The 57671-nt window shown below is 44.7% G+C and carries 62 protein-coding genes and 5 pseudogenes (1 of these 67 running past the window's edge); 45 read left to right on the top strand and 22 right to left on the bottom strand.

Annotated features, from left to right (window positions below; all coding sequences use genetic code 11):
* Nucleotides 1-208: 208 nt before the first annotated feature.
* Nucleotides 209-643: a hypothetical protein gene (locus tag JCM19039_RS17240; RefSeq protein WP_042429517.1), complete on the top strand. Its 435-nt coding sequence runs from the start codon at nucleotides 209-211 to the stop codon at nucleotides 641-643.
* Nucleotides 644-1643: 1000 nt separating this feature from the next.
* Here JCM19039_RS17240 and JCM19039_RS17245 read toward each other — a convergent pair.
* The 4 genes and pseudogenes from JCM19039_RS17245 to JCM19039_RS17260 form a co-directional block, all read right to left on the bottom strand.
* A complete protein-coding gene (locus tag JCM19039_RS17245; protein ID WP_042429520.1) occupies nucleotides 1644-3383 on the bottom strand; it encodes a DUF6020 family protein in 1740 nt (579 codons plus the stop codon).
* A pseudogene (locus JCM19039_RS17250) lies at nucleotides 3380-4316 on the bottom strand (glycosyltransferase family 2 protein). Before JCM19039_RS17250 ends, JCM19039_RS17245 begins: the two are co-directional and overlap by 4 nt.
* 84 nt (nucleotides 4317-4400) lie before the next feature.
* On the bottom strand, nucleotides 4401-4736 hold the full coding sequence (locus tag JCM19039_RS17255; RefSeq protein WP_042429522.1) for an EamA family transporter: 336 nt from the start codon (nucleotides 4734-4736) through the stop codon (nucleotides 4401-4403).
* Entirely contained in the window at nucleotides 4723-5082 is a 360-nt protein-coding gene (locus JCM19039_RS17260; protein ID WP_042398748.1) for a membrane protein, read from the bottom strand. The genes JCM19039_RS17255 and JCM19039_RS17260 overlap by 14 nt, the downstream gene beginning before the upstream one ends.
* A gap of 169 nt (nucleotides 5083-5251) precedes the next feature.
* Between JCM19039_RS17260 and JCM19039_RS17265 the strand changes: the two genes are divergently transcribed.
* Nucleotides 5252-7024, top strand: coding sequence for a CotH kinase family protein (locus tag JCM19039_RS17265; protein WP_042429525.1), 1773 nt, complete (start codon nucleotides 5252-5254; stop codon nucleotides 7022-7024).
* 114 nt (nucleotides 7025-7138) lie between these two features.
* On the opposite strand, the gene JCM19039_RS28160 is transcribed toward JCM19039_RS17265, so the two are convergent.
* The 4 genes from JCM19039_RS28160 to JCM19039_RS27505 form a co-directional block, all read right to left on the bottom strand.
* Nucleotides 7139-7243 carry an AroM family protein gene (locus JCM19039_RS28160; RefSeq protein ID WP_081834586.1) on the bottom strand — a complete coding sequence of 35 codons (105 nt, stop codon included), beginning with the start codon at nucleotides 7241-7243 and terminating at the stop codon, nucleotides 7139-7141.
* Nucleotides 7222-7818: an AroM family protein gene (locus JCM19039_RS17270; RefSeq protein WP_052398898.1), complete on the bottom strand. Its 597-nt coding sequence runs from the start codon at nucleotides 7816-7818 to the stop codon at nucleotides 7222-7224. Before JCM19039_RS17270 ends, JCM19039_RS28160 begins: the two co-directional genes overlap by 22 nt.
* Before the next feature lie 66 nt (nucleotides 7819-7884).
* The gene (locus JCM19039_RS27500; RefSeq protein WP_307190289.1) at nucleotides 7885-8643 is read right to left on the bottom strand and encodes an ABC transporter substrate-binding protein; all 759 of its coding nucleotides are present in this window, start codon (nucleotides 8641-8643) and stop codon (nucleotides 7885-7887) included.
* Nucleotides 8616-9461 (bottom strand): ABC transporter substrate-binding protein, encoded by an 846-nt coding sequence (locus tag JCM19039_RS27505; protein ID WP_307190290.1) that lies wholly within the window; start codon nucleotides 9459-9461, stop codon nucleotides 8616-8618. The genes JCM19039_RS27500 and JCM19039_RS27505 overlap by 28 nt, the downstream gene beginning before the upstream one ends.
* 330 nt (nucleotides 9462-9791) lie before the next feature.
* On the opposite strand from JCM19039_RS27505, the gene JCM19039_RS17280 reads away from it, so the two are divergent.
* The 8 genes and pseudogenes from JCM19039_RS17280 to JCM19039_RS23950 all read left to right on the top strand — a co-directional run bounded on the left by JCM19039_RS17280 (nucleotide 9792) and on the right by JCM19039_RS23950 (nucleotide 18111).
* On the top strand, nucleotides 9792-10751 hold the full coding sequence (locus tag JCM19039_RS17280; protein ID WP_042429526.1) for an ABC transporter permease: 960 nt from the start codon (nucleotides 9792-9794) through the stop codon (nucleotides 10749-10751).
* Between the two features lie 77 nt (nucleotides 10752-10828).
* Nucleotides 10829-11650, top strand: coding sequence for an ABC transporter permease (locus JCM19039_RS17285; protein WP_081834590.1), 822 nt, complete (start codon nucleotides 10829-10831; stop codon nucleotides 11648-11650).
* Between the two features lie 15 nt (nucleotides 11651-11665).
* On the top strand, nucleotides 11666-12697 hold the full coding sequence (locus JCM19039_RS17290; RefSeq protein WP_042429530.1) for an ABC transporter ATP-binding protein: 1032 nt from the start codon (nucleotides 11666-11668) through the stop codon (nucleotides 12695-12697).
* Nucleotides 12672-13655: an ABC transporter ATP-binding protein gene (locus JCM19039_RS17295; RefSeq protein WP_042429532.1), complete on the top strand. Its 984-nt coding sequence runs from the start codon at nucleotides 12672-12674 to the stop codon at nucleotides 13653-13655. Before JCM19039_RS17290 ends, JCM19039_RS17295 begins: the two co-directional genes overlap by 26 nt.
* Nucleotides 13656-13658: 3 nt before the next feature.
* Nucleotides 13659-14606, top strand: a pseudogene (locus tag JCM19039_RS17300) (DUF1177 domain-containing protein).
* Nucleotides 14606-15875, top strand: a pseudogene (locus tag JCM19039_RS17305) (M20 family metallopeptidase). Before JCM19039_RS17300 ends, JCM19039_RS17305 begins: the two co-directional pseudogenes overlap by 1 nt.
* Nucleotides 15876-16003: 128 nt before the next feature.
* A complete protein-coding gene (locus JCM19039_RS17310) occupies nucleotides 16004-16690 on the top strand; it encodes an IclR family transcriptional regulator (protein ID WP_238545115.1) in 687 nt (228 codons plus the stop codon).
* A gap of 1241 nt (nucleotides 16691-17931) precedes the next feature.
* Nucleotides 17932-18111, top strand: coding sequence for a hypothetical protein (locus JCM19039_RS23950; RefSeq protein ID WP_152550251.1), 180 nt, complete (start codon nucleotides 17932-17934; stop codon nucleotides 18109-18111).
* 37 nt (nucleotides 18112-18148) lie between these two features.
* Here JCM19039_RS23950 and JCM19039_RS17315 read toward each other — a convergent pair whose 3' ends face one another.
* The 4 genes from JCM19039_RS17315 to JCM19039_RS17325 form a co-directional block, all read right to left on the bottom strand.
* Nucleotides 18149-18655: a sigma-70 family RNA polymerase sigma factor gene (locus JCM19039_RS17315; protein WP_042429534.1), complete on the bottom strand. Its 507-nt coding sequence runs from the start codon at nucleotides 18653-18655 to the stop codon at nucleotides 18149-18151.
* Between the two features lie 184 nt (nucleotides 18656-18839).
* Nucleotides 18840-19586, bottom strand: coding sequence for an SDR family NAD(P)-dependent oxidoreductase (locus tag JCM19039_RS17320; RefSeq protein ID WP_042429537.1), 747 nt, complete (start codon nucleotides 19584-19586; stop codon nucleotides 18840-18842).
* Nucleotides 19587-19871: 285 nt separating this feature from the next.
* Complete coding sequence (locus JCM19039_RS24555) at nucleotides 19872-20030, bottom strand: hypothetical protein (protein WP_193744276.1); 159 nt, start codon at nucleotides 20028-20030, stop codon at nucleotides 19872-19874.
* 2 nt (nucleotides 20031-20032) lie between these two features.
* Nucleotides 20033-21124 (bottom strand): hypothetical protein, encoded by a 1092-nt coding sequence (locus JCM19039_RS17325; RefSeq protein ID WP_042429539.1) that lies wholly within the window; start codon nucleotides 21122-21124, stop codon nucleotides 20033-20035.
* A 319-nt stretch (nucleotides 21125-21443) separates the two neighbouring features.
* Here JCM19039_RS17325 and JCM19039_RS17330 point away from each other — a divergent pair, with 319 nt between their 5' ends.
* A complete protein-coding gene (locus tag JCM19039_RS17330; RefSeq protein WP_042429540.1) occupies nucleotides 21444-21893 on the top strand; it encodes a hypothetical protein in 450 nt (149 codons plus the stop codon).
* A 911-nt stretch (nucleotides 21894-22804) separates the two neighbouring features.
* Here the strand turns inward: JCM19039_RS17330 and JCM19039_RS17340 are convergent.
* From JCM19039_RS17340 to JCM19039_RS17345, 3 genes are all read right to left on the bottom strand, one after another.
* Entirely contained in the window at nucleotides 22805-23809 is a 1005-nt protein-coding gene (locus tag JCM19039_RS17340) for a hypothetical protein (protein ID WP_042429545.1), read from the bottom strand.
* A 551-nt stretch (nucleotides 23810-24360) separates the two neighbouring features.
* Nucleotides 24361-24489: a hypothetical protein gene (locus JCM19039_RS26715; protein WP_255343694.1), complete on the bottom strand. Its 129-nt coding sequence runs from the start codon at nucleotides 24487-24489 to the stop codon at nucleotides 24361-24363.
* Nucleotides 24490-24491: 2 nt separating this feature from the next.
* Complete coding sequence (locus JCM19039_RS17345) at nucleotides 24492-25568, bottom strand: hypothetical protein (RefSeq protein WP_042429548.1); 1077 nt, start codon at nucleotides 25566-25568, stop codon at nucleotides 24492-24494.
* Between the two features lie 189 nt (nucleotides 25569-25757).
* Between JCM19039_RS17345 and JCM19039_RS28165 the strand changes: the two genes are divergently transcribed.
* From JCM19039_RS28165 to JCM19039_RS17385, 9 genes are all read left to right on the top strand, one after another.
* Nucleotides 25758-25928 (top strand): zinc-ribbon domain-containing protein, encoded by a 171-nt coding sequence (locus tag JCM19039_RS28165; RefSeq protein ID WP_081834588.1) that lies wholly within the window; start codon nucleotides 25758-25760, stop codon nucleotides 25926-25928.
* Nucleotides 25925-26443 carry a hypothetical protein gene (locus JCM19039_RS17355; protein WP_081834589.1) on the top strand — a complete coding sequence of 173 codons (519 nt, stop codon included), beginning with the start codon at nucleotides 25925-25927 and terminating at the stop codon, nucleotides 26441-26443. Before JCM19039_RS28165 ends, JCM19039_RS17355 begins: the two co-directional genes overlap by 4 nt.
* A complete protein-coding gene (locus JCM19039_RS17360; protein ID WP_152550252.1) occupies nucleotides 26443-27114 on the top strand; it encodes a hypothetical protein in 672 nt (223 codons plus the stop codon). The genes JCM19039_RS17355 and JCM19039_RS17360 overlap by 1 nt, the downstream gene beginning before the upstream one ends.
* 12 nt (nucleotides 27115-27126) lie before the next feature.
* Nucleotides 27127-27390, top strand: coding sequence for a zinc ribbon domain-containing protein (locus JCM19039_RS28170; protein ID WP_373975971.1), 264 nt, complete (start codon nucleotides 27127-27129; stop codon nucleotides 27388-27390).
* Nucleotides 27381-27803 (top strand): inclusion membrane protein IncE, encoded by a 423-nt coding sequence (gene incE / locus JCM19039_RS17365; RefSeq protein ID WP_152550253.1) that lies wholly within the window; start codon nucleotides 27381-27383, stop codon nucleotides 27801-27803. Before JCM19039_RS28170 ends, incE begins: the two co-directional genes overlap by 10 nt.
* 31 nt (nucleotides 27804-27834) lie before the next feature.
* Nucleotides 27835-28140, top strand: a complete 306-nt coding sequence (locus tag JCM19039_RS17370; protein ID WP_152550254.1) for a hypothetical protein — start codon at nucleotides 27835-27837, stop codon at nucleotides 28138-28140.
* 38 nt (nucleotides 28141-28178) lie between these two features.
* On the top strand, nucleotides 28179-28826 hold the full coding sequence (locus JCM19039_RS17375; protein WP_042429563.1) for a hypothetical protein: 648 nt from the start codon (nucleotides 28179-28181) through the stop codon (nucleotides 28824-28826).
* Between the two features lie 344 nt (nucleotides 28827-29170).
* Nucleotides 29171-30004: a flagellin gene (locus tag JCM19039_RS17380; protein WP_042429567.1), complete on the top strand. Its 834-nt coding sequence runs from the start codon at nucleotides 29171-29173 to the stop codon at nucleotides 30002-30004.
* 122 nt (nucleotides 30005-30126) lie between these two features.
* Nucleotides 30127-31503 carry a YheC/YheD family protein gene (locus JCM19039_RS17385; RefSeq protein WP_042429570.1) on the top strand — a complete coding sequence of 459 codons (1377 nt, stop codon included), beginning with the start codon at nucleotides 30127-30129 and terminating at the stop codon, nucleotides 31501-31503.
* Nucleotides 31504-32385: 882 nt separating this feature from the next.
* Here the strand turns inward: JCM19039_RS17385 and JCM19039_RS17390 are convergent.
* The 3 genes from JCM19039_RS17390 to JCM19039_RS25910 are packed head-to-tail and all read right to left on the bottom strand — an operon-like array spanning nucleotide 32386 to nucleotide 34462.
* Entirely contained in the window at nucleotides 32386-33357 is a 972-nt protein-coding gene (locus JCM19039_RS17390) for a sugar phosphate isomerase/epimerase (RefSeq protein ID WP_042429573.1), read from the bottom strand.
* On the bottom strand, nucleotides 33354-34064 hold the full coding sequence (locus JCM19039_RS25905; protein ID WP_052398899.1) for a Gfo/Idh/MocA family protein: 711 nt from the start codon (nucleotides 34062-34064) through the stop codon (nucleotides 33354-33356). Before JCM19039_RS25905 ends, JCM19039_RS17390 begins: the two co-directional genes overlap by 4 nt.
* A gap of 17 nt (nucleotides 34065-34081) precedes the next feature.
* On the bottom strand, nucleotides 34082-34462 hold the full coding sequence (locus JCM19039_RS25910; RefSeq protein ID WP_052398900.1) for a Gfo/Idh/MocA family protein: 381 nt from the start codon (nucleotides 34460-34462) through the stop codon (nucleotides 34082-34084).
* Nucleotides 34463-34640: 178 nt separating this feature from the next.
* Between JCM19039_RS25910 and JCM19039_RS17400 the strand changes: the two genes are divergently transcribed.
* The 16 genes and pseudogenes from JCM19039_RS17400 (at nucleotide 34641) to JCM19039_RS26730 (ending at nucleotide 48953) form a co-directional block, all read left to right on the top strand.
* Entirely contained in the window at nucleotides 34641-35639 is a 999-nt protein-coding gene (locus tag JCM19039_RS17400) for a LacI family DNA-binding transcriptional regulator (protein ID WP_042429577.1), read from the top strand.
* 71 nt (nucleotides 35640-35710) lie between these two features.
* A complete protein-coding gene (locus JCM19039_RS17405; protein WP_042429580.1) occupies nucleotides 35711-36469 on the top strand; it encodes a sugar phosphate isomerase/epimerase in 759 nt (252 codons plus the stop codon).
* Nucleotides 36466-36813, top strand: coding sequence for an extracellular solute-binding protein (locus JCM19039_RS26720; RefSeq protein WP_052398901.1), 348 nt, complete (start codon nucleotides 36466-36468; stop codon nucleotides 36811-36813). Before JCM19039_RS17405 ends, JCM19039_RS26720 begins: the two co-directional genes overlap by 4 nt.
* Before the next feature lie 20 nt (nucleotides 36814-36833).
* Nucleotides 36834-37784 (top strand): annotated as a pseudogene (locus JCM19039_RS17410) (extracellular solute-binding protein); the annotation flags it as partial.
* A 69-nt stretch (nucleotides 37785-37853) separates the two neighbouring features.
* Nucleotides 37854-38750, top strand: coding sequence for a carbohydrate ABC transporter permease (locus JCM19039_RS17415; RefSeq protein ID WP_238545116.1), 897 nt, complete (start codon nucleotides 37854-37856; stop codon nucleotides 38748-38750).
* Nucleotides 38747-39574, top strand: coding sequence for a carbohydrate ABC transporter permease (locus tag JCM19039_RS17420; RefSeq protein WP_042398810.1), 828 nt, complete (start codon nucleotides 38747-38749; stop codon nucleotides 39572-39574). The genes JCM19039_RS17415 and JCM19039_RS17420 overlap by 4 nt, the downstream gene beginning before the upstream one ends.
* A gap of 23 nt (nucleotides 39575-39597) precedes the next feature.
* Entirely contained in the window at nucleotides 39598-40656 is a 1059-nt protein-coding gene (locus JCM19039_RS17425; RefSeq protein ID WP_042429586.1) for a Gfo/Idh/MocA family protein, read from the top strand.
* 124 nt (nucleotides 40657-40780) lie between these two features.
* On the top strand, nucleotides 40781-41476 hold the full coding sequence (locus JCM19039_RS17430) for a GntR family transcriptional regulator (RefSeq protein WP_042398813.1): 696 nt from the start codon (nucleotides 40781-40783) through the stop codon (nucleotides 41474-41476).
* Nucleotides 41477-41482: 6 nt separating this feature from the next.
* Nucleotides 41483-42400, top strand: coding sequence for a hydroxyacid dehydrogenase (locus tag JCM19039_RS17435; protein ID WP_052398903.1), 918 nt, complete (start codon nucleotides 41483-41485; stop codon nucleotides 42398-42400).
* Nucleotides 42397-43308: a dihydrodipicolinate synthase family protein gene (locus JCM19039_RS17440; protein WP_042429587.1), complete on the top strand. Its 912-nt coding sequence runs from the start codon at nucleotides 42397-42399 to the stop codon at nucleotides 43306-43308. The genes JCM19039_RS17435 and JCM19039_RS17440 overlap by 4 nt, the downstream gene beginning before the upstream one ends.
* Complete coding sequence (gucD, locus tag JCM19039_RS17445) at nucleotides 43305-44777, top strand: alpha-ketoglutaric semialdehyde dehydrogenase GucD (protein ID WP_042429636.1); 1473 nt, start codon at nucleotides 43305-43307, stop codon at nucleotides 44775-44777. Before JCM19039_RS17440 ends, gucD begins: the two co-directional genes overlap by 4 nt.
* A 2-nt stretch (nucleotides 44778-44779) precedes the next feature.
* Nucleotides 44780-45949: a mandelate racemase/muconate lactonizing enzyme family protein gene (locus tag JCM19039_RS17450; RefSeq protein ID WP_042429590.1), complete on the top strand. Its 1170-nt coding sequence runs from the start codon at nucleotides 44780-44782 to the stop codon at nucleotides 45947-45949.
* Nucleotides 45950-45969: 20 nt separating this feature from the next.
* Nucleotides 45970-46962, top strand: coding sequence for a tripartite tricarboxylate transporter substrate binding protein (locus tag JCM19039_RS17455; RefSeq protein WP_042429594.1), 993 nt, complete (start codon nucleotides 45970-45972; stop codon nucleotides 46960-46962).
* Between the two features lie 17 nt (nucleotides 46963-46979).
* On the top strand, nucleotides 46980-47444 hold the full coding sequence (locus tag JCM19039_RS17460) for a tripartite tricarboxylate transporter TctB family protein (protein WP_042429596.1): 465 nt from the start codon (nucleotides 46980-46982) through the stop codon (nucleotides 47442-47444).
* Between the two features lie 12 nt (nucleotides 47445-47456).
* Nucleotides 47457-48272, top strand: a complete 816-nt coding sequence (locus JCM19039_RS26725) for a tripartite tricarboxylate transporter permease (protein ID WP_052398904.1) — start codon at nucleotides 47457-47459, stop codon at nucleotides 48270-48272.
* Nucleotides 48220-48953 (top strand): annotated as a pseudogene (locus JCM19039_RS26730) (tripartite tricarboxylate transporter permease). Before JCM19039_RS26725 ends, JCM19039_RS26730 begins: the two are co-directional and overlap by 53 nt.
* A 166-nt stretch (nucleotides 48954-49119) precedes the next feature.
* Here JCM19039_RS26730 and JCM19039_RS17470 read toward each other — a convergent pair.
* From JCM19039_RS17470 to JCM19039_RS17485, 4 genes are all read right to left on the bottom strand, one after another.
* Nucleotides 49120-49365 (bottom strand): hypothetical protein, encoded by a 246-nt coding sequence (locus JCM19039_RS17470; protein WP_042429598.1) that lies wholly within the window; start codon nucleotides 49363-49365, stop codon nucleotides 49120-49122.
* Complete coding sequence (locus tag JCM19039_RS17475; RefSeq protein WP_152550256.1) at nucleotides 49337-49732, bottom strand: hypothetical protein; 396 nt, start codon at nucleotides 49730-49732, stop codon at nucleotides 49337-49339. The genes JCM19039_RS17470 and JCM19039_RS17475 overlap by 29 nt, the downstream gene beginning before the upstream one ends.
* Nucleotides 49733-49752: 20 nt before the next feature.
* Nucleotides 49753-49944 carry a hypothetical protein gene (locus JCM19039_RS17480; RefSeq protein WP_042429606.1) on the bottom strand — a complete coding sequence of 64 codons (192 nt, stop codon included), beginning with the start codon at nucleotides 49942-49944 and terminating at the stop codon, nucleotides 49753-49755.
* Nucleotides 49945-50086: 142 nt separating this feature from the next.
* Nucleotides 50087-50278 (bottom strand): superinfection immunity protein, encoded by a 192-nt coding sequence (locus JCM19039_RS17485; protein WP_042429609.1) that lies wholly within the window; start codon nucleotides 50276-50278, stop codon nucleotides 50087-50089.
* Nucleotides 50279-50553: 275 nt separating this feature from the next.
* Between JCM19039_RS17485 and JCM19039_RS17490 the strand changes: the two genes are divergently transcribed.
* The 9 genes from JCM19039_RS17490 to JCM19039_RS26915 form a co-directional block, all read left to right on the top strand.
* Nucleotides 50554-51708, top strand: a complete 1155-nt coding sequence (locus JCM19039_RS17490) for a ParM/StbA family protein (RefSeq protein ID WP_238545117.1) — start codon at nucleotides 50554-50556, stop codon at nucleotides 51706-51708.
* A gap of 13 nt (nucleotides 51709-51721) precedes the next feature.
* On the top strand, nucleotides 51722-52063 hold the full coding sequence (locus JCM19039_RS17495) for a hypothetical protein (protein WP_042398841.1): 342 nt from the start codon (nucleotides 51722-51724) through the stop codon (nucleotides 52061-52063).
* A 175-nt stretch (nucleotides 52064-52238) separates the two neighbouring features.
* Complete coding sequence (locus JCM19039_RS24560; RefSeq protein WP_193744278.1) at nucleotides 52239-52415, top strand: hypothetical protein; 177 nt, start codon at nucleotides 52239-52241, stop codon at nucleotides 52413-52415.
* A gap of 488 nt (nucleotides 52416-52903) precedes the next feature.
* A complete protein-coding gene (locus JCM19039_RS23970; RefSeq protein WP_152550257.1) occupies nucleotides 52904-53185 on the top strand; it encodes a hypothetical protein in 282 nt (93 codons plus the stop codon).
* A 515-nt stretch (nucleotides 53186-53700) separates the two neighbouring features.
* Nucleotides 53701-54636, top strand: a complete 936-nt coding sequence (locus JCM19039_RS17510) for an ABC transporter substrate-binding protein (protein WP_042429620.1) — start codon at nucleotides 53701-53703, stop codon at nucleotides 54634-54636.
* Nucleotides 54633-55640 (top strand): iron ABC transporter permease, encoded by a 1008-nt coding sequence (locus tag JCM19039_RS17515; protein WP_042429624.1) that lies wholly within the window; start codon nucleotides 54633-54635, stop codon nucleotides 55638-55640. Before JCM19039_RS17510 ends, JCM19039_RS17515 begins: the two co-directional genes overlap by 4 nt.
* 25 nt (nucleotides 55641-55665) lie before the next feature.
* Entirely contained in the window at nucleotides 55666-55989 is a 324-nt protein-coding gene (gene isdG / locus JCM19039_RS17520; RefSeq protein WP_042429626.1) for a heme oxygenase, read from the top strand.
* A gap of 65 nt (nucleotides 55990-56054) precedes the next feature.
* Nucleotides 56055-56738 (top strand): heme uptake protein IsdC, encoded by a 684-nt coding sequence (gene isdC, locus JCM19039_RS17525; protein WP_042429629.1) that lies wholly within the window; start codon nucleotides 56055-56057, stop codon nucleotides 56736-56738.
* Nucleotides 56739-56815: 77 nt separating this feature from the next.
* The coding region annotated (locus tag JCM19039_RS26915) for an NEAT domain-containing protein (RefSeq protein ID WP_042429631.1) crosses the window boundary (this coding region is incomplete at its 3' end): on the top strand, nucleotides 56816-57671 show 856 of its 1572 nt. 716 nt of the annotated region lie beyond the right edge of the window.

Genomic DNA, 57671 nt, shown 5'->3' on the forward strand with positions numbered 1-57671 from the left:
CAATCGGGTAACAATTGATGGCAGAATGGTGAAACCTATAATACCCTGATGATTACTGGTTGTTAAGGGTTTACACCGAGGGGAGCAACGTTATGCAAAGAGGTTTTTTCCTTTGCGTAACAATTTTTTGATTAAAATTCGTTAACGAATAAGAGGTGAGAACATTATTAGAAAAACTATTTTAGGAGCAATAGTCATCATTAGTTTCATGATATTTTTCATTATTTATAATACCGATGAAAGTAACAAAGTAATATTTGAAGAGGTCGATATCTCTGTTTTGCAGATTCAGGAGACAACTAATGAGTTAATAGCGATTGTAAGAATTGAAAACGATTCAAAATTTACCCTTGCAGATAATCATTTTTATTTAAGTAAGAGTGAAAATGATGATATCTATTATGAAGTTTCCGATAGTGGTCACTTCTATGAAAGTACCATTACAAGTGATGTACAAGAAGAGAATTTAGAAATAGTAGAGTTAGATGAAATAAAAAAAGGAACTAGCATTGTCCACCTACACTTCACCGAAGCAGAAAGAATACATAACAAAACGATGTTATATTTACAAAGCAACAAACAAATAGAAGACGGTTTGAGCAGACTATTTCCTTTTAGAGTTTATGCTAAACTAACACCTTAAATAGATACATTTACGAATTGTTAAAACTAAATTGAGTAATTAAGATAGGGGTATACTAGGTATGATTACCTGAATCACTGCAGCTTCTTTTCTTTCCGGAGGCATCTGTAAAGCGCAAAGCGAAGCTTTGACATCAACAAACAACATTTTAAGGCATTGTTAAAAACCCACAAATAGGGTCAGTTAACAATGCCATTTTTGTCGTTCTATAAGAAGTAGGATCAAATCAGGTGAAGATGGCTAATAAAATGGGAAGAGAAAGTGTAAAGAAACAGGGTAATACGTTTATTCTTTAGGCGGATGATGGAAAGGGTGTCTACGAACAAGAGGATGAGCATGGTGATGATGGAACTTTTCAACCAGTTTCGTGTCAATAGGTTCAAAGTGCGCGAAAGTTTAGCAGAAGTGTGTACTAAAGGGGTTGAAATGATTAAACTAGCGCGCAGATTGACGGAGTGTAAGGTCTTGCACCATCTCTCTAGCAGAAACCCCAAATTCCTGTTGGCGTGAGCAGCGCCGAACCCGGACCGGTTTCGTTCGGCCCCGCAGGGCTGACAGGTTGCCAGTCGTTTGGCATCAATCTGCGCGCAAGTTGGAAGGAACTGCGCGCAAGTTTTGCGAAATGCGCACTAGAATCGTCGATAACAGCAAACTAGCGCGCAGAAAGACTAAACTAGCGCGCAGATTGAGGTGCTAGGCTGTGCACGATCCGCGCCGCTGTGGTCGACAGGTCATAGCACGTTAGCATGGTATTGCCTTGAAACTGTTACCTAGTTAATACCATCTATGCTCTAGTTCGTTTCATTTTTCCGTTCAACGTAAACTCATGCCCAACATGAGAACAGACTCCCCAAACTCGGTAACAAATTGAGCCTTATTCCTCGCTCCAAGTCTCAACATGCAGCCGCACCGAATCTTGAGGTGCTAGGCTGTGCACGTGACGCCCCGCCACCCCGCTCCCATCACACAAAAACCCCCGCACGTTGCGTGCGGGGTTCGATCATTCGCGACGGTAGTTTCCGAGCGAGAACAGAGCAACCACGAATAGAATAAAGTAGTTTCCGAGTAGATAGCGGAAGTCTTGGGCCGGTATGGCTGCAAGCATCGTCGCCCAATTGAGCAGCACCGGGGCGCTGACAACGAGTGCAGTCATGCCGTTCTTGATTACACCTGCTGCGGTAATAAGTATGAGCAGCAAGGCGAAGAGGGCAGGGCGCCAAAGGAGCTCAAGGGTGTACTCTTCGGTATATTCGAGATAGCTCATCAGCTCGGTGTGTAGACGTTCGCTGACGGGGTTCATTTCTAAGCCGTGCGGGTTGTCTAACACGTCGGATGCATAAGCGGCGGTGTACGCCCGTTCGGGCTCGTGAATTTGCCAGACGACGGATGTTTGCAACAAGTAGCCATCGACGGCGAGGCCGAAGTTCCGCGCAACGACGCCGGCCCAATTCTGAATATAGAGCGGGATTTCATCAGCGAGTTGTTCCCGATCGAGCTGCGGATTGAACTTGATATGATCCGATAAAAATGGATGATAAGCTTCTTGCCATTCTTCAATTGGCATTAGGCTGTCAAGGTACTCCAGCTGCTCATCGGTGAGATCGCCGTCGTTCGTCAGAATGTAGCCGATCTGTTGGTGCGGAATGCTCAATGACTCGATCGTTTGTGCAGCGTTCACGTCCATTGCATCAAATACCGGCCCGGTGATAATCATATACGTGGCAACCGTGATGACGATTGGTGTGACGATGCGGCGCCAGTACTGGAAGTAGAACACGCCGAGCACGATGAGCGAGACGACGGCAATCGGCAGTCCGTTATTGCGGAAAAAGGCAAGCAACAACATGGTGAGCGTCAGGATGGCGACACTTCGCCAAGACCCGAGCCACGCACCTCTGGACATGACGATGTTCATAAAGAACACGGTGAATAGCATGAGGAACACGCTATAGAGCACGTCTTTCCAAAATGTGACCACGTAGATGCCAGCGGCGGGCAACAAAATGAAGCCGAGTGTGGCAATAATGAGTGGTACGTAAGGCAAGCCGATGCGGCGTAATGAATACATCGCATAGCCGTACACGGCGGCGAGAACGAACACTTGGAACAAGGTGACGACCGCAGGGTTGTCCCAAAACGATGTCAGAATGATCGTGAGTGTCGTATAAATCATCGGGTGCCAGTTGCTAAAGTCATAGTCGAGCGATTGGCGCCAATGGTGGAATGAGTCTGGCGTCATTGGACCTGGGAAGAATCCAAGCCAATAGACGAGGCCCATTACGACAACGGGAATCGCGAACCAAAGGATCACGAGGCGAGACGGCTGTTCTCGTTGCCAACCGACCCGCCAATCGGTATTTATGATCGTAAACAAAATCGTCCAGACGAGCACGATATATGTAGCGATGGCTATGAGTGCGACTGGCCACACGCCGACGCTTCCTTCCACGTCCAAGTGCGCCATTTCTCCGGCGGTGCTGAAATAGAAAAGAAACGTCATGACCGCGATGACAATGACACGTAACGGTCGGAGCGCATCGGTCAAAAACCGTCGGCCCTCATGATACAAATGATGGAAGAATAATAAGTAGAGCACAACAAAGACGAACGAAAAGATGACGACCCGTGAAGGTTGACTTTCCCACGTAGCGTACACCGGCTCAAACAACGTGAGCACAGCACGTCCGCTCACGAGGCCAAGGACGACAGCGAGCGCAACATAAATCAATAAACGCTTCATCGGCGCTCACGCCTCAAATCACTTGCAATCCGGTTCAACTCAACCTCATACTGCTTCTTCTGACTCGACGCAACCGTGTCCAGAATGAGCCGCATATGAGCGACAGCACACTAAGCACAATCAGACCGACCGCAAGAATCGCCGATGGCACCTTCTCCACAAATTGCGTCTGCACAAACTCAACAATGACAGGAATTCCAGCAGCTAAACCGAGCACAAGAAAAAGAACACTCCAAATCGTGAAAAAAGAAAGCGGTTTGTATTCTTTGAACAATGTGAAGATCTTACGCAACACTTTGAACCCGTCCGAATACGTGTTCAGTTTCGATTCACTGCCTTCTGGCCGGTCTTGGTAGTCAATGGGTACTTCTTTCACATTCAGACGCTTGTCCAACGCATGAATCGTCATTTCCGTTTCGATCTCAAAGCCTGGACTCATGACCGGCATCGTTTTTACGAATAACGGATCAAACGCCCGATAACCTGTCATAATGTCTTTCACGTCGCTCTTGTATAGGAAGTTAATCGTATTCTTTACGAGATTGTTTCCTAAGTCATGGAAGGCGCGTTTGTTCTCGTCGGTGTATGTACCGTTTGATAACCGGTCACCGATGACCATGTTTGCGTTACCTTGTATAACGGGTTCGATGAGCTCGTGAACGAAAGTTGCTGGGTAGGTAAGGTCGCCATCAACGACGACGTAGCAATCGGCGTCGATGTCGCGAAACATGGAGCGGAGCACAAACCTTTGCCTTGGCGGGTTTCGGTTCTTACGATTGCTCCATGGGCGAGGGCAACTTCTGATGTCTTGTCTTTTGAGTTGTTGTCGTATACGTAAATGGCTGCGTCAGGCAGTTCGCTTTGGAACTCGTCAATGACGGCACCGATGGTCTGTTCTTCGTTATAGCAGGGAATTAATATGGCTATGTGCATGGTGGTACACCCCGTTCTTCTGTGACTAAATGCCTTTATTAGTATAACAAAACCCGTTGACAAGCACACACAATTGTTTACAAATTATAGGACTAATAGCCAGGCTCCGACAAGGATGAAGATGGCACCAACAAGTTTCCTGCCGGTAATGGCTTCTTTAAGGAACAAGTAGGAGATGATGAATGTCCATAAGTACGTGATGGATGTGAGCGGGAACACGACGGTGAGGGGGAGAAACTGCAGCACGTAAATGTTGAGCAGTGCCCCGAACCCGTAAAACCCAGCGCCTATACTTAAGTTCATGATAAATGTTCGGTGCAATCCGATGCCCTGGCTCGTTGCCCGTTTAAAGAAGTAAGCCCCGATGGAGCCAAGCAGTGTGAATACGAGGATAAGGCCAATCCAACTAATGATCGCCACCTCCAATGAACACCGCGCCACACACGATTAGAATTGTGCCGGCTACATTTGCGATGGACAACGTTTCTTGCAAGAAGAATACGCCAAGAAATACAGCGACGACATAGCCGATGCTAAGCAGCGGATGCAATACGGACAATGCGCCAAATCGAAAGGCAATGATCATAAGAACGGCGCCAGCGCCGTACAACATAAACCCAGCGATGAGCTCCACGTTGATTTCTGCACCGGAAAGCTTCCATAGAAATTGTCCGATCGCTGTTGAGAATGAAGCAGCGATCATGAGAACGATGCCGAGCCAATTGTTTTGTAGGGAGCGCACGATGCGCTGGGGTATTTGATTCATCTACGTTCATCTCCTCATCTACACGATATTTTACGTGATCTAGCGGGAGAAGGGAAGATGGGAATTCGACAGTTTTTTTCCATTATTTATACATTTTTATATGTAAAGGGTTGCATGATTCGTGTATAATGCGAAGAGGATAATTTGTACGAAGGATGGTGAAATCACCATGAAGAAAAGAGCCATGTGGCTAACGGCTTCTTCTGTCGTTTTACTTGCGGCTTGTACCTCAGGCGGTGTGAGTGAAAGTGAGGAGTTGCCGGAGGAAGAGGAAACTATAGAAGAGGTGCCAGAAGAGACATTTACTGGGCGCACTGAGGTTGAGGAGCACATTCTTGCCCAAGATATTCAACCGCTTTATATTCATATGGGTAATGAGGACGTCGAAGAGTTGTACGAGCGTGACCCTGACGATGATGATCGCTTGCCTGCATATGTGAAGCTACACCCCGAAAGCAATGACTTGCTCCAGTTGGACGGAGGTCTTCGCTTTCGAGGAAATTCCACAAGATATGTGGATAAGAAATCATTTAACGTTCGTTTCGAAGACGATCAACCATTCTTATTTGGGAGCAATCGCCTCAATTTGAATGCAAACTACAGCGATTCGTCGATGATGCGCGATCAGTTGTCATTTGAGCTTTTCCGTGATCTTGGCCTTCCAGCGCCGCGCACGGAATATTTAAACCTGTTCATTAATGATCATTATGAAGGATTGTATACACACGTCGAGCGGATTGATAGTGATTTGCTGGAAGCGAATGGCTTAAATGGCGACGGCACGCTCATTCGTGACCGCATTCGCGAACATGAAGATCATGAGTTAAACTCGACGTTTGCGTACAATCTGCACAACGTTGAAGACAATGCGACTTTTTTGGAGGACGTGTTTGATTACCGTGGCGATCCGAATTGGGATGCGGTTGCGGAATTGATTACGTGGGTTCATGACACCCCGGCTGGTGCCGAGTTTGCGGCGAAGTTCTACGAAGAGATGAACGCCGATCAAGTGATTGATTGGTTAGCGCTTCACTTTATCGTCGGTGATATGGATGCCTTCGGAGATGACTATTGGTGGTATTTGGATGATGAAGACCCGAACGCCACATGGACGTTCATCCCTTGGGACAAAGACTTGACGTTCGGTTCACATTCCCGTACAGAAGTCGGTACGCTGAACAACTATTATCGCTACGATTACGGGCTGACGTCTGGTTGGGACAACGTTCTCATTGAGAAGATGCTTGAGACGCCAGAGATTGTTGAACACTTTGAACAACGGCTGCTCGAGCTAATGGACCATTTCGACGAAGCAGACATGAATGAGCGAATTGATCGTTATGAAGCGCGCTCGTCAGCGAGTGTGCAAACGAACCCTGCAGAGCCAGGCGGCTTTGTGCTCCACCCTCAGAATCACTTTACAGATATCAGTGATTATGAAGCACAAATCGAGGCTGTACGTGAGTTCATTCCGTTGCGATACGAAAACATTCAGTATCAGCTAGGGTTACTCGATGATACGAGTACGAGAGACGTCGTTCGTGCTGTGGAAGCCGATGAAAATGGGGATATTTACTTTACGAATGCAAACGGCTTCGTCATCGGAAAGATTGATGTTGAACAGGTGCACAACCCTGGAGAGATCCGTATCTCTATTAGTGACGATAACCAAGAAATTAATGGAGTCCAGCGAGCGTACACAATTGATTTAGGTGAAACAGACCTAGACGGCGAGCTATCTCTTTACTACCAGAACACAAACAACGACCTCAACTGGTACAAAAATGAAGATGACATTGGTGACCAGTGGGACCTACAAATCAAACAGCTCGACGGTTCAGACTGGACAGCAATTGAGACGGAAAACAACCCGTACACCAACCGCGTCACTACTCCACTAAACGTCGACCAACAGGCCACATTCATCATTGAACAGCCATAACACCGCCCCATCCAGGGTGGTTTGTTATGGTTCGAGAGTGGTGAGCTACAAATCAGAATAAGGTTTAAAGATTGTTTACCATTCATAATTGCAAGGTGTGGCATAAATGCTTAATTATAACAACTCGGCTGCATAACGGAATACGAGATTACGTGATACAAGGATGTTCTTATTTGTATGATGGCGAATGTCATTCTTCATTGCTGTAGAGTAACCCATGCAATCAAGGACAATGAGCTTTGACGGGGTTCTGGCGTTATCTTTAACAGCATAAGCATATTCGATGTTGTGTATTCATATGGAGAACAGATCATAGGGTGCACGTTTAGACCTAGACGATTCCATTTCTTCGCGCTTGCAGCAGCTTGTTCTTCTTTTGGCATGACGACATCTACATCACGAGCCTCGTGCAGCAACCCTTTAACAGTATGGGTAAGGATTAAATCGGGGTAAAGAACAGGTACACGAGATGGAAAAGCTGGAAACTCCCCAGTGCAAGCAAGAATAATCATTTTTATAGGCGTTTCGTTCATTTGATGAATGATAAGCTCAATGCGCGGCAAGATTTTTTGTTTTGATAACATCACTTGCTCACCATTGTAAAGACGGGAAACAAGCAATGTTTCCCCATTACCTGGTGAGGGTGAAAGTGCATGGATCTCGTCCATGCTTAATCCATCCAATACACCCTGTTCAATTACGTCGGCTTGATCAGATAGTATCGTTCGTAGGTCAGCGGTGAAATCTAGCCGCGGTGCTTGACCAATCGTGATGACGCCAATGGTTTCTTTCATAGAAAATCTCCTTTGATTATATAAAAGCAGGAAGGAAGCTACGGATGAGCCCCTTCCGTATGTCAGTTATTCGGAAATAGATAGATTAATGCCGTTAGGACTTGTCACGTAGATAGACCCGTCCGGTGAAAGGTGGAATCCTTCAACTTTTGGGTGAATAGCTGTTGCGATATCAATATTGTCGAGTTCAATGCTCGCGAACTCACTCATAATAATATCCATAGCTTCTTGGTAAAGCGCGGTTCTCTCTTCTTGATCGCCGGTATCAGTAAGTGCTTCGTCAAGAAGGGCATCAACATCAGGATTCGAATAGGCTTTGCCGTTGCCATTAGAACCAACTTGGTCAGAGTGAAAACGTTGGTTTAAGAAGAAATACGGATCTGGGTACCAAGACCACCCGCCAATATTGAGCGGTGCTTGTCCACTTGCAACAGTATCCGTTAATGTCCCCCACTCGGATACATTCACATTCACGTCGATGTTTAAGTTTTCTTTCATTTGGTTCTGAAAGATGGTTGCGTAGTTAGAGCGTGTTTCCAATACATACAAATCAATTGAAAATCCGCCTGCGTAGTCGGTGTCATCCAGAATGTTGCGTGCTTCTTCTGGATCATATTCGGGCTTTAAGGATTCAAGCGAATCATCATATCCCCATGATTCTTGAGGAAGTGGTGCATAGGACATCGTTGCTCCACCATACTGATGGACTCCTTGAACGATCTCCTCCACATTGGTTGCTTTATACATTGCTTCACGAACCTTTGGATCCGCAGTGGGTCCGGTTTCATAGTTCATATCTAGATACGTGATCGATAGCCCCGGCACAGAAAGGAGTTCCAGCTCACTGTCTTGCTCAATGACTTCCCGGCTTTGCCTTGGACATTCGTCGCGATGTCGATATCACCAGAACGGAGTGCGTTCGTCATCATTGATTGGTCAGAAATAAACGTAAAGCTAACCCCATCTAAATTTGGGGTTTCGCCCCAGTAATTGTCATGTCTGGTCAGATCGACTTGCTGATCGGTTTGCCAATTGTCGAGCACAAATGGTCCGGTGCCGATAAGGTTTGCGCCGAACTGGTCACCCCATCCCTCAACTTCTTCTTCAGGAATGATGATGTTTCCTTGATCTGTAAGCATGGCAAGTAGGGCAGAATTGGGTTCAGCCAAATGAACAACCACTTCGTGATCTCCGGTAATTTCAACAGATTCTACGCCATTCAAACGATTTTGGGTTGACTCATTAGCAGAACGCTCCAGGCTATACTGCACATCTTCCGCCATCATAAGACGACCATCCTGGTACTCTCCTTCCTGAAAATGAACATCATCTCGTAAGGTGAAGGTATAGCTCATCATATCATCAGCCACTTCCCACTCAGTAGCAAGTGATGGACTGAAATCTTGCATATCCTTGTCATATACGATTAGCGTATCCGCTACGGAGCGCATAATTTGTGATTCATACACTCCGGTGTAAAGAATTGGGTCGAGCGTACTTGCATTTGAAGCGAGTCCGATGTTTAGTTGTCCCCCGCCTGCCTCCTCTGATCCACTGGCTTCTTCTGATGATGAGTCTGAACAGGCACTCATCACGAGCAGTAATGATCCTGCAGTTAATGAGAAAAGCGCTTTCTTGTTCATTCTTCTCAACTTCCTTCCCGTTTTATTCTAATAGTGAAATGATAATTCTTATAATGAACTATAGTGAAGTACACTTAAACTATCAAAAAAATCATTATTGTCTATAAGAATTTATAATTTTTTGTCAACGAGAAAAAATAATGAATCAACCAATAATATAGAAGATTATCGGTTGATGTTGAGTAAGAATAAAAGATAATCTAACAAGAAATGTAGTTTCTCTTAATAATTTTATGAATCTTCTATTTACAACCGTTTAATCGAGTGATAAGATTTGTTCAATTCACTATGTAAAATGTATATTCATATAAAGAATAAAAGGGGGATATTATGAAAGGTTTTCTGTTGCGCAGGGTATTGCAAATCGTTCCTACGTTGCTCGTTGTCGCTATCATTGTTTTCTTAATTACTCGAATTATGCCAGGGAATCCAGCGGCGGTTCTGCTCGGTCCACAAGCGAGTGTTGAGGATATTGAAGCATACGCTCAACAGTTAGGATTGAACGACCCAATAATCTCTCAATTTTTCCAATACATAATCAACCTCATTACATTTGATTTTGGAAACTCACTCACGTACAACCAGCCGGTCATTACATTGTTGATAGAGCGGTTTCCAAATACGATTTTGTTGGCACTCAGTGCATTAGTCATTGCCATGGTGATTGGTGTCCCTGCTGGAATTATCGCTGCAAAAAGACAAAACTCGTTTATTGATTATTTAGTAACAACGTTCTCACTTGTGGGAGTGAGTATGCCAATTTTCTGGCTTGGTCTCATGCTTGTGCTCTTTTTCAGTGTCAACCTAGGTTGGCTGCCAGCGACAGGGATGGGATCATTTGACGATGGTTTGTGGGCAGGTTTAAGACATCTCATATTGCCGAGTATTGCGCTCGCTACAATTCCTGCGGCAGAGTTTGCTAGAATCATTCGCTCCAGCATGTTGGAAGTAGTTTCTCAAGATTACATTAAAGCTGCACGTTCAAAAGGTGTGCATGAATTCTTTGTCATTTGCAAACATGGGCTAAAAAATGCACTTACCCCGCTACTGACGGTCATCGGCCTACAATTTTCAAACTTGCTTGGAGGTGCAGTTCTAACAGAGACAATTTTTAGCTGGCCTGGGATGGGGCTGCTGATCGTAGATGCAATTGAACGACGTGATTACATGGTTGTACAAAGTACGGTCTTGTTTATTGCCATCATCTATGTGGTTATCAATCTCATAGTCGACATTCTCTATAAAGTTGTGAACCCGAAAGTAAACTTGGATACAGGAGGTGGGAAATAGTGCACAACGAGACAGCTTCAGATCGTGAATTGCTCTATGAAGAACAATACAAGCGGGCACAGAAAGAACAATCGTTCATGAGAAAGCTGCTCCGCAACAAGTTGGCTGCTTTTGGTTTTTTCGTCATGATTGTTCTCGTTTTTACTGCTATTTTTGCCCCGTGGATCGCTACTCACCCACCTCATCAAATGGATGTAACGAGAACATTGCTTGGACCAGGAGAGATGGGACATTTGCTCGGGACGGACAGCTACGGGCGCGATACATTCAGCCGTATCATATACGGTGCTCGCATTTCATTAATTGTTGGTGTAGCTGCTGTCGTATTCGGGGCAGTTTTCGGCTCATTGCTCGGAGTTATCTCTGGCTATTTCGGCGGGAAGATTGATGCCATCATTATGCGAATTATGGATGGAATGATGGCATTTCCCTTCATCTTGCTCGCGATCGTGCTCATGACCGTTTTTGGACAAGGCTTGATGAACGTTATTTTTGCAATTGGTATTGCTAACATTCCAGGTTTTGCTCGCGTAGTGCGCGGACAAGTACTTTCTGTGAAAGAAGCCGATTACATTGATGTGACACGCTCACTTGGTGCTAAAAATACCCGTATTATTTTTCATCATGTACTTCCAAACAGCATTGCACCATTAATTGTTTATGCAACGATGGCAGTGGCAGGAGCCATTATTTCTGAAGCCTCGCTTAGCTTTCTTGGCTTAGGTGTTCAACCTCCGACAGCATCTTGGGGCAGTATGCTGCAGGAAGGCAAAGACTATCTTGTTTTGAACCCTGAGCTCGCAACAATCTCAGGACTTGCTATTTTAATTACGGTGCTTTCTATTAATTTATTCGGTGATGGTTTGCGGGATGCACTCGACCCGAAAATGAAGATCTAAGTGAGGTGAGAATATATGGGTGAGGAACTATTACGGGTAGAGGATTTGTTTGTCGAATTTAAAACCGGTTCGATTGTGACAAAAGCAATAAACGGTGTGTCTTTTTCGCTTCATCAAAACGAAACTTTAGGCATCGTAGGAGAGTCAGGGTCAGGAAAAAGCGTGACGGCATCTGCTGCTATGCGCCTTATTCCAAATCCTCCAGGTCGAATTACAAGTGGAAGTATTGTTTATAAGGGTCAAGACATTAGTCAATTAAATGAATCGAAGATGCGAAAGCTTCGTGGCAATGAAATGTCAATGATTTTTCAAGATCCAACCACAAGTTTGAATCCTGTTTTTACGGTGGGGCATCAACTAATGGAGTCCATTCGAATTCACAAAAACTTGTCCAAACGAGAAGCTAAACAAGAGTCGTTGCGAATGTTGGAGCTCGTTGGCATTCCTGCAGCTAAGCAGCGTCTAAAAATGTATCCTCATGAATTCTCTGGTGGGATGCGACAACGAGTGATGATTGCGATTGCGCTATCTTGTCAACCTCAATTGCTCATCGCAGACGAACCGACGACTGCCTTGGATGTGACTGTGCAAGCTCAAATACTTGCGCTCATGAAAGATTTACAGCGTGAGTTTGGGATGGCCATTATGATGATCACACATGATCTGGGAGTGGTTTGGGAAACGTGCGATTCCATTATCGTGATGTATGCCGGGCAAGTAATGGAGCGTGGGTCTGTACGCCAAGTGTATGATAAACCGTTGCACCCGTACACGTGGGGGCTGTTAGATTCACAAATTGCGAGTGACCAGAATAGCCAAGAGGTATTGCCTGCTATACCTGGTAGCCCGCCAGATTTAAGCTTTGACGTGCAGGGCTGCCCTTTTGCTGATCGTTGTCCATATGTTGAGGAGATTTGCAGGGAATCAAAACCTGCTAGGGTTGCGATTGAAGATGGTCATGAAGTGGCATGTCATTTCCAAACCGATACGTCAGAACTAACAAGAAAGGAGGAGGCAAATATTGGGGCATCCGCTACTGGAAGTTAAGCAGGTTAAGAAACACTTCCCTGTCAAAGGGACGATCCCATTTGTGCCTAGCCGCCAAAGCGTAAAGGCTGTTGATAATGTTAATTTTCATGTGATGCCCGGAGAGACGCTAGGCATCGTAGGTGAATCAGGATGTGGAAAGTCGACGTTAGCCAGATTAATCAACCGCCTAATCTCACCAACGGAAGGCGAGATGAATTTTAAGAATAAAGATCTCGTTTCCTTATCAAAAAGAGATTTGCGAACGGTTCGCAAGAACATCCAAATGGTGTTTCAAGATCCTTATGCCTCCCTTGATCCAAGAAAGAGAGTGGGTCAATTGATTGAAGAACCACTCGTCATTCACGGTGTAGGGGATTCGGTTTCTAGAAAAAGACGTGTTGCTGAACTATTAGAGATTGTCGGATTAAACCCTCGCTATCAAAATCGCTATGCGCATGAATTTTCAGGTGGCCAGCGACAGCGCATTAACATCGCTCGGGCGCTAACCTTAAATCCGGAACTCATTATTTGTGACGAACCGGTCTCGGCACTTGATGTTTCCGTACAAGCGCAAGTGATAAATTTGCTAAAAGATTTGCAAAAGCAATTCCAACTAACGTACATCTTCATCTCACACGACCTAAACGTCGTGCGATACATGTGTGATCGAATTGCCGTTATGTATCTCGGGAAAATTGTGGAAATTGGAAGTTATGAAGAGATTTATCATTCGCCAAAACATCCGTACACACAAGCGCTGCTCTCTGCGATTCCCGTTGAAAGCCCTTATGAAAACAAAGAGCGCATTATCTTGACTGGAAATGTGCCAAGTCCGATTGCTCCACCACCAGGGTGTGCATTCCATGAGCGTTGTCCATTTGTAATGGACAAGTGCAAAACAGAAACTCCGCCCTTAATTGAAACAACTGAAGCTCATCGCGCATCATGCCACTTAATTAAAAAAGAGGAGGAATAACACATGTCTTTAAAACACGTGCTTGAAATGTATGAACTATTAGACGATATTGAGGTGAACGGAGGAAAAGTTGAAGAGTATATACGTAAGATTCATCCGACAGCTGCCGAAATTACAGTGAAAACAATTACAGGTGAAAAGGGTGCCACGGATTTGTGCGCATTGTGGTACCGGGCACAAATGGGAAAGAGAATGGTGGTGCCGCCCGACGCTTGGAAGTCATCGGTAGGTTGGTGGGATTGGGGCGCGTCCGGAGATGAAAGGATTTGTCTCAGACGGTGACGGGGCACTTGCTGCACTCGCTGCTGCTGCTAAGCTAACTAGCATGACTCAAAAAGGCGATGAACTAGACGGAGATGTTATTTTTACTACACACATTTGTCCGACAGCTCCAACACAACCTCACGACCCAGTTCCGTTTATGGGTTCTCCAGTGGGCATTCATACGATGAATGCATTTGAAGTAGATAAAGAAATGGACGCCATTCTTTCTATAGATACGACAAAAGGAAACCGCATCATAAATCATCGCGGTTTTGCTATTACACCTACCATTAAAGAAGGGTACATTTTGCGAGTTAGTGAAGCTCTCCTTGATGTATACACACAGTCCGCAGGGAAACTTCCAGTGACTCTACCGGTGACCATACAAGATATCACCCCTTATGGTAATGGCGTGTACCACATTAATAGCTTCTTCAGCCAGCGGTTGCAACGGATAAACCGGTTGTTGGTGTAGCGATTACAACGGAAACGGCAGTAGCGGGTTGCGGAACAGGGGCAACGCATGTCACGGATATTGATGACGTAGTCCGTTTTAGTTTAGAAGTGGCAAAGCGCTATGGGAATGGGCAATGTGAATTGTATAATGCTGATGAGTTTCAGCGGCTCACGTCGATGTATGGTTCGCTTTCTCACTTGCAAAACGTAAAAAGTGAGGCGAATGTGTAATGAATCGTGAAGCGCTGAAAGATTTAGTTGTACAAGAGATTGAAGATCATAAAGAAGATCTCATTCGCCTTGTTAGTGACCTTATTCAGATCCCGAGTGAAAATCCACCTGGAGATTCAACGAGGATAACAGAGTATATTGAAAGCTATCTTGCCGAACACGACCTTTCATCTACTCGTTGGAATCTGCAGATAAAATGTTCAACATTATCTCTACACTCAGTGGTGAACAGGAAGGAAAAGAACTGATCTTCTGCGGTCATACCGATGTAGTGCCAGCTGGCGATTTGAGCAAATGGGATTGGAATCCAAATTCAGGAGAAGTAAAAGACGGCTGGATGCTTGGTCGTGGCGCAAGTGATATGAAGGCTGGGCTTGGTGGTCTCCTTTTTGCTTATACAGCGCTCAAGCGACTCGGCATCAGCTCCCTGGTAAGCTCACATTGGCCATTGTTCCCGATGAAGAAACAGGGGGTGAATACGGTGTTCCATGGCTTCTTAAAAATGGGCACATACAAGGAGATGGTTGTTTAATTGCTGAGCCATCATCGAGATACAACCCGACAATCGGTCAAAAAGGCGCTTACTGGTTCAGACTTGACGTTTTCGGGGAACCCGGTCACGGAAGCTTATCCCCGCTTGCTGGAGGGAATGCCATTCGAGACATGATAAGAGCCTTAGAAGAAATCCAAGGCTTGTGGGACGTGGAAGTGCAAGTTCCCGAAGAAGTTAGAGATTTAATTGAGCGTTCGCAACGCTACATGAGAGAAGTAGAAACCGATCGTGAAGGTTTTCAACCGATACTTGAGCATATCTCGGTAAATATTGGTACGATAAAAGGTGGGACGAAATCGAACATGATTCCTGAGAGTTGCACAGTGGAAGTTGACTGTCGCCTGCCGTTTGGCATTTCTCAAGAACAAGTCACCGAACGAATTACTGAAAAGCTAGACGCACTCGACATTCGCTATGAAATGAACCGATTCGGCTTTAAGAGTGTGGCCAACCACACGCCTGCAGAAGATCCGGTATGTCGGGCAATTATTGACAACATTACGTATGTGACTAACGAGGAAGCGTACGGTGTCATGCAATGGGCAAGCAGTGATGCCCGCCATTTTAGAGATCACTACATTCCAGTGTTGCAATATGGTCCTGCCTATCTGCCAAGTATTCATGGATACAACGAGAAAGTGAAAGTCGAAGATATAGTCCGGTGCTGTAAAGTATATGTTGCAGCGGTCATTGATTATCTTTATTCTGAAGAGTAAGGTTCAACTCAAGTCCTCTAATGTTGAATAAGCTTTAAAGGAGAGTTTTCATTGTTAAAAACACTAAGTATGGCGCTAAAAGTACTCAGGATGTTCACAAAAGAGAAGCCGGTATGGGAGGTAAGGAGTTGGCGACAGCTCTTGATGAAAACCATACGAAAATCTACCGGATGCTTGAAACATTAGAGGCCGAGAATTTCTTGAAGAAAAATGAAGCTACGAAAAAGTACTCACTCGGATTTGCTGTGTGGGAGTTAGGCATTACATTGTATGACAGCTTTCATGTAAGCGACATCATTCATCCTTCGCTCAAGAAATTGTGCGATCGTACAGGAGAATCTACATTTTTGACCGTTCTCGATCAGCAAGAGGCGGTCACATTTGATGCTGTAGAAGCCGATAATACTGTGAAGTTTTCCGTAGCTATCGGGGATCGAGCGCCGCTGTACGCGGGTGCCTCCTACCGTTCAATTCTGGCCTACATGCCAGATGCATTTATACAATCTATTCTTGGACAAGAGCTCGTTCAGTATACGGAAAGTACGATGACAAGCCGAGATGAAATTGAAAGAGATTTATACCGCATTCGTGAAAAAGGCTACGCATTAAGCTATGGAGAATACACACGGGATGTGGTCGCTGTCGCCGTGCCCATTTTTAACAAAGGTCGTATTGCTGGTTCCGTTACCGTCTCAGGGCCGCAATACCGAATTGATGAAAAGAAAGAGAAGCATTTTATTGATGAATTAAAACAGACAAAAGAAGAGATAGAGCTATCGTTTCAACGGTACAACGTTTCATTGTCTCTTCAATAACACGCATATAATATAGCCATCGTAATAAGGATGGCATCGTAAGTGTTTTTGCTATTGTTTAAAGTAGAAAAAGCTTGAATGAACTGCACGTACTTCGCATTATTGCTCACACGTAGTCATAATCACATATGGAATGCGCAAACGATAGTCACCTTTGAATTTGTTCCGCTGGAAACCGCCGTTGATATGGGCGGTTTTTTGTTTACAATTTTTGTGGATTAGGGGAAAGCAGCGTGTGTCATTTCTAAGTGAGAGGGTAGAGTGTCAAGCCTACGTCCATTTCTTCAGGCAGTTACTATGTGGTTTCTCCCCATACTAAACGCAAAATGCCGATATAAGCTGTAGTAGAGAGGAGTGACATTACGAACAAGCTTATTAATGGGCCGGGTAACGTCCCCCGCCAACGCCGCCGGCTCTGACAGTTTGTGGAAGGGTGTTCGCCGGTGCGGGGTCAACGTTAGTAGTGATTGATATGATTGGGTTGGAAGGTACGTCTATAATGTTGAAGTTAATATTTCCAAGTAATAAATGAAAAGAAAATTCGAAGACGTATACCAGTACTTTTGCTTGTTGAAGATCATAGATTAGCGATCAACGGTTCTATGATTGGATTTTGCACATTGGTAACGCCCCAAGTTGCCCAAATCCCCGCATTGAACGGACTTATTCGTTTCGGTTATCAAGAACCTTAAAAAGTGATGGAGTTTTTTCTGAGTTGCGGGTCTTTGAACTTGGAATGTAAAAATGTTTCCGAAAGATCACCGATTGGCATCAGATTCACTCATATGTGGCCGTTTTGCCTCTTTCTGATTCCAATCGATCGACATCTCGTTCCAAACATCCATTTATGGCATCAGATTCAGCACTTTGAAGAAATTGATCGGCAATCTCGTTCCAAAGCGATGTTCATTGAGCCGCACTCCGTACCCGACCCCCGAGTTGAAAACCCAAACCATCTGTCGGTACCGCTGAGACCGACAGGTCGTAAGATGTTAGGATTAGTCCAATCTGCGCGCAAGTATTTCGAAATGAGCGGTAAAATCGCTAAACAGAGCAAACATGATCGCAGAAAGTGTAAACTAGCGCGCACAATGCGAACCACGCTCCTTAGTAGCTTTTGAGACAAAAAAGGATCGTAGAATTTCTTAAGCAGAGCGGATGGAACGGAAGTTTGATGCAGTGACACCATCAAGAACTAGTGAACTCGCTTACAAATCGATTTTACGTCGTTCAAGGAAACAGTGTCGACAGGTGCGTTTACTTGGGCAATTGCTCTAACGCCAACTTTAAACCGGGGGTTTGTCACCAATCGTACGAGCCAAACCGTGTCAATGATTGATCTGACAACGGATGAAGTGCTCGCTGACATCTCGGTAGACGGAACGCCGATAAACATCACCGCACTAGAATTTATATGTTAAATAAGAGGATGCCCTTTTCCGGGCATCCTCTTTTACTTTAAAGCTCGAAAGTCAGCGCTCTCAACTTCTTTAATGCACGTTTACGCCAATCTTTTACTGCATCTACCGTAACTTTGTGTTTTTCCGCAATCATCCTTGGCGGCAAGTCGTTCACGCTGTGCTCTACGACCCAAATGCTTTCTTTTTCACTTAAGTGAGGAAGAATCTGTTGTAACCATTCATCATCATTCTTTTCGTCGACGTGGCCAAAATCATCGTCATGCTCCCCAAACTCAGTCGGTTGATGTCGGTTCGTGTAGGTTGATTCTTTTGTTAGATGCGTCAACATTTCATGTTTTACGCAAAGTTTGGCATACGCCGGAAAAGGTCCCCGTGCTGCGTCGTGTGTTTCGTATGCTTTCCATAAACCGATATACCCGATTTGCATAAACTCCTCGTGGTTTTGGTAGATCTGAAGTCGGTGCAACGTAGCTTTAATCAGTCTGGTGTAGTGCTCATAAACAACCTCGAAAGTGAACTGTTGACGGATCGATTCGTTTGACACTGAAAAACAACCTTTCAGTGACGGATCCGCCCCGATAGATTTCTCGAGATAAGACCATTATACCTTCGTATATGAAAAAAGTCTCTTTATTTATATAAAAATAAGAATAATTAGTTAGTTTTTGTAGTACTTAGCTCTGTCATAAAAAAACTGACCTGTTTTCAGGTCAGCCAATTGGGATTTGTTACGCTGAAATTCCACCATCAACGGGGATCGTGACCCCTGTAATGTAATCTGCACCGTCGCAAAATAAAAACAGCACGCTATTTGCGATGTCTTCCATTTTTCCGAGTCTGCCCATCGGGATGGATGCGGCAATTTCGTCTTGTGTTTCAGGGTCAATATTACGAATCATCGGTGTGTCCACACTGCCGGGTGCTACGGCATTAATGTTGATGTTGTCTGCGGCATACTCAAGCGCGGCTGATTTTGTAAAACCGATGACTCCGTGTTTTGATGCGGAGTATGAACTCATGCCCTTTGTGCCATCTAAACCAGCACCTGAAGCTGTGCTCACAATCTTACCACCGCCGGCTTTGACCATTTCAGCAAGAACATATTTCATGCCGTACATCGCGCCGAGCAGATTGATTTCAATCGTTTTCTGGATCTGTTCAATTGGCTGTTCGGCAAGATTGGCAGTGTCTCCTACAATGCCAGCATTGTTGAAAAATAAATCGATTTTTCCGTACATCTCTATTGTTTTATCCACATAATTCTTCACATCATCAGCGGACGTAACATCTGCTCGTATGAAGGTGGCGGTCCCGTTGTTGTTAATAATTTCTTCAACCGTTTCTTTGCCACCGTCTTCAACAATATCAACCGCTACGATGGATGCACCTTGCGCTGCGAGCTTCGCGGCCACCGTTCGCCCCATACCGCTTGATGCACCTGTAACGACCGCTACTTTATCCTTAAAATCACTCATCCAATCACTCTTTCCATATAGTAGTTAGTGACTATATAACCTTATTTTCAGAAAATGAAACAATCGATTTTCAAAAGAGGGTTAAAGTTTTGGAAATATAGTGGAATGGTGGGGTGACGACATGTGGATAAACTTATCCACATAAAAATCAAAGGCTAACACCCGCTCCCTCGGAGGTGGCGGGGCAAGTGTCCCTTCAATCGCTACAATGGAAGTATTACGCCGGACTCGCTAAAAATATAAAACCCCCTGATGATTATCATCAGGGGGTGGGGGGAGTGTGGATCATGTTTTACCGTCAGCTTTAGACATGACGCCAATTTCAATTTCAGGGCCGTACGTTTTACCGTCGGCTTTAGAGTTTGTACCGAAGTCGCCGCCGGATGCACCGACGCCAATCGTTAATACTGCCGCGAGTGAAACCGTCAAAAATAGTTTCTTCATATTTATTCAACTCCAATTGAATTTTGTTTTATGCGGAGCTCATTCGCAATTTTTAAATAGTGTAAAGCATACTGAAAATTTCCATTATCTTCTAGGATTTCGGCAATTTGTTCAGCTGCTTCTGTGGCCTCGAAATATAGCTCATATTCAATCAACTGGTTGATACCTTGCTCTACCTTTGATAGTTGCATTTCTTTGTCGTAGAGTCCACGCGTAATCAGATTCAAAGAAGAGAATTCAACCATCTCGTATTTGTTTGTTTCTTGTTCTGCTTCTTCTAATAGCTCAAAGCCCTTTGAATCACCGGTTCTCAGCAAAAGGTTTGCTAGGTTTGTCTTCGTCTTCGTGCCGATGAGGGTTTCGTATTGATTTCCGGTATACAGCGATTCAAACAGCAGTTCTTTTGCTGCAACAAGTTCGCCATGCCGTTCTTTGTGCAACCCGTACGCCCGTAATACGAGCGATAGTGTATACTCGTCTAGCTCACGATTATTCAAGCAAAAGTTGAAAAGCTCTTCAGCCTTCTCATAATGCTTAAGTTCCGAATATATGGCTGCTTGCAAATAGTTGCATGTATGCACACGATCTTGATGCTGACTACTGACAGAAAAAAGTTCCTTCGCTTGCTCGAAGTAGGCGTTTGCATGCATATATTGGTTCACACGATAGAAACCTTCACCTAACAAATAGTAGAATTCTGCTCGCTCTAGGTCACTGACGTGATCTAGATGACGTTCAGCCTGCTGGTAGTTTCGTAGTGCCAACAAATAGTGTTCCTGATAGAACTGCAGTCTACCTTCCATATGATGATACAAATATTTAAGCACGTTATCGGTATCAGCAATGGATTCGTCAACGATTGCTTTGTCTTGGCCTAACGGTCGATGGAGAATCTCTTCTGTTAGAATCTTGTGACGAAAATCGACGAGTTGATAGTACGTTTGCACCTTCTTGTCGGGAATTACATGTCTGCGCAATTCCTCCGTGTACGTTTTCTTCTGTTTTGCCTCGGCAATGTCGTGCCGAACGATCGCGTTGTACCACTCGCCAATCGCCCCGACGAGCATGTCCGTGGATGCAGCTGTTTCGGTCATCAATAACCTCCCATCTAGCAATCCTCGATCTTGCTGTGTGTCGAGTATACAAAATTGTGTCGAAGAATGCTATATTATCTGATTAATAAAAATATTATTTCCGAAAAACTGACAAGAGTCGCCGGCATTCGTCAAATTCTTACAGGGATCTTGTAAATATGTGAAAATTTAACATATGTCGTAAAAGTTATCAACTATAGAAAACAATAGAGTCTAGGTTATCATAGCAAAAAATTCACCGCTCGTCACTTAACGTGACTCGGTCTTCTAACAAGCCGTGCGTGCATACGATTATGAGGGATAGGAAAGGAGATGACGCATGAGGAAATGGATCGCTTTCTTACTCTTATTATTAATTGCCGGGTGCTCCGGTGGCGATGATGAAGTGAAAGGTGTGGCAGAGACGTATTACGAGCGAATGCTCGCGGAAGATTACGCAGGCGTGCACGATATGATCCACGACGATTTCCTCGAATTCATCGGCTTGGAAGACAAACAAGAATTCCAGGAATATTTCTCCGGTGGGGACATGTTCGCCTCACAATTCGATGTAGTCGATGTGATCTCAATGGAAGAAACCATTTTGTCGTCCGCGTACGAAACGTCGAACTTCTCAGCAGGCGTTGCCGAGCATGACGACATTTATTTGGCACGAGTTGAATTGTTGTACGAAGAAGACGGCGCACTCTACCCAGGTGTCGACGATGTGCTGCTCGTAAATGGAGACGGGGAGTGGCAAGTGTTGGTTGTGTTTAGTATGTTTCATTAAGGTGTTTGGCGAGGGTGGGTGCGTTTAAACGCAGAGAAAACGATCATTAGAAGGTGAAATAAAGATATTCATTTATAACTGCATCAAAACGCCATTCGCTAGGTTTAAGAAATTCTACAATCCCTTTTCGTCACAAAGTACAATGAAGCATCGTCATGAGTCATGGCGAAGACCGATCGGTTTATCTTCGGCACCGGGGGTGCGGATGGTTGCTAGCATTTAAGGTTGGAATTTGGTATAGGATGAACGCTCATAGGTTAGCTAGTGTCGGGTGAACTGCGGTGTTCTAAAGCGATCTAGATCGTTTCGGGGGTGGTCTATATAGAATGAATTTAAGATTTTCCTGATTTGCGCTGTTGGTTGTTGGGCTGGAGGAGTAGCGCAGTGCTGGGTGCCATTTTGCGCGCTAGTTTACACGTTCTGCGCGCAAGTTTGACTAGATAAACGATTTCAGCGCTCATTCCGCTCTACTTGCGCGCAGTTTGTTCCAACTGGAGCGCAGATTCACTGTCCATAAGCGAGCAATCTGTGGGCCCCAGAGGGGCCGAAGCCAAATCGAACTCGGTTCGGCGCGGCTCGCGCCGACAACATGTTGGTACCCCGGGGCGGGGATGTCCACGTGACCTTGTAAACTGTTACCGAGTTTATGAGAATTTTCCGCATTTCCTGCGATTTTTCCCAACTCGAGCACAGTTTCCACTTTGCCAAACCTACCATTGGTTCTTGAAGAAATTATTTAGTTGAACTTATATAGATCAACAATCTCCTAATCATTCCCAAAAACAAGCAACCGTCAGCACTTCAGGTGCTGAAAACAATGAAAAACGATCTAGATCGTTTCTGGGGTGATCTAGATCGCGATATCCCAGTATATTCCATGTGTTCGCGAGCGCGTAATCCGAAAATCACCCTTATTTCTGCGACCGCCCGCGCTGCTTAAGCGTAAGTGTCTCCGCAATGGTCCACACCCGTGCGTCCTGGCCTTTTCCGATGCGCTCGTCCAACTCTTTGAGGCGGGCGATGCGGCTGTGCGCGAGCATGAGTAACAGAACAGCGACATAAGCGAAGGTCATGTGATAGATGCTAAAGGCCATCGCTTCGCTAAAGCCAAGCAGTTGCAACGTGTCTGTCGCCAAGCGATCGGTCCGGTAACTGCCGCCTAAAACGAGCACGACACCGGGCGAGAAAGCGGCGAGGTAAACGAGCCAGAATTTACTTCGGACACGCAAATAAAAGTGTTCAAACAACGAGCGTCGTCCCCAATGAATGAGCACTAAGCTGATCATATATATAGCGATGATGCCGGTGATCACCCCTGGTTGCTCGCTGAAATTTGCGATTGCCATTAAAAGAAGTAGGGCACATACGAAGTGCATGTTGGCGACGATAAATGTTGTTCGCCAGCGAACGAGCATGACTTTGTCTGTTACCGCCCCGTAAATCCCCCAAACGGCCAAAACGCTCAATAGGCCTAACCATACGTACGTGACTGCCTCGCCTGCGAATTCAGGCACGACAACGACACCAACGATAAAAGGCAAAACCGGGGCGAGGGCGCCAATAGCTTTTGTGGCTGCCTGCTGTTTTTCCGATTGGGTACGCCACCGCTTCGGATTCACGACGAGAAAAGCGACGCCTGTAACGATCATCGCGCCGGCAACGAGCATGAAGACGAGTCGATCTTCAGGATCGCTTGTACCGATGATAAGTGCAAATCCACCAACGAGAAAGGGGAGCGATCCCCAGCGGAGCGGTGTAAAAAACGTTTTTCGGACGAACCCCGTCACGACCCCGATTCCGATGATCAAAAGAACGAAGCCGATTTCCGCAAACGTCACATCGCCGGCGGCGATGATGCCTAGCCCCCCGACAACTCCGAGCAAGATGATCAAACTGCCTATGACTTTTCGGATCATCCGGCAAGCCCTCCGATCATCATGAACAGGATGTACAAGGGGGCGGCGAACAGGATAAATGAAAAGATCAGTTTTCGGCCGCGCGCGCGGGTGACGTGGAAATCATACGTGTTTGTATACGCGTCTTCAGGCAGACGGTGGGTTTCGTCGCAATACGGGCACGCCCACTCCGCGGTGTCTCGGTCTTCGAACCTGTCGATCAAGTTGCCGTGTGCGTGACAGTTTCCGCACATGGCGTGATGAAAAGTATTACTGCACGTTGAGCAGCGAAGCCGATGGACGTGGCGCTCGTTCACATTGTAGGGCGTGTCGAACGTTCCGCGAGCGTTGCATGTCGGGCAAAAACTAGGAACCGAGTATGTAGGTGGCATGGAAACACTCCAATAGTTTTAATTCTAGTAAACCATGATAGCGGAGGGATTCCAAGGGGGTAAGGGCAGGAAGTATTGGGGTGCTGGATCCAGGGTTAAGGATAACAAAGCGAGAGGCGTCCTGCGCCAAAAGAGGCACAAAGTCCTCCAAGCTATGTTCTTAGCTCGGAGGACTACTGCTTACCTCGAACCATCTGCTTTATCAAGTGGCTGAATCATATCTGCAGCAAGAATGCTTGATTGAATGTCATTTGCTACAAAAAGGGCAACTGCGACCGCTGCTGTAATTACGAATGATAAACGTTTCATGATTAATCGACCCCTACTGTTTGATGGTTAATACGAAATGTATTCGCTTGTTTCATATACTCATACGCTAGCTCAAATCGATTTTTTTGCTCATAAAAATCAGCGTTTTCTTCGCACACTTCAGTGGCTTCAAAGAACAGTTCATTGACCTTTAACATTTCTATCGCATCATTGACTTTTTCTTTATTTCTCTCAACATATAAGCCTCTCGTTGACATGCAACGTGCGATATACTCTGTTAGACCGTAATCATTCGCTAATTTTTCACTTTCCTCTAACCAATCTGTCCCTATATCACCCCTTCCAATTCGGAAATATAGGTTGGCAAGGTTGCATTTGGTTTTAATGCTAATGATTTTTAGGTCGTGTTTTGGTAAAGCTTTCTCTAGTAAAGCAATGGCTTCTTCAAATCTTTTTTCTCTTATTCTGTGCAAGGCGATGGCTCGGAACACAAGAGACTGAATGCCTTCAGGTTTATGCTGACTAACCTCTAGGCAACGATCATAATAACGTTCTGCGTCTTTAAAAAGGTATAATTCCGAATGAATAGCACCTGTAAATATTAAGCTTGAAACAATCCGGTAATTCATGCGGAACTTTTCATATAAACAGATGGACTTCTCAAGGTAGGCAAGGGCTATCGTGTATTGATTGATTCGATAATAGGCCTCGCCAACACGTTGAAAAAACTCGCCTTTTTCTTCATCTTTTACACAATCAAGATGCTTTTCAGCAATTAAAAAGAAATGAATGGCTCGCTTGTATCGGCCACTATAATATTCATACTGCCCTTCCATATATGCATACAAATACCGGAGTATTTGATCCGTTTCGTCGATAGAATCCTGAAATACCCCTGTTTGCTGGGAAGGGGCTTGCAGTGACGCTTCGGTCATGACCCGATACCGGAAGTCGATCAACCGGTAGTAGGTTTTCGTCTTTTCATCGGTGCTCATATGCTGCATGAGAAAGTCGGCTTCTTCTTTTTGCTTGTGTGCCAGCGGCATATCCAATTCAACCATCGCCATATACCAATTACTGAGAACTTTCTGAAAATCGATAATAGTGCTTGCCTCCACCATTCCTCCTCCTTCAAAATCGGCCTCAATTACCATTTCTAGACAAATTTCGAGATTCCTCTAACTTTTTTAAAATTTTTCGTTTATTCTGTCGTTATTTCAAAAAAAGTAGGATAGAACTATAAAAAATATCAAAATCCATTCGAATATAAAGACAATAAGACTATAAAAAGGAAGGGATTATGACTTTTGTTCTGTGAATCTTGTGGGTCTAGTTTAGAAACAGATGTTAAGTTTTGCGCAGAATGTGGCACACGAATACATAAAAACGTGGCGAAGCCGTCGATTAAGTTCTCAAAGCCATCCAAGAAGCAGTCCGTCATACTCGCTAGCGCGGCCGTTGTCGTCGCGTCGGTGTGAGCTCCGTCTATATTCTCAAAGAGCTTCACTCCGTAGATCGTGCGGTCGCTGAATTTCAGGAGCTGTTGCACGAACAAGATCGTGCCGCATTGGCAGCAGCGGTCAAAAGTGAAGGGTTTGGCGAAGCGAGGCAGAAGGTCCTGCAGTTGTTGGACACCGATCCGGATCTTGCCTTCACCACTCATACAGCATTCGAGGATTATGTTGCGTTTTATGATACGGATGCGGCGTATGCAGAAAGTTCGACCGGTCTATTCACGATTGAACGAGAAGAGGGGATGTTGTTCACAGCATACTCGTTTGACGTGCCGAAGCTTACCTTTGAAGTTTCGGGGGATGCCGGGACCTTTGCTGATGTGAAAATTGGAGAAAGTGTAAGCGGGACGCTCGACGAAGATGGATACTTCTTCACGGAAGTGTATCCGGGGCTCTATGACGTGGTGCTTACGAATATGACCGATTATGCGGAATTGGAAGTGTCTGATGTTGCCTACGTAAAAGAAAGCGGCGGATGATGAGTCTTCATTTCGATGCGTCGCATGTTGAGCTGTATGATGAATGGTCCTCCTATGTGACGACACATCTCATCATTAATGATGAACAGACGCCGTTCACTATTCAGGACAGTCCATCGGCGGGTTTACTTCCAATGGATGGGAGCGTCACCGTGGCGGCGACCTATGAATTTCCTTGGGGTGCAATGACGTCCGAGGGTGTGAACGTCGATGGTTCTTATATCGATATTCCGCCGCCTGCATCCGCCATTGACGACGCCCAGTTTGAAGAACTCGCCACTTTGCTTCATGACTTTCATTTAGAGTCACGCGACGTTGTTGAGACGGAGGACCAACATCTGTTTACCGTCCCGATGCGCGACGAGCTCTTTAATGATCGGTATTTTCTCAATAAGTTCAGTGGATGGGCAAACGACGATCCATTGCCGTTCACCGTCACGTGGGTGTCCCCAGAGTCGGTCGACATTTCACGGATGAATGACGAGTTGACCGTGCGGGCAAGTGCCTTGTTCGGTCAAGCTGACACGGAGGACGCCGACCTGATTCCTGACGAGTATGCCGTGTTTGACGTCACATTTGTGTATGACGACGGCTGGACGATCCTGAACTTCTCGCTCGACCGTCACCGTTCCTACTTGTTTGAAGAATCCGCCACATTTATTGAAGCCTAAGGAGATGATCCGATGAACTGCCCAGCTTGTAACCACAACGTCAATCCCGCCGCCAAATTCTGCACCCAATGCGGTCAGCCGCTCACCGACGCCGTGCCTGTCGCAGCCGCAGCGCCTCCAGTGACCGCCACCTTAAAGGCGCACACAAGCGGTTATATCCAATCCGTCCGTGACGCCATCATCCGCCAAGTGCATTTCAACACGTGTCAGAAAGCAGATTCTACTTCGCTCTCATCAATATCCTACTATTCAGCTTGCTCGTACCCGTGGCCATGACGGTACTCATTAATCGAATTGCCTTTCTCCCCGTCGCCACGTTCCCGATCGTCAGCCGCATCTTTCTCGGGATCCTCATCATTCAGGCGCTGGCGCTCAGCGTCATTTGGATCGTCAACCGCGTGCAAGGTTCAACGGTCAACATTAAGACCATCGTGAGCGGCTACGGCATGTTCATTAGCATCAGTGTCGCCAGCGTCGTTGTCGCTCTCGTGATGAGCATAGTCGGAGTGCCAACGTTAACTTACCTGTTTATCGTGTTAGGCGTGCTCGTCGTCAATCTCGGCATCATCTTAACCGGCTACGCCTACCAAAAACAAATTGAGAGCCACGGTTTGATCCCTTGTACGGCGTCCTCGCCGTGCAAATCAGCATCATCCTCGGCGTCTATTGGATCGTTGAGAGTGCGGTAGCGGATGTTGTGGGCACTTTTGGGATGTTCTTATGAGAAAACAGATGATGATTGTTGGTACGCTTCTACTCACTGTAGCTTGTAGTGACGCTGAACCCGAAATGACAGCTTCCCAAGAGATCGTAGAAGACAAACCCATTGAAATAGAAGAAGAACAAATAGAGAAAGAAGATGAAGAAGAACACGCGGATGAAATCGATATAGAAGTGGAAGATAAAGCAGTTCGAGAGTTAGGGAAAGATGAGATTCGTACGGCCATAGACGAGTATCACTTCGGTCAGAACCGGGAACGTGAATTGCACCTGTTATATGTAGAGGAGCTCGAGTTGGAAGGCTAAATCAACCTCATCTGCTCGTCTATACATCTCCTGGACAAATGGATTCGTCAGATCTCTTCAACGTCGTTTATTCCGTAAATGAAGTTGAAGTAATTGCGTTCGAAGAAGGGGAAGTGATTCAAATCTATTCATCGAATAACCAACGAGACGTATCCCCTTTAGACGATCATTTCATCGTCAACAATGATGTTTTACTTTACACAGATGTCTTGCAAAGTGACTCCTATCACATTGTTGAAGTCTATACAGCCTTCTCGTCCACAGGTGCCATGAGTCACACAGCGTATCTTTATGGCATTCATGAATATGACCCAAGTACTCAAACGTTTGTATATCAACAATACGCACATACGTTTAACGACTGCCATGACACGTACACAACTGAGTGTGGACCAGACCGAGAGATGGAAGATGAATGGTCTGGAAATGAGCAGTATCAGTATTTAAACGATGTGTTTGTGAATGAAGGTGCCAAGCTTCACGAGAACTTACTGAAAGATGTCGATTCAGATAAAGACGTTCTCAATCTTTCCTACTATGTCGATGAGAACATTCAAACAAATTATGGCGTAGGTTTCCCTATCGATTCCATCGATAATGTTGACCAATTAGATATGGACTATTTCACAGGCGGAGCTTCCTGTATGGCGACCATTTGGATGCTAGTTATTTTTATAATGAAGTGAGTGAAACAATTAATGGATATATGATCGCTGATCCGAGCATCTCAATATTTGGGGCCCATATTGGCATGAACCTAGATGAATTAAACGAGCATTTTCCTCGAAATGCTCGTTCAGAAACATTCGAGTCAGAGACTTCCGGATATATTTATGTATATAACCTGCCAGACTTGAGAGTGACTTTCTGGCTGATGAATATGACGGTCCAGCGACGATGGCGACAATTATTTATCTCCCAGACAGATAAATTTTTATTTTTCTATTAAAAAACAAAGCCACATAGCCGATATAAAAAACAGGCACACAAGGACGTGGCCTGATACTTAAAACTCAAGGAGGAATTACACATGATTATCAACAACAACATGTCCGCAATGAACGCACACCGTCAAATGGGTGTGAACCAGAACAGTATGCAATCTTCAATGGAGAAACTATCTTCAGGACAACGCATTAACCGTGCAGGCGACGATGCAGCGGGCCTTTCAATCTCAGAGAAAATGAGAGCACAAATCCGTGGATTGGATCAAGCAAGCCGTAACGCACAAGATGGAATCTCTCTCATTCAAACAGCTGAAGGTGCATTGGATGAGACGCATAGCATTCTTCAACGTATGCGCGAACTCGCAGTTCAAGCATCAAACGATACAAATGACGCACCAGACCGCGAGGCTATTGGAAATGAGCTCGCTGAGCTTGGTAAAGAATTAGAAAGAATTATGGAAAATACAGAGTTTAACGAGAAGTCACTACTTAACGGTGAAGCTGGAGAAATTAATTTCCAAGTAGGGGCAAACAATGGTCAGGTTATGACTGTTGACTTTGGTACAGAAGGCATTGACCTTACGAGCATCGTTGGTGCTGTTGGTGAACTAGGTGCAGAGAGCGTGGCAACTCACGAAACAGCTACTGCATTAATTGAGACTCTTAATGATCAGATACAGCTAGTCTCTGACGGTCGTTCTATGCTAGGTGCATATCAAAACCGCCTTGAGCATACAATTAACAACTTGGACAACGCTTCTGAAAACCTACAAGCTGCAGAATCTCGTATCCGCGACGTAGACATGGCGCGTGAGATGATGGAGTTCACAAAGAACAATATCCTTTCCCAAGCTTCTCAATCTATGCTTGCGCAAGCGAACCAGTTGCCTCAAAGCGTACTTCAGTTATTACAATAATAGGTTCTTACAGCAACTCTTCATTTGAAGAGTTGCTGTGTTATGCATTATTAATGAGAAAAGGGAGTCAGTATTCACTGGCTCTTTTTTCTCATTGATGATTAGAACAAGGAGTGAGTAGTATGCAGCAACTTTCAGATAAAGTTATAACGCAAACGGTTAATATACTAGAAACAATTAATGAGTCTTTAAATATGTATCAACAAGCCTATCAAGATGAAGATATTCAGAAAATGATCGAATATTTAAGTGTTACAGTTGAAGGCTGGAATGCGATTGAACCTAGTGTCCGACAATTAAACACAATGGGTAAAGAGATAGAAAGGATACAATCAGACCTTCGAGGCATTGTTGAGTTTGCAGAAAATGGGAATATGATTAATGCATATCAAATTATCCAGTTTTCTCTTAATCATGAACTAGCTAATGTGAAAAATGGCCTCTATCAATACATAAGCTCAAATAAAGAAGAACTATTAGTAGGGGTGTACCTTCCTAACAACAATCCTCTTAAAGTTATGCCAGAGAATAGAATAAAAGCTCTCGTTGCAGAAGCCAAAAAAACGAATACAAAACTTATCTTTTTTTCAGATGAAGACGTTTTACTTGAACACAAGCAGGTCCATGCTTCTGTATGGAACATGGATTCAGAGCAAAAAGAAACGACACCGTTCCCAGACGTAATTGATAATATTGGGATGAGGGAATCACAAAGTGAAATTGAGAATGTGTTAAGGGATCAAGTCCCATTTATAAAGTTTGGCATAGGTAATAAATTGTTTTTGCCTATGGAATTAGTGAAAAGGAAATCTCCCTTTGCAAAGTATTTTATTCCATTTAAGTTAATAAATAATGAAGAAGTGGCGATAAACTTTATTTATGTGCAGAAAAAAGTAGTTATTAAGCCTATCGCAGGCAGACAAGGACAATCCATATATTTCGTCGATAAAATCAATAAACATTTTGTAGTTAAAGAACATAAGAAAAAGTATTCATTAATGGAAGAGCAGTTAAAAGATTTTATTGGGAAATTATTATTGGAAGGTAATTATATTGTACAAAAATATGTGAAAGCTCAAACAAAAAAGAAGTCCCCATTTGATATTCGCGCTCACGTACAGAAAAATGGTCACGGTAATTGGGTGTTAACAAAAATATATCCAAGAATAGGAAATAAAAAAAGCATACTTAGTAACATCAGTCGTGGTGGTCATACAGAGGAATTGTCGAATTTCCTTAGAAAAGAATTTATTAGCAATGCACATAATCTCGAGAATGAGTTAATTAATCTATCACTCAATCTGACGACACATATTGATCAAATCTACCGATCAGCAATTGACGAGTTGGGGTTAGATTTAACAATAGATGCCAATAAAAGAATTTGGGTACACGAAGTTAACCTCGCTCCACAGACGACTTTCCATGAAGAAGAGAGAGCAGTGAACACAATTGCTTACTCTCGATTTATTGCAAAGAATGGTATTGTTTTTAATTAAGAAATTTGGAATAAGTGGTCAGGTATGCTTATCAAAAATAGGAGTAGGGCATCCCCTACTCCTCCACCAATACTGGATACCAGCACACATTCAAATCCCCGTCGCCGAGGTCAATCACGTAGAAATCTCCCTCCATCTGCCTCTCCTCCTTGCCCTCAGTGTCGCCAACATACCAGACTTTTAATCTATGAAACTTCATGTTTAGGAAAGAAAGAAGAAGGGTAAAAAGAAGCACTCGGTTTTGGAGGGGATGACGAATTGACCCGTTCGTTCTATACAGTTTTCTTTTATTTTGTAATGATTACAGGAGTGATGGTCGTTTCCGTGTTCCTCATGTACATCGTTCTTTTAGGGTATAACTACATCCGCTGAGTGGCTCCGGCCGCCGGCTTTTTTTGTCGAGCGAAAGCGCCAGGTCTGGCGTTCTTGCCCGCCGGCAAGGCCTAACGACATGTCGTCCCCGCTGGGGCCGAAACGAAACCGGGCTGGGTTCGGCGCGGCCCGCGCCAATCTGCTCTCTATTTTAGGCTTTCTGCGCACAAGTTTGCCCTTTTAACGATATATCAGCCAAGTACAGAACTTACTATGGGAGAATCTTGCGCCTTTATGGCGCAATTTAACGTTTTAGAGCCGAAGTTTCACCTGTAAGCGCACCATACAACGTTCTATGAGCTGATTTGATAATGTCAAGAAATTGCGCGCATGCAAGGTAAGTCGCCTCTGGCTCTATGGATAGATGATGGCGCCTAGTTGAAGGGGTGTCGCTCCGAGGCCAGTCCTGAATGTGCGTGCAACCCCAACCCCTATCTATACTGGAGAGAGTAGAAGAATCGCAATGATCTGCAAGGCCATCCAATACCTTAATGGACATGAACGCCTTACTTATGCCCACCACATCTCGGTCGGTTTCTCTTGGAAACGTATGCGTTTTAGAAATTCTAAGGCGCGAGCAAGTCCTTCCTCTATAGAAGCATATTGGTCTTCGTGTTCAATCGATAATACACCAGTATAATTTACCATTGAAAGGGCACTGAGCATATTTTTCCACATGCTCTCACTCATTCCATACCCTACGGTTCGAAAGGTCCACGCACGCTCCAGTCCTCTACGATAATCCTTTGTGTCCAGCACGCCATTCACATTAATATTTGAACGATCGAGGTACGTATCTTTTGCATGAAAATGAAAGATGGCTTGCTCTGAACCTAAGTATTTTATGGCTACTACGGGATCAATGCCTTGCCAGATTAAATGACTAGGGTCAAAATTGGCGCCGATGTTCGTGCTGCCTGAGCGTTTTCTTAGTTCCATAAGCGTCTCCGGATTGTAGACAGCAAAGCCGGGGTGCATTTCAAGCGCAATCTTTACTCCATAATCTTCAGCGAACTTGGCTTGCTTCTTCCAATATGGAACGATGGAGTGTTCCCATTGCCATTCACGAATTTCAGCATACTCTGCAGGCCAAGCGCACGTAATCCAATTTGGGTGACGCGCGTTTTCGTGATCACCGGGACATCCGGAGAAGCAGTTGACTACTGATATTCCTAACTTTTTAGCAAGTAGTATTGTCTTTTCCAAGATCTCGTGGTGGGTGCTGGCAATAGTGGAATCAGGATGAATAGGGTTGCCTTGGCAGCTGAGTCCACTGATCTCTATATTGGCATCACGTAACTTGTTAAGAAGTTGTTCGCGTGCAGTCTCACTATTTAATAACTCATCTAGCTGACAATGAGCATCTCCTGGGAAGTTGCCAGTCCCTAGTTCGATTGCTTCAATTCCAAGGTTGCTTACTTTCTCAATCATTTCAGGGGTTGTGAGATTTTGAAAAAGGACGGTAAACAGACCGATTTTCATTTACGTTCCTCCTCATCATCATTTACGCGAACCCATTGCTCTTCTTCATGACTTCGCTTTATAGCCTCAACAATTTTCATAACGTAATGACCTTGTTCAAAAGTGGCATATTCTTTTTTTACTGTTGTGTCGTTAACCGATGAGTAAAAATTATCGAATAAGTTCTTCAGAGCATCTGGCCAACCTTCTTGATGTCCGCCTGGATAGTGAGCGAGATGTTGTGCCGGAGTGTTCAACAAAGATGCATCCTTAAGTAGCTCTGCGTTGGTTTCATTTCGTTTACCAATCCATAAGCGATTCGGTTTTTCTTGATTCCAGTAATACGAAGCGTCTGTTAAGGATAGCTCCATATCAAAATGATTTTTTCTTCCCGCGGTGACTTGAGAAATAACAAAGCTCGCTTTAAGTCCACTAGCAAATCGTAAAAGGATTAATCCAGCATCTTCGGTGGTGATTGGAATCATCTTTGAACCGTCGTAACGTTCTGGATGGACTGTGCTTAGGTCAGCGAATACACTGGTAATTTGATCTCCTGTAATGTGTTGCACGGTGTCAATCCAGTGGGAACCAATATCTGCAACCGCCCGAGATGAACCGTTTATGGAGACGTCGGAACGCCAATTGTAGTCACCTTCATAAAGCATCCAGTCTTGCATATAGCTGCCCCGAATCAGATGAGGTGCACCGTGTTCTTGATGATGTACCATATCTTTCATCTGCATCGTTAAAGGTAGAATCGGTAGTTAAAGCAAACTGCATTTGCGCATTTCATTTCTTGTGCAAGGTCGACAAGTTTCTGGGATTCGGATGTTGAAATTCCAAGTGGTTTTTCAGAGATTATACATTTGCGCTGTTCTAAGGCATATTCATTAATAGGGTAATGCATATGATTAGATGTACAATTATGAATTGCATCAATTTCATCATGAGCAATTAATTCATATGGATCAGTAAAGGCATATGCTATGTTATGTGTATTTGCAAAATGTTCAGCTCGGCTCAGCGTTTTAGACTGAACTGCTACTACTTCGACATAAGGCAAGCGTTTTAGCGCATCTACATGCGCGTTTGCCGAAAACCCCGTACCGATAATACCGACTCTCACTCGATCCACGCCCTTTCTGTAAACGTTTACAAAAAAGTGTATAGTATTTATTTGTAATTTTCAACATTTTTAATTGAAACCGTTGACATTATTGAGTGTGTTCTTTTATACTGACTGCAACCAATAGTAAAAGTAGATATCATTTATGTAAACCATTACATCAATAAGGGGCAAGATGATGACCACAATACGAGAGGTTGCAAAAGAGGCGGGCGTGTCTGTTGCAACAGTATCAAGGGTTATGCGAGAAACAGACAAGGTTTCTAAAGAGAAGCGTGAGCGTGTACTGGAAGCCATCGACCGACTAAACTATCAGCCGAACATGATTGCCCGCTTTTTGCGTACGTCCAAAACGAGAACGGTTTTGGTAGTGGTTCCAGACATTACGAATCCTTTCTTCTCAAATGTTTTAACGGGCATTCAAAACTACGCGAATCAAACCGGGTATCATGTCTTGTTGTTTAATGCAGTAAATATTCGCAACCAGAACCATGAATTGATGGAGATGTTAGGCCAAAAGCAAGTTGATGGAATTATCATGTTAACGTCTCAAGTTGAAAAGAGCCTACTGGAAAAAATGAACGAAGCCTACAACCTTGTGCTTGCCTGTGAATATATAGATGGAATTGACGTTCCAACTGTTGCAATTGATAACATTAGCAGCTCACGAAAAATGACGAATCATCTCATTCAAATTGGGTATAGAAAAATCGCTCACATTAGTGGCGAGTTGGATATCGTACTGAGTGTTGATCGCTTAAAAGGCTATAAGCAAGCGTTGTACGAAGCGAGCATGGACGTCCCGAATGCATACATACAAGAAGGGGATTTTTCTTACGAAGCAGGCTATAATTTAACCCTAAAGTTATTATCACTGGAAGAACCGCCAGATGCCATCTTTGCAGCTAGTGATGAAATGGCAATGGGTGCCGTTCAAGCAGCGCAGTCAAAAGGTATACAAATACCAGAAGATATCGCTATTGTGGGGTTTGATGATATAAAAATGGCTTCTATTTTCTCACCGGCTCTAACCACAATTGCTCAGCCGACGTTAAACATTGGCTCAAAAGCAATGGAACTTGCTATTAAACGAATGGAGGGGGAGGTTATAAATAAAAGTCAGTACATTTTAAATGATCATTTGATTGTTCGTAAATCCTGTGGTTATCATGTGTGAATTAGCTCAGTTAGTTGTAATCGATTACAAGAAAAAATGAAAGCGCTTACTAATGTAAAGGGAGGATTTTTATGATGAAGAAGCCTATTGCCATTCAGCTATACACGTTAAGAAATGAGTTTAACAATGATCTTGAACGACAACTATCAGCAGTTGGAAAAATGGGGTTTGACGGTGTTGAATTTGCAGGAGGTTACTGGGGCCATGACGTTAACGAAACGAAGAGACAGCTCTCGGATTTTGGATTAAGGGTAGCGGGTAGCCATGTTCCTTTCGACAAACTTAAGAACGAGATTGATAAGGTCATCGAAGATCAGAACACTTTGGGAAGCGCTCATATCATATGTCCAATTTTGCCTGAACAATATCGCAATTCCGTTGATGGGTATAAAGAAGCTGCTTCATATCTAAGTCAATTTGGCGAGAAATGCTCTAGTCACGATATTCAATTTAGTTACCATAACCACGCATTCGAGCTTGAAGTGATTGATAATATGTACCCTTTGGAAATCTTATTTGATGAAACAAGTCCACGACACGTGAAAGCGGAACTCGATGTATATTGGCTGAAGAAAGCAGGCGAGGAGCCGCTGGAGTGGTTGAAGAAATATAACAATCGTACACCATTAATCCATCTAAAAGATATGACTGCAAGCGATGGGGCTTTTGCCCCTTTAGGGACTGGTGGGGTGAACTTGGAGTCAATTATTGAATATGGGGAGCATGAAATGAATGCATTATCTTGGTGGGTTTTTGAGCAAGATCACTCAGAGCAACCGATTGCGGATGTAGAAAAAAGTATTAATTACCTGAAAGGAGAACGAAAATGAACAAAAAATTGACGCTAGGTCTAGGGTTTTTGATCCTTTGCTCTGCATGTGCACCTTCAGCCATTGACGAAGCACCAAATGAAGATGTTGATACGGATGGAACATCTACTCCAGATTCCGATGGGAACGAAAGTGGAGAAGTAGTTCTGAATTTTTGGCATATTGATCCCGGTGAAAAAGGGGCTGTTTATGAACGGGCGGTAGAACGGTTTGAGGAAAATCATCCGAATGCCCAAGTGAATGTACTGAGAATTCCGAATGATGATTACAAGCAACGGATGGTCGTTGCTATGTCTGGTGGGGATCCCCTGATGTTTTTCATAGTTGGGGAGGAAGCTGGTTAAATGAGTTTGTTGAGGCAGGCAGTGTTATGTCCCTTGATCAAACGGATGTTGATTTTGACCAGTATTTGGATGTCGCTCTTGACAATGCCACATTCGAAGAAGAAATCTATGGTGTGCCTTTAGGCGTTTCCCTCACGTTATTTTTTTATAACACCGGAATTTTTGAAGAATTAGAGTTGGATACTCCAAAAGACTATGACGAGTTCATCACTGTCGTTGAAACGTTAAGAGATAATGATTATTATCCATTGGCTTTAGCAAATCAAACGGGGTGGACAGGCGCTTATTATCAGGAGTATCTTGTGAATCGCTTAGCAGGTGAGGGATTATATGATGATGCATTGCAGCGTGAGGGCGCAGGTTTTGATGACGAGAATTATGTAAGGGCCAATGAGAAAATCCAAGACCTCGTCGACATGGATGCTTTTAATCCAGGATTTAATGGCATTCCATATGATGCGGGCCAAGGCAGACAATTAATGTACTCAGAACAGGCAGCCATGATGTTAATTACCACATCTTTTCTGAATAACGTAAGAGATGAGGCACCGCAATATGAAGATGATCTCGGAGTATTTCCTTTTCCAACCATTGAGGGTGGGGAAGGTGACGGATCGAACCTCCTGGGATCCGGAGCTCCGGTTTGGTCAGTGTACGAGGATACAGAACACGAGGAGTTAGCCATCGAGCTTATTAAAGAATTGAGCAACGAAGAGACATCCATAGATTATATGGATTCCACAGCGAGTATGTCAGCTTATGAAGGACTACAGTCAGATGACGCATTTGTACAACAATTTATTGATCTGCTCCAAGATGCCAATTATTTAGGCATGCCTTATGATCAAACGATGCCGCCAAGTGTTGCTCAAGTACATTTAGATGCTGCGCAAGAAGTGTTGGGGAATACGTTAACACCTGAAGAAGCAGCTGATTTAGTCGAGGAAGCAGCTCAAAATAGTTTGGATTAGTAGGCCCAATATATCATAGAGAGCACCAAGCTCTCTATGATATATGGTTTGCGAATAGGAGGGAGAAACTTGATTAGTTCAAAGAAAAAGAGAATGAATGCATGGACCATACTACTTTTTATCCTTCCGGCATTACTTGTCTATGTTGTGTACGTGGTCTACCCGATTATTACCACGTTTAACTACAGCCTCTTTGATTGGAGCGGTTTGAGTGCTGATACGACGTTTGTCGGTTTAGGAAATTATGTATCACTGTATATGGACCGAATATTTTGGCTCGCCTTGCAAAATAATGTATTAATTGTGATGGCTTCCGTACTATTGCAAATTCCACTAGGGTTAATTATGGCACTCATCCTTTCAAGCTCAATAAAGGGACGACGTTTTTTCAATGTAATGTTCTTTTTGCCATATTTAATGTCCACCGTTGCCATCGGCCTCCTTTGGATTTACATGTTCGATCCAGTGAACGGACCAGTTAATCAAATTCTCATGTGGTTAGGATTTTCCCCAGTTTCGTGGCTCGCCGATCCTGCAATTGCCATCTATGCCGTTTTATTTGTGATCATATGGCAATTCTCGCCATTTTACATGATTTTGTTTCGCGCAGCCATTGTTGGGATTCCTGACGAATTGTACGAGGCAGCCGATATTGACGGTGCGAACTCAAAAAATAAATTCTTCTACGTTACGTTGCCTACATTAATTCCGACGATTGTCACATCATCCATCCTCGCCATCGTAGGTTCTTTAAAAGCTTTTGATATTTTCTACATTATGACAGGTGGAGGACCTGGTCATGCCACAGAAATACTCGGTACATATATGTACAAACAAGGCTTTATCAACTTTAGCATGGGGTATGCAAGTGCGATCGCCTTTACGATGTTCGTTATCGCTTTTGTCTGCGTAGTAATCATTCAAACGTTAGAGTACTTGCGCAGAAAGAGAGGGATCTTATCATGAAAAATAAACGTGGAAAACAAATTCTTGTTTATATCGTTGCCTGTATTTTCTTAGTATTTACTGCGTATCCATTTATTTATATGATCTCAACATCATTAAAAACGATGGATGACTTTTTTGCTAACCCGTTTCGAATGATACCTGGCGAATTTACGCTCGATCATTATTTCTCCGTTTTTGAGATGGGTTTGGCTCAATATTTCTTAAACTCAGTAATGATTACGGTAGCGGCTGTTTTCATTGTCGTCATCATCGCCTCGCTTGCCAGTTATCCTTTAAGTCGTATGTCTTTCAGACTCAATCGGCCGTTGTTTCTCTTCTTTATTGCAGGTATGATGCTTCCCATTCATGCGACGTTAATTCCGATATTTGTTCTGTCACAAGACTTAGGGATTTATGATACGTTACTTGCATTATTGGGGCCTTATGTGGCGTTTAGTTTACCGATTTCAATCTTTATTTTAACGCAGTTCATGCAAGACATTCCTAAAGAATTGGAAGAAGCCGCAGTGATTGACGGAGCTAATCACTTCGCAACTTTTCGGCGAGTAATTTTTCCTGTCATCAAGCCAGCTGTATCCACCGTTGTCATTTACAATTTTGTGTTTCTTTGGACCGAGTTTATATTCGCGTTAATTCTCATCACATCGCCATCACAAATGACGTTACCTTTAGGTTTACAAAACTTTTATGGGGAGTTCTCCATTAATATTCCAGGATTAATGGCAGCATTGACTCTGGCAAGTCTACCTGTCATCCTCATGTTCTTATTTGCACAAGAACGTGTTGTCAAAGGGTTAACAGGTGGGGCATTAAAGGGATAATTAAAGAAAAGGAGAATCAAAATATGGAAAAATGTAAAGTTGGAATTGTCGGATGTGGAAACATCAGTGAAATCTATTTAAAGAATCTAACGGCTAGTGAAGTGATTGAAGTTGTTGCAGTAGCTGACTTGCAAAATGAATTGGCTGAGAAGAGAGCCGCTCAATTTCAAATTCCAAATGTGCACACTTTAGACACGATTCTCCATGATGAAGAGATTGAGCTCATCGTAAATCTTACCCCTCCGTCGGCCCATGCAGAGATTGGATTGAAGGCATTACATGCAGGAAAACATATCTATTCAGAAAAACCTCTCGGATTAACAGTAGAAGAAGGCAAATCATTGATCAGAACTGCAAAAGAACGCAACCTCCGGGTTGGATGTGCACCAGATACGTTCTTAGGAGAAGGAATTCAAACCGTTAAATCCTTGATAGATCAAGGAGTCATAGGCAACCCTGTAGCAGTCAATGCGTTTATGCTTGGAAAAGGCCCTGAAAAATGGCACCCAAACCCGGAATTTTTCTATCAGCCAGGGGGAGGGCCGCTTTTTGACATGGGGCCATATTATTTAACGACAATGATCTATCTGCTTGGAGACGTGGACCGAGTGAGCGCATCGGCGGGGATTTCCTTTAAAGAGCGGAAAATTGGCAGCGGTTCGTTAAAAGGACAGAAGATAATGGTCAATACACCAACGCATATTGCGGGAACATTGAATTTCAAAAGCGGTGCGATTGGTACTCTTGTTACTAGCTTTGACATTCAGGCTTCAACATTGCCCCGCATTGAAGTGTATGGTTCAGAAGGTACGATTGTTGTACCGGATCCCAATCGCTTCGCAGGCACAATTCGCTATAATCAAGGTGATGAATGGGAAGAGGTGCGCACGCAAGCTGAAGAAACGACCAATTTGCGTGGAGTTGGCGTAGAAGATCTGGTTCTTTCGATTATAGAAGGTGCACCTCACCAAGCTTCTGGTGAGATGGGGATGCAAGTGCTTCAAGTGATGGCAGGATTGTTAGAGGCTGCTAAAGAAGAGAAAACCGTTTCTATACGTAAGAGAATAAACAGCATAGTGTAGGATGTAACCGCAGCTGGAAAGGAGCTGCGGTTTTTGCGCAAATTGTTTTGACAAAAAAAGAATCTTGCTTTATTCTGTGATATATCAGATATTATATTTCATAAAACCAACTGGGGATGATGGCATGACAGAACGAAATGAAGCATTCTTCTCGGTCGATCCAAACTTGGTTAAATCTTTGCGAGAGCTTGTCGTGGAGAAGATTCGAGAAGGAATTGTAAGCGGATACTTTGAAGAGGGAGAGCACTTAAAAGAGCGAGAGATTTCAAGCATGATGGGCATTAGTACGACGCCGGTGAAAGAAGCGTTTCGTATCCTTGAAAATGAAGGCATGCTCGTAACGGTTCCTCGAAAAGGCACGTTCGTCTCTGAGTACGCATCTACGTCGATTGAGGAAATCTTGCTGTTGCGAGCGTCGGTGGAGTCTCTTTGCGCACGTTTGGCTGCGCTGAAGATGACGGATGAGGAATTAAATGAGCTTGAGCAACAGATGCTCATTATTGAAGGCCTTCATAATAAAGGGGATTCAGAAGCGTTAATTGAACAGAATTCCATTTTCCACCAACAAATTATTGATGGAGCGCGCAATGTGATGATGCACAATATATTGGGCAATCTGCGAAATATTGATAAAGCGTTTCGGAAACGAGCATTAAAGATTGAAGTCGAGCGTGAGGTTGGTTTCCAAGAACATTACGCTGTATTTGAAGCGATTCGTGCGCGAGATCCGGAACGAGCAGAAGCCACCATGAAGGCGCATATTCTACGAACGAAAGATAACATTCTTGCTGCTGAGCAGCATCGGAGTGAAAAAGGATGAACGTACTTGTACCACAAACCATCCACTGATGGCATTGACTATTTAGAGCGTCATGGGCTAGAGGTGACTGTTCTTCCTCAGGATACTCCGGCACAAGTAGCCAAGCACATTGTCTCCGCGGATGGAGTGCTCATACGGACAACGCCATTGCCGAAAGACATTCTACAGAAGGCACCTCGTCTAAAGGTTATAGCAAGACATGGCATCGGGCTAGATGAAATTGACCAAGCGTACTGCGTTGAGAAGGGCATCGGTGTTTACAATACGCCTCGTGCGAATGTGAATTCTGTCGCTGAACATGTTACCGCGTTTATTCTCTCGCTTGCACATCGAATTCCAGAGGCGGTTCACGCCTTGCGAAGAGATGACTATGCGAGCCGCAATCGCCTCATTGGGATGGAGGTGGCTGGGAAGACACTTGGATTAATTGGGTTTGGGAACATTGCGCAGGAAGTGGCGAAGAAATGCGGTACGGGGCTTGGAATGAAGATCGTCGCTTATGATCCTCAAAAAGAGACGTTTCCCGATGGTGTTGAACACGTTCATACGCTCGATGCGCTTGCGAGGCGGTCTGCTTTTGTATCGGTTCATGTCCCGTTACTTCCGACGACAAGTAACATGATTGACCGCACGTTCTTCGATGCGATGCAGCCGGCAAGCTATTTTATTAATGCAGCGAGAGGCGGAATTGTAGATGAAACGGCACTGATCGAAGCGATAACTTCTGGGAAGCTTGCAGGCGCGGCACTCGATTGTTATGCCGAAGAGCCGATGCCGGTTTCTTTTCCACTAAAAGGTTTGGACAATGTTTTATTAACGCCTCACATGGCCGCTCACACGGAGGATAGTATGCGGGCGATGGCAGTAGGAGCAGCGGAGGCAATTGTCCGCGAATTAATTTCTGAAAAGGGTGAGGATTCATGACATTATCGAGTAAGCTGGAGACGATTTCCGGCATTCCGATTACACCGTTTCGGCAGTCGGATGGCGGAATTGATTGGAATCATTATGAGGAGACGTTGAACCGTATTGTTGAACAGGGCATTGAAATTGTTGTTCCTTGTGGCAATACGAGCGAATTCTATGCGTTATCGCTTGACGAGGCGAAAGAAGAGATTCGACGTACGGTGGAAATTGTGAATGGTCGCGCGCTTGTAATGGCAGGTATTGGGTATGCGGTGCCGACAGCTATTGAACTTGGGAATTATGCGAAGGATGCAGGTGCCGATATGGTCATGATTCATATGCCGGTGCATCCTTATGTGACGTCTGGCGGTGTGAAAGCATATTTTCAAGATATTATTGAGGCCATTGATTTTCCGACTGTCGTGTATTTTAAAGACCCGGAAGTCTCTGATCAAGTACTCGTTGAGCTTGCACCATTGGAGCATTTTATCGGTGTGAAATATGCGGTGAACAATTTGCCTCGTTTTGCGAAAGTTGTTCGATCAGTACCGAAAGAGCACGGGGTGACATGGATCTGTGGGACTGCGGAGAAATGGGCGCCATTCTACTGGAATGCTGGAGCGAAAGGATTTACGTCAGGGCTAGTGAATATATTGCCAGGCAAGGCACTTGAGATGTTGGAGGCACTTCGACGTGGCGATGAGTCATTGACGTGGAAGTTGTGGGAAGAGATTCTTCCTTTTGAAGATTTGCGTGCAAAGTACAACCAAGGAAACAATGTGGTTGTCATTAAAGAAGCGATGGAAATGATCGGTCAAAATGCCGGGGTAACAAGAGCACCGGTCGACCAGCTAAATGACGAGGACAAACGGCTCGTTGAAGAAATGCTTCAAAATTGGAACTTGTTACAACCAACGAAAGGATGAGGACGTTGACGGTAAAAACAGATGTTGTTTATGGAAACTATATTGCAGGCAAATGGCAAGAAGAGCAGGGAGAAGCAATTGCAAGCATCAACCCGTCCGACATGCATGAGGTCGTCGGGTATGTTCAGAACTCGAGCTCTGACACGGTCAATCAAGCTGTACGTGCAGCGGACGCAGCAGCACGTGCGTGGCGAAAGCTCTCTGGTGCCGAACGAGGAAACTACTTATACCGTGTGGCAAATGTACTTGAAGAACGGTTGGATGATATTGCTGAGACGTTGGCAAGAGAAATGGGGAAGACGCTGCCGGAGTCAAAAGGGGAGACGGCTCGCGGAGTTGCCATTCTTCGATATTATGCTGGTGAGGGGATGCGGCCAGAGGGTGACGTGATTCCTTCTACAGATGCGGATGCGCTTATGTTCTCAACACGCACGCCACTTGGCGTCGTTGGTGTGATTACGCCTTGGAATTTCCCGGTAGCGATTCCAGTATGGAAAATTGCTCCTGCGCTCATTTATGGGAATACGGTCGTGTTTAAACCAGCCACTGAAGCAGCAGTAACGGCTGCGAAAGTGATGGATTGTTTTGATGCGGCAGGACTGCCAACGGGTGTCATCAATTTTGTGACCGGAGCAGGTCGGGTCATTGGCAATGCTATCGTGGATCATGAAGCGGTACACGCTGTGACCTTTACTGGGTCTGAAGGGACGGGCCGTACGATTGGACGAGCAGCCGCCGCACGCGGTGCAAAATACCAACTAGAAATGGGTGGCAAAAATCCAGTCATTGTTGCTGAGGACGCCGATCTTGAACTGGCAGTGGAGGCGACGATTAGCGGTGCGTTTCGCTCCACGGGTCAAAAGTGTACCGCGACGAGCCGAGTAATCGTTGCAGAAGACGTATATGAAGCGTTTCAATATCGTCTATTACAGAAAACCGAGGCAATTCAAATCGGCAATGCTGTAGAAGATGGGGTGTGGATGGGGCCATCGGCAAGTGAAGCACAGCTGAATACAGTGCTTGATTACATTCAAGTCGGAAAAGATGAAGGTGCGAGATTACTGTTGGGCGGAAATCGCTTAACGGAAGGTGCATATGCGTCTGGATACTTTGTTGAACCGACCATTTTTACAGATGTACAGCCGGAGATGCGCATTGCTCAAGAGGAGATCTTTGGTCCAGTCATTACGCTAATCAGAGCGAAAGACCTTTCTCATGCGCTAGAGGTTGCCAACGATAATCGGTACGGTCTCAGTGCATCAATCTTTACGACGAACATTCAGAAGATGCTCACGTTTATTGATGATATGGATGCAGGACTCGTCCGTGTAAATGCCGAGAGTGCAGGTGTTGAATTGCAAGCACCATTCGGAGGAATGAAGGCATCCAGCTCACATTCGAGGGAACAAGGGCAAGCAGCAAAAGAATTCTATACATCGATTAAAACTGTATTTGTAAAGGGGTCATGATGATGAGAATTACGGATGTAAAACTTACAGCGATTGGTATCCCTCGTTTAACAGGATTTGTGAACAAGCATGTGATCGTACAGATTTTTACAGATGAAGGGGTGGAGGGTATTGGTGAGATGTCCGATTTCTCCCATCTTCCAAAGTACTCCGTCGATATCGTGGATTTGGAACGGACGTTAAAACAAATCCTCATTGGAAGTAATCCCTTTGACATTTCTCCAATTAACGTTGAGTTAAATGGGAATTTCCCTGAAGCGATGTATTACTATGAAAAAGGCAGTTTCATCCGCAACGGTGTGGATACGGCTTTATATGATGTGTGTGCAAAAGCGATGAACGTATCGGTTTCTGATCTTTTAGGTGGGCGTATTCGAGAGAAGATGAAAGTTTGCTTTCCGATATTCAGACACCGCTTTATGGATGAGGTAGAGGAGAATATTGCGTTAGTTAGAAAGCAATACGAAAAAGGGTTTGATGTGTTCAGGCTTTACGTTGGCAAGAATGTCGATGCTGACGAGGCTTTTCTCGATCGCGTGTACAAGGAGTTTGATGGCAATGTACGTATTAAGTCATTTGATTTTAGCCATCTTCTTGATTGGAAAGATGCTCTGCGAATTACTCGCAGGCTATCTAAATATCCAGTCGATCTTATTGAGAGTCCAGCGTTTCGTAACGATTTTGAAGGATTGCGTCATTTCCGGTTGCAATGCGAGCTTCCGGTGAGTGAACATGTATGGAGCTTACGTCAGCAATACGAAATGATTAAACAAGATTCTGTCGATATTTTTAACATTGCTCCTGTGTTTATTGGAGGAATGACATCTGCTAGAAAAGCAGCTGATGCAGCTGGTGTAGCGGGGAAAAGTGTACTCATCGGCACAACCCAAGAATTGTCAATTGGCACGACAGCGATGGCTTATTTCGGCTCAACGCTGGACAATTTAAACTACATTTCAGATCCGACAGGACCAGAGTTATACGTTGGTGATGTTGTAAAGACGAAAGTTCATTATGAAAACGGTTACCTTCATTTACCGGATCGCTCTACAGTCGGTCTAGGGATGGAACTTGATTGGGATCAAATTGAGCAATATCGTGTGGAAACATTAAGTTGGGACGATGTTTCTGTACATCAACTCCAAGATCGTACCGCTCAAACACGTGTATAAACGGAGGAGGAATTGACGTCATGCCATCGTCTTCACGTAAGTTGGTTTTCATAACTTTAATGCTCATCACGCTCATTCTCACTGGATGCACCAGTGAGAATGAGGCGGCAGTATCTGAAGCAGCGATTGAAAGTTATCCAAATCAAACCATTGAACTGTATGTACCGGCTTCACCAGGAGGACAATCTGATGCTGGAGCAAGAGTACTTGCCCGTCACATGGGAAAATACATGGACAGTGATTTCGTTATTGTTAATCAAGATGCTGCGGGTGGTGCACTCGCATTTGAAAATGTATTCCGTGCTCCTAGTGATGGCTACAAATTGCTGTATTACCACCAAGCTCTTCATACGAGTTACGCGGTAGGCCAACTTGATTATCCTGCACTTGATATGCAACCAATTGGAACATTTGCCGGCATTAACCAAGTGTTTGTCACCCGAGCAGATGCGCCGTGGGATTCACTGAATGAACTTGTTGAAGTGGCGAGACAGGAACCGTATGGCGTGCTTTATGGCGGACAAATTGGCGGAACGACACATTTTATGGGCGAGCAGCTCAGTCAAGTTGCAGATGTTGATATTAAAGTGCTCGACGTTGGTGGAGAGTCCGATCGCATGACAGCACTACTCGGTGGACAGATTGATTTTGTATCGACGGGCATTGGGAATGCGATCAATTATGTGAACTCAGGAGACTTTAAAGCACTTGCCGTGCTCTCGGAAGAACGTGACCCTCTTGCACCTGACGTGCCGACAGCACTCGAGCAAGGGTACGACGTACAATTTCCGATCGTTCACACACTGTATGGTCCTTCTGGATTGCCAGATGAAATTGTCGAGCAATGGAATGAAGCTACCGTCCAACTTTCAGAAGATGAAGAGTACATCGAGGATCTTGCGACTACCTTCCAAAATCATGTGCTTATGGATCAGGTTGAAGCGGCCACGTATAACGAAGAAGAGCTAAGAAAAGCAGAGGACATAGCAGAACAGTTATTTACCGACGATTAAGGTAAGGGGGGATTGGAATGACAAAAAAAGACCGTTGGATTGGCCTTTGTGTACTCGGTGTTGGCATTTATATGATATTGGAAACGCTTACAATGAATTATATGAATCTTATGGATGACCCAGGTCCTGTCTTGCTGCCACGAGTCGTCGGAAGTGCTCTTGCACTTTGCGGGGCAGGACTAGTAATTGGAGGAATCAAAGCGACACCTAAAGAAGAGAAGACACCCGAAAAGAAAGCAATGGAAAGAAAGATGTTCACAGTTTTTGGTGCTTTAGTTGTTTATGCAGTCGCATTTCCCATTCTAGGCTACTTGCTTAGTACCTTTCTCTTTTTAGCCGGTACAATGCTTTATTTAGCGAACAAAAGAACAGGTGCACACACGATCAAAGTGGGTGTTGCATCAGCAGCACTTACTTTTGCATTGTATTGGGTATTCACGGAATACTTAGATGTTATTTTACCAAGTGGATGGTTCGTATAGGAGGTGTAGGGAATGGATGTATTATTGCAAAGTATGAGTAGTATGTTTACGCCGATGGTTATTGTTCTCATGATTCTGGGTGTGTTTATCGGTCTCATCTTCGGCACGGTTCCAGGATTAACGTCAACGATGGGCATGGCCTTGTTTGTTCCATTTACGTTTACACTCGAACCGGTTCAAGGGATCAGTTTCCTAATTTGTCTTCATCTTGGTGGCGTTTCAGGTGGGCTTGTTGCCTCCACCTTGCTAGGTATTCCCGGTACACCATCGTCCATTGCGACAACATTTGACGCGTACCCAATGGCGAAAAACGGTCAGCCCGTTCGTGCACTTGGTATTGGTGTCATTGCATCTTTAGTTGGGGGAATTCTAAGCTTTATTGCTCTAGCGACGATTTCTCCTATTATTTCAAGGTTTGCCGTACAAATGGGTCCTTTTGAATTTTTCGCACTCATCTTCTTTGCTTTATCTTTACTCGCTGTGCTAGCGCAAGGCAGTATGCTAAAAGGCATCACTGCGGGATTTATTGGACTGGCGATTGGTATGGTCGGTTTTGCCCCTGTTGATGGCCTTGAAAGATATACATTTGGTGTTTTAGAGCTTAAAGGTGGCATCGCTTTACTGCCTCTTATTATGGGACTATTTGCGATTGCACAAATCCTATCAGAAATTCGCGCTGGAGATAAGAGACAGGAAATGAACTTTAAGGTAAAAGGCATCGGCATAAAGATGGCGGAATTTTTCGCGAATAAATGGAACCTTGTTGCGCTCTTCGGTGATTGGAATTGCCTTTGGGATTTTACCGGGCCTTGGAAGTGGGACGAGTAACCTTGTTGCATATGCTCAGACAAAACAAGCTGCGAAGGACAAAGAGAAATTTGGCAAAGGGGCTCCAGAAGGTATCTATGCCTCGGAGTCGGCGAACACAGCAGCGTTGGTGGATCTTTGATCCCGATGCTTACCCTTGGTATCCCTGGAGACACTGTAACTGCAATATTACTCGGTGGATTTATGATCCACGGTATTCAGCCAGGACCTTTGTTTTTCGCTGAAAATCGAGATATTGTAAATGTTGTATTTATTGCATTCTTTGTGGCCATTTTCCTTGTGTTACTTTTCCAATTATTCGCCATGAGGTTCTTCACCCGTGTTCTAATGGTTCCAAAAGAATATCTCTTTCCTGCAATTCTCGTCTTATGTTTTATCGGGGCGTTTGCAACGAATTCATCCTCATTTGATATTGGTGTGATGCTTTTCTTCGGAGTGATTGGGTACATACTGCTACGAAGTGGTTTCCCAATAGCTCCGCTCATATTAGGGTTTATTTTAGGTCCTTTGCTAGAGACTTATTTACGCAGGGCTCTCATGTCGACTGGGGAAGTGACGGATTTCTTTACACGCCCGTTCTCGGCAATATTCATTTTGTTAGGTATTGCTTGTGCAGTGTATACACTCGTAAATGAAATTCGTTCCAAGAGAAGTAAGCAAGCTCCTAGCGTTGGTATGTAAATAACAAGGCCATGAACATTTGATCATGGCCTTGTTATATAATGGACCGTCATTCCTTCACAAAATCAACGGCAAAGGTTGCGCTTGCCCCCATGAAGCGATGCAGCCGATCGTTTCGGTGAGTGATAACTGGTCGCTGTTAAAGTTGAACGTAATCACGCACGGTTCAAAGCCGTCGTATTGGACGGTGTAGGTCGCAGTATCGACACCTCGTACCGATTGCAGCCACGCCGCCCATTGACAGAACGGTTTCAAATTCAAACGCTGTGTCAGTCACGTTCCAAATATTCATGTTCCCAAAATTGCTCACCCATGTCCCTTCAATTGCTGGAGGAGCGGCTTCAAACGGGTCTTCAACGGCTTCCTCTGCGCTTGTATCCGTATCAGAAAAAAATGCTCGTCGGTATATCATGCATCACGGGCTCAGCACCTTCTGTGTATCCATAAATTCCTCGTTCGGCACTTTCGGCGACGAAAATCGTCTCACTAGCATCCTCAAATTCTCCGAGCACGTCATCTTCGGGATGGTGGTTATGAATATAGTATTCAAAGCCTTCAAGACTCACCTTGAAGGGTCCTAAATCTTCCTCATAATTATACCCTGAAAATACCCATGCATCATCCTGAGCTTCAAACATGAGGGTGGCCTTTCCTGACACAACGGGACCCGCGCCAAACGCATAGTAGGAAACTGACAACTCTTCCTCATTTACGTCGTGCACGTCGGTCGCAATGAGCGCCTCAGCACGGTCCAACCCTGGGTGCCCGTGGGCGAGCACCTCCTCAAATCGGCCACTTTCTATCCAATTTTGCTCTTCTCGAGAGCGTACAGTTCGGTCATTAAACGATCGTACACGTCGAGTGCATCATCCATATGTTCTTCTGGAGTACGTTCGACCGGTTCTTCTTCAGTTTCTTCAACCTCGGGTTTTTCGACCGCACTTGCGGTATCTTCTTCGAGCTCAGCATCAACGGAACAACCGGCAAGCACGAGCGAGGCTATGAAGATGGCGACGATTCCGCAAGAGTTTTTTCATAGATGTTCTTCCTATATATGAATAATATGTAATGTGAATATGACATAATACCTACATTTGTGCAACGGAACATAAAAAAGGCACGCCGAAGCGTGCCTAATCTTTGAGCAATGCCCAAACCAATGAGCCGACCCAACCAAGAAACGTCCATCCTGCTAATAGATTCAAAACAAGAATGGCAATCTTATTTTGCTTGTTTCTCGCAAAAGCAATAATTGTAGGTACGAAATAGACCGCAACCCCGATGAGGGCGCCGATCGCAAGTAATAGGAATAGAAAAATTTCCATGGTGTCACTCCTTCTCTTATTATTTCGGCGGAAAGAAAAGGATTTTCAGCCCGAATCTCGAAATGAATGTAATGAACATCATGTTGGGGCACAATGTCGAAAAAGGAATCTTTTTTAAATCTTTTGTCGATAGTCTTGAAAACTACGATAAATTTCTCATTCCATTTCCTAGTAATATTCAGTATGATATTCCATAAGGAAACCATAGAAAAAGTTTAAAAGAATCCTTTATGGTTTCTTTTGACAAATATGAACGATAAAAGGAGAGCTGAATGATGCTAATCGCAGCCGATCTCGGAAACTCAGAAACAAAGGTATACATTGATGATGTCTTTATGAAACAGCCGTCGGTCATTAAACGACTTTTCTCTAAACCAGAAAACCAAGAGCAAGATGTCGAGAAGTCGATGACGAACCTCGACGAAGAACTACTCGTCAACGTCTCTTCCACGTCGATTCGACATGACGGACTGTTCATGATCGGCAAGCGCGCAAGCCGCTCGTCTGATGTCGAGAACATGAACATCAAACTCGGCAATAAGTACAAGCATGACTTACCGATCGTCGTGCTGCTCGGCATGGTCGCGAGCCACGAAGTGAAGAACCACTACAACGAGAAGAACGAACTACCATCTTTCCTTGAGGTGAACGCCAAACTATCAACGGCAATTCCTGCAAGTGAGCATACGAACGAGAAAGCAGACAAGCTTCGCGCGAGACTGAGTGACCATAAGCATAACGTCACGCTTCACGTTGGCGAACAACAAGTCAACCTCGTCGTATCTTTTGACGAAGTAAATGTGACGCAAGAAGGGATTCCAGCGCTGTATGCACTAAGAGGAGCAAATAGCGATATTTTAAGTGACTACGCGAGTCTGTATAGCTACAACGGTTCTCAAGAAAAACTGGACAAGTTCCCGAAAAAGCTTGCTGAGAAAAATATCGTCCACGTCGATATTGGGGATGGTACCACTGAATTTAATTATACAGAAAAACTAAATCCAGTCCTTGATTTGAGTGACGGTCAGCGTTTTGGTGTCGGTCATGCGACGCAAGAGGCGATTCGTCTTTTGAAGGCGGAAGTTGGCGGATATTTGGAGTTAAATCGTCAGCAGTTCATGGACATTCACCGCGACCGCAACAATACGCTCCATAAAGATGCTGTGCAGAAGCTCCGCGAAGCGAAGTATACGCAGTCTCGGTTGTTGCTTGAGGCGGTTCAGGAGAAAGTGTTGCAAACGGCGGGTCGTGTGAATTACATCATGGTATATGGTGGTGGCAGCATTCAATTTAAGCAAGAGTTGTACGAGGATCTCGTTGATTTTGCTGAAGATGCGAAGCTTGAAGTCATTTGGGTGCCAGAGCAATTTGCGATTAACATGAACGTTGATGGTTTGAAGATTCTCAACGAAAAAGTACTCTATGTATAGGATGTGATTCCGTATGAGAAACAGTTATACATGGAAGCTGAACAAAGAAGAGAACGCTGAAAAGATCAATGAGTGGCTAGATTCCCAGAAGAACATCCGCGACTCGTTGTCCTTTGCCGTGCAGCTCATGCAGCAGCACCTCGGCAACGTTGACATTCGCAGCTTTGAGAACGCCAATGAACTGATGAGGCTTTTCCAAGAAGCTCAAAGTGCCCAACCCCAAGCCGAAAAAGAAACCGCCGCTGCGAGTGACTCCGCTCGCCCCGACCGTCGCCATATCCCGTCTCCTTTTGAAGAAGAAGACGACGACTGGGCTGGCGTCATCGACAAAGGTGCTCTATTCGGCAGGAAATAAACGAAAAAAGGCACCCCACTCTGGGGTGTCTTTCTTACGTTCGGTGCCGTCTGAATGTGTCGTTCTCTCCAATCTCAAGTATAGCGACTGCAGTATTTTTTTGAAAAGGATGGTTCTCATTTATGTTACAAGATCAAGCAATGTCCATTGACGGAGATTGAAAAGATAATAGCAAATGATTGCAAACAAAGAACCAGGTACGGAAAAAATCAGTGGCAAAGTTCCGGATGGGGCGGTAGATAGTATGCGAACTGTACTAAAGAGCGCGATGGAACGTTGTAAAGGAGCGGCAGCGCTATTGGTTCATGAGTGGACGGGCATTTTGATGAAAACGGCTGAACGCATTGAATAAGATCTAGAGGAAGTCACAGAAATTATGGCGACAGAAGGCATCAAAACAATCAATGAAGCCTGAGAGGAGTTGGCACGAACAGTGGAAACGATCTGAATCTCGGCAAAGGAAGCGAGAACGTTTACAGGGGAGACCTTGGCAAGAGCGACCGTCACCGATATTCATTCAGCTTGGCGGCATTGTTATCGCGCATAAGGTAGCCCCGGCGTTTGCAGCCGGAAACGCAGTCATCTAGAAGCCGACATCACAAACGCTTTTGACTAATTCGAAAGCTGTTGGAAGCGGATTTGCCGTCTCACATTTTGAATGCTATTACCGGTAGTAGTTGCGAGATCTTACCGCTGTTGCTTCAAAGCCTGATGTGCATATGGTTACATTTACCGACGGTGCTACAGCAGGAAAGTAAAATTCGAAAAAAGCACAGAGCTTGGCTCGAATTATCCGCCGCTCTCGACACAGCTGCATAAGCAGCTGTTTCCTGGGACAAAATGAGTAAAATCACAGAGATCGGTAGGGTCATTACGAAAGAAAAAGCAGAAAGTACCATCGTCAACCTTGAGCGTGTCGAGCGTGAAGGGGCTGACGTTTTGTGCGACGGTACGTGCAAAGACTGTTTGTATAAACATGGAGTCATCGGCCTGGTCGCTTTCCTGCATACCTCTTACAATTATAATAAAGCGATTTCGCTCACCAAAGAGCAGGGATGTTCACGAATGATCTCCGCAACGAGCACCGCATGGTCAGTAATCTGCAACTTAAAGGCGCCATGATTAATGAAAACGTCGTTCTGAGGCGTGAAAAACACCGAAATCGGCCGGCGAAGACCACGTTCCGCATTAGAAGACATGACCGAGACGAGAGTCGTGGGCTTCAAGATGGAAGAATATAAGCAGAGGAATTTTTAAAGCCAGATGTGATGTAGGTGATCACATCTGGCTTTTTTGTACCGCAAATAATTCTATTTTTTGTTTTAAAGTGCAGGGTTTCTTCGGTCTAGCTTCAAAAAATATACTGTTTAGCCTATGATATGGCACGTTTTTGCGAAAACCTACTCTACTGCAATGTAATAGAGCTGCGGGTACTTACCAAATGTTATTATATGGTGTTTGTTTTTATCTTCAAAATTATAAAAATAACAAGGAAGAGCTATTCGAATTTTGGTTAATTTTGACTTGAACCCACTTAAATTATTAGAAAAATTTCAAAATCTAATTGACAATGATTATCAATATCGTTTAGTGTTTATAATTGATAACGATTATCAATATCATTTAGGGAGGGGAAGATGAGACGTTTGTTCCTTTGTGCCTGCATGCTGTTTATTCTATCTGCATGTGGGTCCACCGCCACGCTTGAAACAACCGATGATTTTTCAGAGAGTATGGGTATCACTGATTTTTCTGGTCGGACTTTGCATTTCGAAGAGCCCCCTGAACGCATCGCAGCCCTCGGTAATGGGGAGCTGGACCTTATCTATGCATTGGGCGGAGAGGCCGTTGGGCGACCTTCGAGCGACAACATTCCAGTTGAGAAAGCTGAGGGTTTGGAGCCGGTTGGAACTACCCATGAGTTGGATTTGGAACGGCTTACACTCGCTGCTCCCGATCTCGTCATTGGTAACAGCCCTATGAATGAGAAAGATATAGCGACAGTCGAAGGCATTGGTGCTGAAATGCTGTTAACATCTGCAAATGCTGTTGAAGAGATACAAGAACAAATTACATTGCTCGGCCAGGTGCTTAATGCGGAAGCCGAAGCAGAAAGCCTGCAACAGGAAATTGAAACGACAGTCACACAGCTTGGAGATAATCCTCTAGCATCTCCACCACGCGTCCTGCTCGTGTACGGTGCGCCGGGTTCCGTTATGGTCGCCCTGCCGAATTCTTTGGCTGGTGACATTCTGGAATTGAGTGGAGGCGAGAACATCGCAGCGGATTTTGAGCAACTGGACGCCTTTCCGCAGTATGCAACGCTACATCCGGAACGGATTATCCAGGCTGAGCCGGACTTAATTTTATTTATGGGACACGGTCACGCAGAAGCGGCAAAGGACAGCTTTCTTCTTGAAATGGAGCATCATTCAACATGGGCGTCTTTAGAAGCTGTTCAGCAAGAGCGATTTGAAGTCCTGCCTGAAGATTTGTTTGGCACAAACCCTGGCAGCCGAATTACGGAAGCGCTCCAACATATGAGGGATGAGCTGGAAGCGGTTAAATCATGACGTATGAAGTTTTAAAATCAAACCGGTGGAGATGGTCGTTAACGATCAGTTTGCCCGTCTTGCTTATTGGTGCGATGGCCGCTTCTATGGCCTTTGGAGCTGTATTTATCGGTCCTCAGTCTATGTACGACATAATTCGTGGGGATGGTGATATGACGCTCCATGCTGTAGCGTGGAACGTCCGCATGCCAAGGATTATACTGGCTGCACTTGTAGGTGCTGCTTTAGCAGCTTCGGGAGCCATACTTCAGGGGGTTATGCGCAATCCTCTTGCTGATGCAGGCATTATTGGCGTTACCGCCGGCGGAGGGCTTGCGGCTACGATTGCAATGGTCGCGCTGCCTCAGTTTGCTTTTCTGCTACCGCCATTTGCTTTTCTAGGAGCTCTACTGACTTCACTCACGATTTATGGGCTGGCATGGAGCGGTGGTGCTTCTCCGTTGAAAATTATTTTGAGCGGCGTTGCGATTAATGCATTGCTCGGTGCGATGCAAAGTGGAATTATGATTATTTTCAGCGACCGTGTGCAGTCTGTTCTTCCTTGGTTGGCTGGCGGACTTCAAGGTCGAGGATGGCATCATGTTGAATTTGTGCTACCTTATCTCGTCGTCGGTTTAGGATTGACCTTTTTCTCTGCACGCTCGCTTAACATTTTGACACTTGGCGAACAGTCGGCCATTGCACTTGGAACACGCCTTGAGCGTAGTCGGTTGGTCTTAATTGTTCTCGCGTCATTGCTTGCAGGCGCAGCCGTTAGCGTTTCCGGCTTAATTGCGTTCGTCGGGCTGCTCGTTCCTCATGCCATTCGCCTACTCTGTGGCCCGGATTACCGGTACTTACTACCTCTATCTATGCTAGGCGGTGCTTTGCTTGTCGTTGTGGCCGATACGATGGTCCGTACTTTGTTTGATCCACTCGAACTGCCAGTTGGCATTCTGCTGGCTGTCATTGGTGCACCTTGGTTTTTATGGATCGTACGAAAATATATTCCTGGTAGATCATAATTTTATAACTTGAGGAGGTTGGATAATGGTCATTGTCCAAAATAAAACGCTAATTACTAAGGGAAATGGAGATCTGCTCGTAGAGCGCTTCAACAAAGTTGGCCAGATTGAACATGCAGAGGGATTCCTGGGATTAGAAGTATTAACCAACATGAAAAGCAAAGAGCAAGATGAAATCGTGATCAGCACACGCTGGGAATCGAAAGATGATTTTTATTTGTGGACGAAAAGCCAGGCTTTCCGTGATGCACATAGCGGAAAAAATAAACGCCCAGATTACATTATCGGCAATGAAGTATCATTCTTCTCAGTTGATGTTGTCCGCATGCCGATTGCCCAGGCACTATAATAGCTGTCTCGTTTTCCAAACTGAATGATTTTCTGCCTTATATTTGAAAGGAGCCATCTGTTTCTATGAAACATAAAATCTTAATTGTGGCACGAATATTCTTTCTTTCGTTTTTAGCCTTTAGCCTATACGTGCCATCTGCTTCTGCCCAGATGGCAGAAGGTACTTATACGATCGACTATACGGTAATGCATTCTAGCGATCCTTCTGCCTCAATTGCAAATGACTATTGGGAAAAACCAGCCACGCTCTATGTAGAAAATGGATCAATAACTGCTGAGATGACGATCAATCATAGCGATTGGATCAAAGAATTTCATATAGAAGGCAAACCAGTTGAAGTCGTGTCTGAAGATTCCGATGCGGATACACGCGTCAACCGTTTCAATATAGACGGTATCGATAGCATGACGGAGGCGTTTATTCATGTCATTGTCCCAGACATTAATTATGACCATACCTATACAATCCGCTTTGACTTTGACGAAGAAAGCCTAACTGCAATTGATGACGGAGACGACAATGAGAACGAAGAATCTGGAAGTAGCAGCACAGGTCAAAGTGGTAGTGATGCAAGCGAGGGAGGAAGCGAAACGCAAAACAGAGGCACAGAATCCACTTCTACGAGTGGGGGCACTGGGGAAGAGAGCAACCCTGAAACGAGTGACCATACTCCCATCGCCGGGCTGACCGTGCTGGCTTTAGTTGCATTCGCTGGCTTGTTCGGTAGCCGCTTAATTCGCACGTGAGGAAATGGCCCGGAGTTCGAGGCACGTTCACGCCCGGGCCGCCCGTTTTATTAAAAATAATATAGGAGATTGATGCAATGAAAACAGGACATCGTTTCATTCATAGTTTTTTTGCTTTCTTTCTTGTGTTCTCGCTGTTCTTTCCTGCATTAAATCAAGTGGCCTCTGCACAGGAAGCAATTCCCGACGGTTCTTATGAAGTCGATTTTTCCGTGCTGAAAGATGGTACAGATGAAGTTTCCGTGATGGACGATTATACGAAAAAGCCCGCCGTTCTTCATGTGAATCAAGGGAGTTACACCATTGATTTAACGATTAAAAACGCCAACTGGTATGAGGATTTTACCGTTCAGGGTGATCGACCGCAGGTGATTTCAGAAAACCCGGAAGCCAATGAGCGTACAGTTCAATTCCAGACAGATGACCCTTCCAGCAAAACGGATGCATGGGTTCATATTATCGTTACAGGTATCCCAAGTTTTAATTACGACAACATGTATGACGTCCAAATCGACTTCGACGTAGACAGCATAGATATCAGTGAACCAGGCACTGAAGAACCGGGCACTGAAGATCCAGGCATCGAGGATCCAGGCACTGAGGATCCAGGCACCGAGGATCCAGGCATTGAAGATCCAGGCACTGAAGATCCAGGAACTGAAGATCCAGGCACTGAGGATCCAGGAACTGAAGATCCAGGCACCGAGGATCCAGGCACTGAAGAACCGGGCACTGAAGATCCTGATATAGACGAGCCAATCACACTCGAAGACGGTTCGTACACAATCCCTTTCGAAGCGAAACACGCTGAGGAAGATCGTGATTCTGCGATGAGCCGTTACTTAGTGAACCCAGCATCATTGGACGTTGAGGATGGCGAGCAGACGATTACGCTGACGACAACTGACAGCCATCAAATTACATCTTTAAAAA

Source organism: Geomicrobium sp. JCM 19039 (genome assembly GCF_000698145.1).
GTDB lineage: Bacteria > Bacillota > Bacilli > Bacillales > Marinococcaceae > Geomicrobium_A.

Bases quoted from the DNA above. Each gene is read 5' to 3' on its own strand.
- JCM19039_RS17240 (WP_042429517.1), top strand. From the start codon at position 209: ATGATATTTTTCATTATTTATAATACCGATGAAAGTAACAAAGTAATA.
- JCM19039_RS17245 (WP_042429520.1), bottom strand. From the start codon at position 3,383: ATGAAGCGTTTATTGATTTATGTTGCGCTCGCTGTCGTCCTTGGCCTC.
- JCM19039_RS17260 (WP_042398748.1), bottom strand. From the start codon at position 5,082: ATGAATCAAATACCCCAGCGCATCGTGCGCTCCCTACAAAACAATTGG.
- JCM19039_RS17265 (WP_042429525.1), top strand. From the start codon at position 5,252: ATGAAGAAAAGAGCCATGTGGCTAACGGCTTCTTCTGTCGTTTTACTT.
- JCM19039_RS28160 (WP_081834586.1), bottom strand. From the start codon at position 7,243: ATGGGTTACTCTACAGCAATGAAGAATGACATTCGCCATCATACAAAT.
- JCM19039_RS17270 (WP_052398898.1), bottom strand. From the start codon at position 7,818: ATGAAAGAAACCATTGGCGTCATCACGATTGGTCAAGCACCGCGGCTA.
- JCM19039_RS27505 (WP_307190290.1), bottom strand. From the start codon at position 9,461: ATGAACAAGAAAGCGCTTTTCTCATTAACTGCAGGATCATTACTGCTC.
- JCM19039_RS17280 (WP_042429526.1), top strand. From the start codon at position 9,792: ATGAAAGGTTTTCTGTTGCGCAGGGTATTGCAAATCGTTCCTACGTTG.
- JCM19039_RS17285 (WP_081834590.1), top strand. From the start codon at position 10,829: ATGAGAAAGCTGCTCCGCAACAAGTTGGCTGCTTTTGGTTTTTTCGTC.
- JCM19039_RS17290 (WP_042429530.1), top strand. From the start codon at position 11,666: ATGGGTGAGGAACTATTACGGGTAGAGGATTTGTTTGTCGAATTTAAA.
- JCM19039_RS17320 (WP_042429537.1), bottom strand. From the start codon at position 19,586: ATGAGTGATTTTAAGGATAAAGTAGCGGTCGTTACAGGTGCATCAAGC.
- JCM19039_RS24555 (WP_193744276.1), bottom strand. From the start codon at position 20,030: ATGAAGAAACTATTTTTGACGGTTTCACTCGCGGCAGTATTAACGATT.
- JCM19039_RS17325 (WP_042429539.1), bottom strand. From the start codon at position 21,124: ATGACCGAAACAGCTGCATCCACGGACATGCTCGTCGGGGCGATTGGC.
- JCM19039_RS17330 (WP_042429540.1), top strand. From the start codon at position 21,444: ATGAGGAAATGGATCGCTTTCTTACTCTTATTATTAATTGCCGGGTGC.
- JCM19039_RS17340 (WP_042429545.1), bottom strand. From the start codon at position 23,809: ATGATCCGAAAAGTCATAGGCAGTTTGATCATCTTGCTCGGAGTTGTC.
- JCM19039_RS26715 (WP_255343694.1), bottom strand. From the start codon at position 24,489: ATGAAACGTTTATCATTCGTAATTACAGCAGCGGTCGCAGTTGCCCTT.
- JCM19039_RS17360 (WP_152550252.1), top strand. From the start codon at position 26,443: ATGAGTCTTCATTTCGATGCGTCGCATGTTGAGCTGTATGATGAATGG.
- JCM19039_RS28170 (WP_373975971.1), top strand. From the start codon at position 27,127: ATGAACTGCCCAGCTTGTAACCACAACGTCAATCCCGCCGCCAAATTC.
- JCM19039_RS17370 (WP_152550254.1), top strand. From the start codon at position 27,835: ATGAGAAAACAGATGATGATTGTTGGTACGCTTCTACTCACTGTAGCT.
- JCM19039_RS17375 (WP_042429563.1), top strand. From the start codon at position 28,179: ATGGATTCGTCAGATCTCTTCAACGTCGTTTATTCCGTAAATGAAGTT.
- JCM19039_RS17380 (WP_042429567.1), top strand. From the start codon at position 29,171: ATGATTATCAACAACAACATGTCCGCAATGAACGCACACCGTCAAATG.
- JCM19039_RS17385 (WP_042429570.1), top strand. From the start codon at position 30,127: ATGCAGCAACTTTCAGATAAAGTTATAACGCAAACGGTTAATATACTA.
- JCM19039_RS17390 (WP_042429573.1), bottom strand. From the start codon at position 33,357: ATGAAAATCGGTCTGTTTACCGTCCTTTTTCAAAATCTCACAACCCCT.
- JCM19039_RS25905 (WP_052398899.1), bottom strand. From the start codon at position 34,064: ATGGTACATCATCAAGAACACGGTGCACCTCATCTGATTCGGGGCAGC.
- JCM19039_RS17400 (WP_042429577.1), top strand. From the start codon at position 34,641: ATGACCACAATACGAGAGGTTGCAAAAGAGGCGGGCGTGTCTGTTGCA.
- JCM19039_RS17405 (WP_042429580.1), top strand. From the start codon at position 35,711: ATGATGAAGAAGCCTATTGCCATTCAGCTATACACGTTAAGAAATGAG.
- JCM19039_RS26720 (WP_052398901.1), top strand. From the start codon at position 36,466: ATGAACAAAAAATTGACGCTAGGTCTAGGGTTTTTGATCCTTTGCTCT.
- JCM19039_RS17420 (WP_042398810.1), top strand. From the start codon at position 38,747: ATGAAAAATAAACGTGGAAAACAAATTCTTGTTTATATCGTTGCCTGT.
- JCM19039_RS17425 (WP_042429586.1), top strand. From the start codon at position 39,598: ATGGAAAAATGTAAAGTTGGAATTGTCGGATGTGGAAACATCAGTGAA.
- JCM19039_RS17430 (WP_042398813.1), top strand. From the start codon at position 40,781: ATGACAGAACGAAATGAAGCATTCTTCTCGGTCGATCCAAACTTGGTT.
- JCM19039_RS17440 (WP_042429587.1), top strand. From the start codon at position 42,397: ATGACATTATCGAGTAAGCTGGAGACGATTTCCGGCATTCCGATTACA.
- gucD (WP_042429636.1), top strand. From the start codon at position 43,305: ATGAGGACGTTGACGGTAAAAACAGATGTTGTTTATGGAAACTATATT.
- JCM19039_RS17450 (WP_042429590.1), top strand. From the start codon at position 44,780: ATGAGAATTACGGATGTAAAACTTACAGCGATTGGTATCCCTCGTTTA.
- JCM19039_RS17455 (WP_042429594.1), top strand. From the start codon at position 45,970: ATGCCATCGTCTTCACGTAAGTTGGTTTTCATAACTTTAATGCTCATC.
- JCM19039_RS17460 (WP_042429596.1), top strand. From the start codon at position 46,980: ATGACAAAAAAAGACCGTTGGATTGGCCTTTGTGTACTCGGTGTTGGC.
- JCM19039_RS26725 (WP_052398904.1), top strand. From the start codon at position 47,457: ATGGATGTATTATTGCAAAGTATGAGTAGTATGTTTACGCCGATGGTT.
- JCM19039_RS17470 (WP_042429598.1), bottom strand. From the start codon at position 49,365: ATGATATACCGACGAGCATTTTTTTCTGATACGGATACAAGCGCAGAG.
- JCM19039_RS17485 (WP_042429609.1), bottom strand. From the start codon at position 50,278: ATGGAAATTTTTCTATTCCTATTACTTGCGATCGGCGCCCTCATCGGG.
- JCM19039_RS17490 (WP_238545117.1), top strand. From the start codon at position 50,554: ATGCTAATCGCAGCCGATCTCGGAAACTCAGAAACAAAGGTATACATT.
- JCM19039_RS17495 (WP_042398841.1), top strand. From the start codon at position 51,722: ATGAGAAACAGTTATACATGGAAGCTGAACAAAGAAGAGAACGCTGAA.
- JCM19039_RS24560 (WP_193744278.1), top strand. From the start codon at position 52,239: ATGATTGCAAACAAAGAACCAGGTACGGAAAAAATCAGTGGCAAAGTT.
- JCM19039_RS23970 (WP_152550257.1), top strand. From the start codon at position 52,904: ATGAGTAAAATCACAGAGATCGGTAGGGTCATTACGAAAGAAAAAGCA.
- JCM19039_RS17510 (WP_042429620.1), top strand. From the start codon at position 53,701: ATGAGACGTTTGTTCCTTTGTGCCTGCATGCTGTTTATTCTATCTGCA.
- JCM19039_RS17515 (WP_042429624.1), top strand. From the start codon at position 54,633: ATGACGTATGAAGTTTTAAAATCAAACCGGTGGAGATGGTCGTTAACG.
- isdG (WP_042429626.1), top strand. From the start codon at position 55,666: ATGGTCATTGTCCAAAATAAAACGCTAATTACTAAGGGAAATGGAGAT.
- isdC (WP_042429629.1), top strand. From the start codon at position 56,055: ATGAAACATAAAATCTTAATTGTGGCACGAATATTCTTTCTTTCGTTT.